The organism is Mariniflexile ostreae (genome assembly GCF_042427585.1).
GTDB lineage: Bacteria > Bacteroidota > Bacteroidia > Flavobacteriales > Flavobacteriaceae > Pseudalgibacter > Pseudalgibacter ostreae.
This window is the reverse complement of record NZ_JBHMFC010000017.1, coordinates 1-54,878: the sequence shown is the minus strand read 5'-3', so window position 1 is coordinate 54,878 and position 54,878 is coordinate 1. Positions and strand designations below refer to the sequence as shown.

Sequence of the window (54,878 nt, the reverse complement as noted above, 5' to 3'; positions counted from 1 at the left end):
ATTTCTAACTTCTGTTCTAATGTCCATTTCCTGTATTTCATATCTCAAATATATGGGTTTTCAAATTTAAAATATCACTCCGAACTATTAAGGGGCTAAACTAGAACCTTATCAAGTGAAAAATTATGAACCAAAATGGACTTGGAAAATTAAAGCAAATTTGAACAAGTTATTATTACCAATAATTCAACCTTGTAACTGCGATTGGAATTTAAGATGGACAAAAAACGGAAAAATAATAAAAGAAGATAAAATTAAATACTTTTCAGAAAATAATAGAATTGAATACAGCCCGTTTTTATTTATTACTGAACTGAAGAATGAATAGGAAAGCACTACACCTAGCACCGTATAAAATTAACTGCTAGTAAAAGCCTATTTACGAAAGCACTAACACACTTTCTATCTGTTATTTATTTGCTAAATTAGGCATATAAAACACGCAATTATTCTTACATATAAATACTACACCCCCCTTGACACACCTAATATCCAATTAATTTTATCAACTCTAAAGGCGGGATAGCTTCTCGTAATTCTCATTAAACACATAATACTGATTAACAAACCAATACGTGTTATCAAAAACCTCAATCCCCTTCTTGTTTTGAGAAGAAGCTCCTAGAATCCGTTTGGCTTTTTCAAATTGTAATTTAGAATTTTCCAGATTACCAGTTTTGTAATACGTTAATGCCAAACCGATTACAGCATCGTAATCTAAAGTATCAAAACCGAGAGCCGTATTAAAATCTAAAAAAGCTTGATCGTATTCCCCTAATAAAAAGTGTGAATTCCCTTTAAAAAAATACACCAAACTATTATCCTTATCGATTTTTAAGGCTGTAGAAAAATCATCATTTGCTTGTTGATAGTAATTAATATCCAAATAAGAAACGCCTCGATTAAAATAGGCATCAGAGGTTGGCTTAAGTAAAATAACCAGCGAAAAATCACGTAATGCTTCAAGCGACTTGTCTAATGCTGCATAAGCAAACCCTCTTAAACGGTATGCTCCCTCATACTCAGGAAGCAATTTTATTACGATATTTAAATCTTTAATAGCTTCTTCATAATCTTTCAGCTCATATTTTGCAGATGCCAAACTATACCGAGCCTCAATAAATTGTGGGTCTAATACGAGAGCTTGAGCATAATCCTCTTTCGCCCCCATAAAATCCATCAATTTATATTTTGAATTTCCACGGTTGTAATAAGAATCGGCACCAGGCTCAAAAAAGATGACCTTAGTGTAATCTAATATGGCAGCACTAAAATCTCCCATTTGATCTCTGGCTAGCGCTCGTTGAAAATAAGCATCCAAATGCTGCGAGTCTTCGACTATGGCTTGAGAGAGCAAATCAATTCTTTCAGTTAAATCTGTTGTCCTCATTGCCTTTCTAAAGAGCTTGTTAGCTTGTGCAAACGTAAAAAAAGGTATCAATAAAGCTATTAGGACTGTTTTTTTCATAAAAAATAATATGTATTAATGAGCGTCCCTAACCTCTTCATCACGGTATTTACAACAGTCGTGTATTTTATTATAAGCCTCGTCTGTAGCTTTTACGTCTTTAGTGTCGTGACCTACTTCTGCTATACTTTTTTGAATGGTTTCTATATTTGTTTTTCTAGCGTCATAGATCAGTTTCAACTCATGGGTCTTAACGTTCCATATCGCAGATTTCACGCCTTTGGTTCCTAAACTCGCTTTTTCAACACGGCTTTTGCACATAAGACAAACTCCATCTACCTCTACACTAGCGCGTTGATTCTTATTTTGAGCAAACGTTGCTGTTGTTATGAGTAATACTGTAATGATAATAAAATTTTTCATAAATCTCTTTTTTTATTTCTGTAAACCCCAATATCCATTCAGATTTACAGAAATCATTTATAACTTTCTTTTTATATGATGTTCAAAAATACACGAATCATTTATTTTAAAATAGGCGTGAGTTCATAAATTATGTTTCATAAGATAATATTTCCGCTTTCGCAATGCCCTATATTCTAAATCGTAAGCCAGCATAGTACATGCTTCCAAAAACCGGCCCGTACACAAATGTAGTATCAAAATTTGAGCCAAAAGGATCATCCGCACCAAGAATTGGATTACTTTGTCTTACATTAGTAATATTCTCACCACCTAAATATACTTCAAATTTTTCAGAAAACACTTTAGTAATCTGCGCATTTAAAGTCGCTACAGTTGGTGTATTATCCGATAGTTGATATGCTAACGGATTAGAAGCCGTTGATGAAAACCGCTGTTCACCTAGCCAATTAAAGGTGGTATCAAATTTCCAGTTGCCATTATTACGCAAATGGGTTTGGTAAGAAGCGTTAGCAAAAAAACGATGTGCCGGAATTAAAGGTTTTGAAAGTTTTCCTGAGCTATACGCGGTTTTAATATCATAATATTTATATGCCGTGCGCAAATTAAAATGTTTAAACACGTTATAATTCACTTCTACTTGAAAGCTATTGGCATAGCTCTCCCCTTCTAAATTATAAAAATTAATCTCTTGAGGATTTTCATAATCTACTACGACTTGATTTTTAAAATCGGTTTTATAATAGTCTAACGTAATGTCTGCTTTTCTATTAAATAGATTAAAACCTTGTAAAAAGGATACACCGTAGTTCCAGGCAATCTCTGGATCCAATCCATAAATTTTTCCTGCTGAATTTAGAATATTTACAGTTCTGGATGTCGAAAACACCTTTTGGTTTTCTGCAAAAATATTGGCACTTCGTTTACCACGACCAAAAGACATGCGTAAGGCAGATTTCTCCCAAGGCGTATAGCGCACGTGTAACCGTGGTGTTAAAAACGTTCCTAACACATTATGTTCGTCTACACGAATCCCTGCCGTTAAATTCAACTTATCTAAGCTATCATAATTATACTCGAAAAACGCGCCTACAGAGGTTTCTTTTCTTTCGTAATCGGTACCTAAATTTGGAACATTTAAAAATTCATCATAATGATCATACGTATAACCGATACCCGTTTTAATTTTATGTCGAGAATCACTAATAATAGAACTATAAATAGCATTGGTATACACGCTAGTATGCTCTATATCATATTCATTCAATCCAAAATAAGAGTCTTGTTTATGATTGCTAAAAGCTGCTTGAACCCCAATACTACGCCATGGGATTTGCGGATTCACATACCCCATCTTAGCAGACACCTCATAACGCCTAGTGTCGATTTCACTACCCCATGCGTTGGTTGTTAACTTATCTGTTTTCGGATTAAAATCAACTTGACCTGTTTGTTTTTCATCATTTAAAAACTTAAGATTAATAAAACTAACAAAACCTTTTTCGGGATTGGTATACTGCCAACGGTTCATCACATTAATTTGATTATATTTTGGCATATCCAGAAAGCCATCGTCATTAACATCATGGGCTTGCTCATGCATGTTTCCATGCACATATAAACCCGTATGCCATCTGTTACTCACTTGAGTGTTTATATGGGTATTCAATTCTAGGCGCTCACTACTTGCTCCGTAGAGATTAACAAACAGCTTATCGTCGGTAGAGGGTTTTACAAGCTCTGCATTTATCTGGCCCGCTATACTCTCATAACCGTTTACCACACTACCCGCACCTTTAGTTATTTGGATACTTTCCACCCAGGTACCAGGGATAAAACTAAGTCCGAATGCTTGCGACGCTCCACGGATTGAAGGAATATTTTCGGTTGCAATTAAAATATATGGACTATCTAAACCTAACATTTTTATTTGTCTTGTTCCGGTTAAAGCATCTGCAAAGTTCACATCAATAGAGGGATTGGTTTCAAAACTTTCTGATAGATTGCAACAAGCCGCCTTAAGCAACTCCTCACTACTTACCGTAAATGTATTTTGCGATTGTAAATACGATTTGGCTGTTGTCTGTCTTCTAGACGTAAGCATCACCTCATCAAGTGTGCTAGTAGGCTGCAACCAATGCTGTATATTTTTAGCTTTTTTTATTTTAATGGTATCTGTTTTAAATCCCACATAACTTATCACTAGATTTTCATAGCTTCCATCGTATGAAATGGTAAACTTCCCATCTATGTCGGTAACGGTGCCGATGGCAGACCCTAACCAATATACATTGGCACCAGGCAAACCGATATGTTCATTTTCATTATTTGCTTCCCATATAACGCCACTTAATTTCTCTTGCGAAATGAGCATAACAGGAAACAGCATTATGATATATAATATGTTTTTCATTCTTTAATCTATTTTGGCATTTTTTAAACGTAAGGCATTTGTAATTACAGAAACCGAACTAAAGCTCATCGCTAAAGCGGCAATCATGGGAGAAAGTAAGATTCCAAAAAGAGGAAACAACACTCCTGCCGCAATTGGCACACCAACACTATTATAAAATAAGGCAAAAAATAAATTCTGTTTAATATTTGTCATTACCTTTTCACTTAAGTTATGGGCTTTAACAATGCCCTGTAAGTCGCCTTTAACCAAGGTGATTACCGCACTCTCAATAGCAACGTCTGTACCTGTTCCCATTGCAATACCTACATCACTTTTTGCTAAAGCTGGTGCATCATTTATGCCATCGCCTGCCATAGCGACTATTTTTCCTTGTTTTTGAAGTGCTTCAACTTCCTTAAGTTTTTCCTCAGGAAGCACTTCTGCTTTAAAATCTTTTAAGCCCAAGGCGTCGGCAACCGCTTTAGCCGTATCCTTATTATCGCCCGTAAGCATTATAATTTCGATACCTTTGGCTTGCAGTGCTGCAATTGCTTTTTTACTACTATCTTTTATTTTATCTGAAATAACCACAAACCCTACCGCTTTCCCATTTACAGCCAATATGGGCACCGTTTTTCCGTGTTTTTGGTATTCACTTATGTGGTTTTGAAGTGTTTCAGGAACCGTTACGTTTTCCGACTCCATAAGATTATGATTTCCAAGAGCTACCTGATCCTCATTGATCGTTCCTGTAACCCCCTTCCCTGTAACCGACAAAAAGCCCTTTACCTCTAAGGCATTAATGCCTTTTGATTTCCCATAAGCTACTGTGGCATCTGCTAAAGGATGCTCGCTGCAACGGTTTATAGACGCTATGTATTGCAACACTTTGTTAGTGTCGAACTCATCATTTGCTGCCTCTACTTTTTCAACAGAGGGCTTACCTTCTGTAATCGTCCCTGTTTTATCAATAATTAGCGTATTGATTTTATTCAATTGCTCAAGAGCTTCGGCATTTTTAATCAATATACCCGATTTAGCACCTTTACCAACACCCACCATTACAGACATGGGCGTCGCTAAACCAAGGGCACATGGACAAGCAATAATCAACACTGCAATAGCGTTAACCAAGGCATATACATAAGACGGCTCTGGACCAAATATTTTCCAAATCACAAATGTGATAACGGAAATCAAAATCACAATAGGCACAAAATATCCTGAAATTTTATCAGCTAACTTTTGGATAGGGGCCTTGCTCCTACTGGCATTATTAACCATTTTAACGATTTGCGCCAATAAGGTATCGGATCCAATTCTCTCTGCTTCCATTAGAAAGGATTGTTTCCCATTAATAGTTCCAGAATGAACAGGGTCGTCCTTTATTTTAGTAACAGGTATAGGTTCTCCTGTAATCATGGCCTCGTCAATAGACGTTTCTCCATTAACAATCTTACCGTCTACAGGGATTTTCTCACCAGGTTTAACACGTAAAAAATCACCTATTTTAATAGCTTCTATAGCCACCTCTTCTTCCTTGCCGTCTATAACCCGAATCGCTTTATTGGGTGCCAACTTAAGGAGTTCCTTAACCGCCGTGTTGGTTTTATTGTGTGCACGAGACTCTAAAACCTGGCCCAACAGTACCAAGGTTAAAATAACCGTGGCAGCCTCAAAATACACATGCACGGTACCGGTTTCTGTTTTAAACTGTTCTGGAAAAACATCTGGAAAAAAGAGGCCGACAACACTAAAAATCCACGCTACACCAGCTCCTATACCGATAAGCGTAAACATATTTAAATGCCAAGTTTTTATAGATTTATAAGCACGCTCAAAAAACATCCAAGTTGCATAAAACACCACAGGAATAGAAAGCACAAACTGTATCCAGTTCCAATAGTTTATATCTAAGATTTTATAGAGAGGGTTATTGGGAATCATTTCAGACATCGCTATTATAAAAATAGGCAATGTAAAACCGACTGCCATCCAGAATTTATTTAAAAGTTTTTGATGGTTTTTGTCTGTTCCAGAGTCTTCGTCCCATGAAGACACCTCTTCCACAAGATCCATGCCGCATACAGGGCAATCCCCTGGTTTATTGTAGGTTTTATCACCTTCACAATGCATCGGACAATAATAAACGCCAGTCCCTACACCTTTTGGCTTTTCATTTTTTTCTGGTTTTTCTACTGGCTTATCCCCATGCTTATGGATTTGATAGCCGCCGCCATCTTCCTTTAAAACCTTCTGGAGGGCACTTAGCGGGATATGCCTATCCATTTCAATGGTGGCTTCTGCTTTTTCTAAATCAACAGTAGCATGAGTCACTTCTGGAATGCTATTAAGCATTTTCTCAACATGGGCTCTGCAACCATTACAGGACATGCCTGTAACCGTATATATATGTGTCATTTAATTTATATTTGAATGTTTATGATTCGTTACGCCTATGCGCAATGCTCTAATTCATGCTTAAATCCATATTAAAGGATAAAATGAATTTAAAAAAAATCAAATAATGAAAACCTGATCCAAAACTTGTATGTCTGAGATCAAAATGGGTGGAGAATAATTTTTATGAGGGACAACCTGCTGTGATAAGCTTTTAAACGTGTTTTTAAAAACAAATGCAAAAACCGTTATAAATTGCTGTTGCTTAAAATCTAAATCTTCAAAACTTGAAGATTTTAACTTGTCTTGGCCTTGAATAACATCAACCTCATCCTTACAACAAGATTTCTTATACTGAATTTCGGCAGATTCCATACCGCATCTTTCTACTTCAGCAAATACAGAAGCATCTATTAGTACATCACCACAAAAATGCTTTTCAATAGTAAAGGATACAGTTGAAATTAACACCAATAAGGCCAATGCCATCGAGAATACTTTATGCAATCCTTCTTTTATCACACTGCTAAAATACAAAAAAAGAGACGCATACGAACACTTTTAAAAAGGATTAACACTTTAGCTTTTTAACTTATGATAATAGAAAGCAGGCACTAGAAGAATTAAAAGAATAGGTTGTATTAAAAATCTACGGATATTAAAAAATAAATAATAATCTTCTTGCTTAGGATTTACAACAAAATATAAATAAATGAGTATTAACACAATATAAGCAAAAAAATAAATGTATGCAGAAAATTTAACCATACCTTTATCCTTAAAAAGAAGCAACAATATTACTAAAGACACAGCGGTATTCAATACATATCGCCACGTTGTAAAGGCCATCAATTTAAAAAGCTCCCGTCTTGGGCTATCCACATACAGATAGTCGTTTTGAAAAAAAGTTAAATACGGGTCATAAAACAATTCATTTTCAAAAAAACGAATAGCAACCAATACCCCAACAAGTAAAAACACAAGTATGTAAGTAACGGGTTTAATCATTTTCTTTTTTTAAATTAGAGAACCTATTAACCCAAAACACCCAAAGCAAAAACACCATTCCATAAATTATCCCTGGAAAAACAACTGTATGCAGAAACGTTTCTTGTTTAGGATAATGGTATATGCCCATGGTTAAAATAGCAATTCGAAGCACATTAACCACATATAACAAAACACTACCTGCAAACACATATAAAAAAGTTGTTTTAAGTTTTCCTGAAAACGCAATAATAAAAGACACAAATAAAATGATAACACTTATCCCATTACACCCCTCTATGATACGCGCCAAAAATTTACCATTAACAATAAGTTTCATGGAGGGCTCGTCTGGATGTGGAGAAACCTGAGCATTATATCCTAAATCGCCCAATAAAAGTTGGGTTTGTTGCGCAACTAGATTAGTAAAATAATCGGGATAAAACTTAGACACTTCAGAAAAATCTAAATAAAACTTATAAGCGACAGACAAACAGATATACACCAACAAAAACGTGACCATAAAACGTATAACAGATCTGTATTTATTAAAAAGAATTTTCAAATGAAATAAATTAAGGGCTTAAAACGAATCGATTTCTATTTTGTGAGAAATCGAATTTACAGCTTTTTAGATATATTTACCAAAAACTTTTGCACATATGACTTTTGATGCCTTAAAACCGAAAATAAAAACGATTGTTAAAAATACAGAATGCTCTGTAAATGAACGCCTGTTACAAATATGCCAATTACTAGAAACACATATAGATTATTACAATTGGGTTGGATTTTATTTTAGAAATGGCGACAAACAAGAACTCCTTTTAGGCCCCTATGTAGGTGCTCCAACAGACCATACGGTAATCCCTTTTGGAAAAGGTATCTGTGGACAAGTAGCCGTGAGCAATCAAAACTTTGTAGTGCCCGATGTGTCTACGCAACACAATTATATCGCCTGTAGCATTACTGTAAAGGCAGAAATTGTAATCCCTATTTTCGTAAACAGAAAAAACATTGGCCAAATTGATATCGACTCGAACACTATAGATCCTTTTACTGTAGATGACGAACGTTTTTTAGAATTTGTTTGTAGAAAAGTAGCAAAATTATTCGTGTAAACCAACCAACCCCACGTTCCATGTACCTTCAATAGCATTCCACACCCTTTTTTTTTTAATAGAACTTTAAGCTTTTTTTTTAAAAATATTATACGTGTTTTTTTTAGTTGAAATAACTACTTTTGCATGCGTTAACAATCTTTTAAACAAATCTTATAATGTCCTCTCGAATCCCAACAGTTATGGGCAGGCGATTTTTATAAGTAATTCAGCAAAATGAGCAACGAAAAAACTATTAAATCTGCATTAATCTCGGTATTTAGCAAAGAAGGCTTAGAACCAATCATTAAAAAATTACACGAACAAGATGTTACCATCTACTCTACAGGAGGAACTCAAAAATTCATTAATGATTTAGGGGTTGATGTTGTGCCTGTTGAAGACATCACGTCTTACCCGTCCATTTTGGGTGGCCGTGTAAAAACCTTGCACCCGAAAGTATTTGGAGGCATCTTAAACAGACAAAACCACAAAGGCGATGTTGCTGAATTAGCAGAGTATAACATCCCACAAATTGATGTGGTGATTGTAGATTTATATCCTTTTGAAAAAACAGTAGCTTCTGGCGCTAGTGAACAAGATATTATTGAAAAAATCGATATCGGAGGCATTTCATTGATTCGTGCAGCTGCTAAAAACTATGCCGATGTTATTTGTGTTGCTTCTGTAGACGACTATAATGAGTTTTTAGAATTGATTTCGGAAAACAATGGTGCCATTTCTGAAGAAAATAGAAAACGCTTCGCAGGAAAAGCTTTTAATGTTTCCTCTCATTACGATTCGGCTATTTTTAACTATTTCAATAAAAATAATGAAGAAACTGTTTTAAAAATAAGCGAAACGAAAGGCAAAGTATTGCGCTATGGAGAAAACCCACATCAAAAAGGGTTTTTCTTCGGAAATTTTGATGATATCTTCACAAAACTTCACGGCAAAGAACTTAGCTATAACAACTTATTAGATGTAGATGCAGCCGTCAATTTGATGTTGGAGTTTAAAAATGACGCCCCTACCTTTGCTATTTTAAAACACAATAATGCATGTGGCTTAGCACAACGCGATACGCTTCATCAAGCATATGTAGATGCTTTGGCGGGCGACCCTGTCTCGGCTTTTGGTGGTGTTTTAATTAGCAATACAGAAATAGACCTAGCTACGGCCCAAGAAATTCACGGTCTATTTTGTGAAGTAGTTATAGCCCCTTCTTACTCCAAAGCAGCCTTAGAACTCCTTCAAGGCAAAAAAAACCGTATTATTTTAGTGCTTCATGACATCGACATGCCACAAACCAACGTAAGAAGCTGCCTGAACGGTATTTTGGTACAAGAGAGAAACAACATAACCGACACAATTGAAGGTCTTACCAACGCTACTAATACAGCACCAACAGCAGAAGAAATAGAGGATTTAATATTCGCTTCTAAAATTTGCAAACACACCAAATCCAACACCATTGTATTGGCTAAAAACAAACAGCTTTTTGCCAGTGGCACAGGACAGACCAGTCGTGTAGACGCTTTAGAGCAAGCCATTCATAAAGCAAAATCGTTTCATTTTGATTTAAATGGTGCTGCTATGGCAAGTGATGCTTTTTTCCCCTTTCCAGATTGTGTGGAAATTGCAAAAAAAGCAGGTATTACCGCTGTAATACAGCCCGGTGGCTCTATTAAAGACCAATTGAGCATAGACTATTGTAATGAAAATGGTGTCGCTATGGTGTTTACAGGAACACGTCATTTCAAACACTAATACAATAACAGAATCCCTTCCCGATAGTTAGCTACATCTATCGGGAAGACTCTAATAATATAAAAAATGCTGCGTTATATTATAAAATGATTTAGTTTTATAATCTAAAAACAGAAACAAAACGTATAAAAACCAGACGCCTTAGTTTAATAAAATTTTGAACATTTATAAAAGACATATATTTATTAACTTTTACTACATTTACGGGATTTGTTTCTTAACCACAAAACACTACTAATAGCACATGGGCTTTTTTGACTTCCTAACTGAGGATATAGCGATAGATTTAGGTACTGCGAATACACTTATTATACATAACGATAAAGTTGTTGTAGATGCGCCATCCATTGTCGCACGCGATAGAATTTCTGGCAAAATCATAGCCGTAGGGCAAGAAGCCAGTTTAATGCAGGGCAAGACCCACGAAAACATTAAAACCATCCGGCCATTGAAAGATGGGGTTATTGCAGATTTTGATGCTTCCGAGCAGATGATCAGTATGTTTATAAAAAATATCCCTGCTTTAAAGAAAAGATTTTTCACTCCTGCACTGCGTATGGTTATTTGTATTCCATCCGGAATAACTGAAGTAGAAATGCGTGCTGTAAAAGAAAGTGCAGAACGTGTTAATGGCAAAGAAGTGTATTTAATACATGAACCTATGGCTGCAGCCGTGGGTATTGGTGTCGATATTATGCAACCTAAAGGAAACATGGTCGTGGATATAGGTGGTGGAACTACCGAAATTGCGGTAATTGCATTGGGTGGTATTGTATGTGACAAATCGGTTAAAATTGCAGGTGATGTTTTTACAAATGATATTGTATATTACATGCGTACCCAGCACAACTTATATGTGGGTGAACGTACTGCCGAAAAAATAAAAATACAGATTGGTGCTGCTACCGAAGATTTAGAGCTGCCTCCAGAGGATATGAGTGTACAAGGCCGTGATTTGCTAACAGGAAAACCAAAACAGGTTCAAATATCCTATCGCGAAATAGCCAAAGCATTAGACAAATCTATTTTACGTATAGAAGATGCCGTTATGGAAACCTTATCCCAAACGCCACCAGAATTAGCAGCCGACATTTATAATACAGGTATTTATTTAGCTGGTGGTGGTGGTTCTATGTTAAGAGGGTTGGACAAACGCTTATCCCAAAAAACAGATTTACCTGTTTATATTGCAGAAGACCCATTACGTGCCGTAGTTAGAGGTACAGGTATCACACTTAAAAATCTATCTAAATATAAAAGCATATTGATTAAATAAGCATAAAATAGGTTCATAAAACATGCAACAGATTATTAATTTTATAATAAGGAACAAAACCTTTTTGTTGTTCTTGTTGCTTTTTTCTTTATCACTTTTTTTCACCATTCAATCCCATTCTTACCATAAGAGTAAGTTTGTGAATTCGGCTAATTTTTTAACCGGTGGTGTTTATAATACGGTAAATAACATAAGTGATTATTTAAATTTAAAAGAGCAGAATGTTATTTTATCTGAAGAAAACAGCAGATTAAAAACATTAATAGCAAACTTAGAAATAAAAGTAGACTCAACATTTCAAAACGCATTCCCTTTAGATAGCACGTACGCTTTTAAAGCCGCTCATATTTTAAAAAATAGTTACGCTTTAACCAACAATGTTTTACTTATTGATAAAGGTATAAAAGATAGTATTAAGGAAGATTTTGGGGTTATATCCTCCAAAGGGATTGTTGGAATTGTTGATGAAAGCAGCAATCGTTTTTCTACAGTCATTTCAATTTTAAATACCACAAGTAAAATTAGTGCCCAACTAAAAAAAACAAATCATTTTGGCACCTTAGTTTGGAATGCCAAATCTCCAGAATTTATCCAGTTGATCGACATACCAAAAATCGCCCCTGTTAATAAAGGCGATACCATAGTAACCTCGGGCCGGTCGTCCATTTTCCCAAAGGGGATTCTTATTGGTACAATTCACGACTACCATTTGGATGTTGCAGAAAATTTTTATGAAATAAACATTAAACTCTTTAATGACATGACTAGCTTAGAGCATGTTTATATTATAGAGAATAAAGATATTAAAGAAATTACTAATTTACTAGATACTAATCATGAATAGGGTTATAACCGCCAATAGCGTTCGTTTTATTATGCTCATTTTGGTTCAGGTCTTAATCTGTAATCATATTAATTTTTTGGGCTATATCAATCCTTACATATATATCCTTTTTCTTATTCTATTTCCTGTAAAGAACAACCGGATGTTGTTTATCTTTTTAGCTTTTACTCTAGGGCTTTCTGTTGATATGTTTTTAGACTCTGGAGGTATACATGCAGCCGCATCTGTAGCCGTCGCTTATATACGCCCCGTAGTATTAAAGTTTAGTTTTGGAACTATTTATGAATATCAAAATTTAAAATTTGATGTGGTCGATTTTGGATCCAAACTAATTTACATCGTTTTCCTAACTATTATTCATCATTTCATACTTTTTTATTTAGAAATATTTAGCATTTCAAAAATAATTTTGATACTTGAAAAAACGTTATTCTCTAGTATTTTCACTATTTTATTGTGCATTCTGTTCACCATCATTTTTAGTCGGAAAACCAAATGAGACAATTTTTACTTCTTATCATTATAATCTCTGTAGGACTTACTTTTTTAGCTAGGCTCTTTTATTTGCAGATATATAAAGAAAATACGCAAAGCTTATATGAAGATAATGCTATAAGGAAAGTTTTTGATTATCCGAAAAGAGGTTTTGTTTACGACAGGACAGGAAAACTTTTAGTATCCAACCAACCATCATATGATGTGATGGTTATTCCTCGTGAAGTGAAACCATTTGACACCTTAGAGTTCTGTACATTATTAAAAATGGATAAAGAAAGGCTATTAAAAACTATTGAGAAAGCCAGACATTACTCTCCTAGGTTGCCATCTGTTTTAGTGCCGCACATGTCTAAAGAAGATTATGCGGTATTACAGGAAAAAATGCGAAAATTTGAAGGTTTCTATATTCAAAAACGTTCCTTAAGACATTATGAAACCAGTATTGGGGCTAATGTACTAGGAGACATTGGCGAGGTAAACCACGCCATTATAGAAAAAGAACCTTACTACAAACCTGGAGATCTTATAGGAAAACAAGGTGTGGAAGCCTCTTATGAAAAAACCCTAAGAGGCGTTAAAGGGATCAAGTTTATTCAAAAAGACCGTTTTAATAGAGATATTGCACCCTATAAAGAGGGATTGCTCGATACGATACCCGAACAAGGAAAAGACATTACCATTACTATAGACGCTAGATTACAAGAATACGGTGAATTGCTTATGCAAAACAAGCATGGTGGAATTATTGCTATTGAGCCTAGTAGTGGAGAAATATTGGCCATGATTTCTGCACCAACTTACAATCCAAATTTATTGGTAGGTAGAGAGCGATCTAAAAACTTTACAAAACTTTACAACGATACTATTGCTAAACCTTTATTTGATCGCAGTTTAAAAGCACAGTACCCCCCTGGATCTCCATTTAAAGTAATGAATGCGTTAATCGGTTTACAAGAAAATGTTATCACCGAAAATGAGCAAATTGGCTGTAGAATGGGCTATTACTTAGGAAGCAGACGCCTTACAGGGTGCCACAGCCACCCGACTCCCCTAAATATGGTTGGCGGCATTGCACAGTCTTGCAATGCTTATTTCGCAAATGTGTACCGTCGCATTATAGACAAGTATAAAGACCCCTCGGAAGGTATGGATGTTTGGAGCAATCATGTTAAAAGTTTTGGTTTAGGCGATTATTTAGGATACGACTTAAGAATAGGCAATAAAGGTCGGATTCCAGATGGTGCTTTTTATGATAAATGGTACGGGAAAAATCGCTGGGTATCCACTTACAATATCTCCAATGCAATTGGTCAAGGTGAAGTAGAGGCCACACCTATCCAATTGGCCAATATGGTTGCCGCAATAGCAAATAGAGGCTATTTTTACACCCCGCATATTATAAAATCTATTGAAGGCGAAACCATAGATGATAATTATACCACTGCCAAGCACACCACTATTGATAAACAAAATTTCGACCCTATTATACAAGGCATGTTTGATGTTTATACAAAAGGTACTGCTGCGTCGCTTCAAGTAAAAGACATAGAAATATGTGGAAAAACAGGTACAGCAGAAAATTTTATGAAAATCGACGGAGTTAAAACTCAATTGACAGACCATTCCATTTTTGTGGCATTTGCACCTAAGGACAATCCTAAAATTGCATTGGCCGTATTTGTAGAAAACGGGTACTGGGGAGGTCGTTTTGCAGGACGAATTGCTGGTTTAATGATTGAAAAATATTTAAAAGACAAGATTACCCGAACCGATATGGAGGAATGGATCTTAAGACACAGCCTTGAAGATGAATACGCAAAACCATACTCGGGAAAACCTTTTGGTATAAATCGAGCCACCATGCCTAAGCTGGTAGACGAAGCCGAATACAGGCGCCTTAAAACGCATTTGCAATCCATAACAAAGACTTCAGGGTAATGGTTAGAGATACGAATAGATATTTTAAATTTGACTGGATTACTATAATTCTTTTTTTACTATTGGTAGGCTTTGGTTGGGTAAATATAGTTTCGGCATCCCATACGGGAGACACTGTAGATTACTTTGATTTTTCTCAATCCTACGGAAAGCAATTGATGTTTATTTTTTTAACGTTTGGACTCATTGTTATCATATTATCCATTGATGCTAAATTTTATGAAAGATTTTCCAGTGTTATTTACATCATATCCATGCTATCTCTTGCCGGACTTTTCTTGTTCGGAAAAAGTGTAAATGGTGCCACCGCGTGGTATGGCATTGGCGGCATGACACTGCAGCCAAGCGAATTTGCAAAGGCAGCGACGGCACTTGCCGTAGCTAAATATATAAGTGATTTAAACACGAATATCCAAGATTTTAAAGATCAGATAGCGCTCTTTACAATTATCGGTATTCCTGCATTATTGGTCTTATTACAAAATGACACAGGAAGCATGCTAGTCTATGTTACATTCATATTTGTGCTGCACAGGGAAGGCTTGCCAAAAGCGTATTTAATTATTGGAGTATTGTTGGCGTTATTATCGGTATTATCTTTAAAGTTTGGGGCTATTATAACCTCAATCGCAGCAAGTATAATGGTGCTTATCTTTCATTTTTTACCCAGAAGAAAACCTCCATTTTTAAAAACTGTTTTCATATGGATGGTATCCGTAGCGTTATCATTCGGTGTGAAATTTTTTTATGAAAACCTATTGCAATCGCACCAAAAAGACCGTATAAATTTATGGCTTAGGCTTGAGAAAGACCCAGAAAAACTTGAAGAAATGAAGCGTACTTTTGCTTATAATTTAAATGAATCGGAAAAAGCTATTAGTTCTGGGCGCTTAACAGGTAAAGGTTTTATGGAAGGCACCAGAACAACTGGTAAATTTGTACCCGAACAACACACCGATTATATTTTTAGCACGGTTGGCGAAGAATGGGGCTTTTTGGGCAGTGCTTTTGTTGTTATTGTTTTCGTGCTACTTTTAATTCGAATCTTACATTTGGCCGAGTTACAGAAATCTCAATTTAGTCGTGTTTACGGCTACGGCGTTGCAGCTATTATATTCATGCACTTTATGATTAATATCGGCATGGTTATGGGCTTAATTCCAACCATTGGTATTCCACTTCCCATGTTTAGTTATGGGGGCTCTGGCCTTTGGGCTTTTACCATTTTACTTTTCATATTTGTAAAGCTAGATTCCAATAGAATCAATGAATGGTAAAATAAAACTATAACTTTTAATCTTAGCGCGATCTCCTAAACTCACTTAATAAAATAGCTGTAGCTGTAGCGACATTCAAACTCTCAGTAGCTTGTATATCGCCAAATCTAGGTATGGTTATTTTATCACTTATTAGCTTTTCAACAGCTTCTGAAATTCCGTTAGCCTCATTACCCATAACTAAAACGCCTTGGTTAGGAAAAGTCTTTTTATACACATTTTCACCTTCCATATAAGCTCCAAAAATAGCAGTGCTGTGGTTTTCTAAAAACGTTAATAAATCTACATAAACAATGTTGACTCTCGTGATTGATCCCATGCTCGCTTGCACGACTTTCGGATTAAAACAATCTACTGTTTCTTTACTACAAACCAAATCTTGAATTCCAAACCAATCGCACAATCTAATAATAGTCCCTAAGTTTCCAGGGTCCCTCACATCATCTAAAGCTACGATCAATTGGTTATGGTCTATCGCTTTTATTTTAGGTATTTCAAATATAGCGACTGCCGTATGGGGTGTTTTTAAAAAGCTGATCCGTTTTAAATCCTTTTCGGAAATTAAAACTTCTTTTTCATCAGCATTAAAAGCCTCTGTGGTATATAAAGTATGCAGTACATAATGAGAATTTAATAGTTCCTTTATAACTTTAAAACCTTCTACAACAAAAAGACCATGTTGCAGTCTATATTTTTTTTGATTTAAAGATCTTATTAATTTCACCTGATTTTTAGACAGCATTTTAGGGTGTTTTTATAATTATAATTTAAAATATAAAGAAAATGAAAAAAAAGTATTTAGCTTGCAATCAACAGGATTAATTAAATGTATTTTCAACTTAAAAAATGTATTTTTGATTTCCAATAGAGAAGTCTTAGCCTAGGTTCTAATTTTTCCCTATCAGTAATCGGTATTTTTAAAAAAATCGAGGGTTCGAGAGTACCAACCAACTTTTAATAGCATGTCGATTTTTAAATAAAAAAACCAAAAACCTGAATTAACTATCATTTCATTTGAAAACACAACTCTCAAAAATATCAATCTTCTTGGTTTGTCTTGGTTTATTCTCTTGTGATGCAGTAAAACGAGTACCCGATAACGACCACTTACTTATCAAAAATACAGTTAATATTAATGATAAGAAAAACAAAACAGAAACCCTAAGCAATCTTTTATTTCAAAAACCAAATAGATCGTTGTTAGGCATACCATTACGCCTTCATGTTTATAATTTGGCAAGACCTAATATAGACTCTATTGTAGATGCCGATATCAACAAAAACCCTAAAAAAAAACAGAGACTTGAAAAACTGCTTTCAAAAAAGCAATTGAATAAATATATAGAATCACGAAAAGGGTTTAACAACTGGCTAAAAAAAACTGGAGAACCACCTATTACCATTGATAGTGTTAAAACGGTTAAGTCTCTTAAAAACTTAAAAGATTATCATGTAAACAACGGCTGGTTTGATGTAGATGTGTCTTACCATATAGATCATACAGAAGAAAAACGGGCAGCCATAAGTTACGAGGTCCAGACGGGCAAGGCTTATATTATCGATTCTATATTTAAACAAATAAAGTCGCCAGTTATTGATTCTCTTTACCTTAAAAAAATTAAAGCCAACTCCTTGATCAAAAAAGGCGAACAGTATAGAACCGCAAGTTTTGAAGTTGAAAGGAACCGTATTTCTGAAATTTTAAGAAACTCTGGCGTATACCACTTCAATCAAGATTACATTACCGTAGAAATGGATACTATTGGCACAAATAAAAAAGTAAACGTAACCGTACAAATACAAGATAGAGCCATTAGAGGTATAGACTCCATAATACGAGAACCTTTTAAGGTTTATAAAGTAAAGGATGTAAATATTTATCCTAATACCAATTTTAGTAATTTAGACGAAACGGTTACAGACTCCGTATATTATAAAGGTTACAACATATATAGTATAGGTAAAATGCGCTTTAACCCAGAATCTTTAACAGATGCCGTTTTTATAAGTCCAAAGCGCATTTTTAAAGATATTGACAGAATACGAACCTACAGGTATATAAGTGAATTGCGGACCTTTAAATACCCAGACATCAAGTATATTGAAAACCCAGACGCTACACTTACCGCAAACGTATACCTAACCCCTTTAAAAAAATTTAATTTAGGCCTTAATACCGATGTATCTACTAGCGACATCCAAAGTATCGGTTTTTCATTAAACCCTAGCTTATTGATTAGAAATATCTTTAAGGGTGCCGAAACCCTTGAAATATCTGCGATTGGTGCCATAGGTGCTTCTGAAGATAGAAACAGAAAAGACTCCCCTTTTTTTGATATTAATGAAATTGGTTTAAATTTAAAACTGACTATCCCTAGAATTTTTTCACCGTTTAATACAGACCAGATCGTACCTAATTATATGTCGCCAAGCACCAGAATTAGCTTAGCAAGTACGAGTCAAACCAATATTGGATTAGACAAACAGACTTTTATAGGCGCTTTTAATTACAATTGGTTACCATCAAAACAGGTTAGCAATAAACTAGATTTATTTAACGTACAGTACATTAGAAACTTAAATGCAGGGAACTACTTTAGGGTGTATGGCAATTCATTTAACAGTTTAAATGCTATTTCCAAATCTTTAAATTACAACAATGGTGTGGACTTGCTTTATCCAGTACAGACAGATGCGTTTATTAAAGAAGTGCTGAATGGCAACACAGCGCTGACTCCTAACAGTGCAGATTTTAAGACGGTTTCCTCTATTAATGAACGAAAAGAGCGTTTAACAGAAAACAACCTAATCTTCTCCTCTAGTTTTAATTTTATCAAAAACACACAGCGTAATTTATTTGACGAAAATTTTTCAATATTTCGTTATAAAATAGAGTTAGCGGGAAACTTATTGGCCAATACGTCAACATTATTAGGCTTAAAAAAGGACGCCAGCGACAGATACACCATATTTGACGTTGCGTTTTCCCAATATGCTAAAACCGAAATCGATTATATAAAACGTTGGGATTTAGGCAATAAAAATGTGTTCGCCATACGTAGCTTTTTAGGTATTGCGATTCCCTATGGCAACTCTAACAATATTCCTTTTGCCAAAAGTTTTTTTGCCGGTGGCGCCAACGATAATCGCGCCTGGTCCGCCTATAGTTTAGGCCCTGGAAGTTCTGTTACTACAGATGAGTTTAATGAAGCCAACCTTAAGATCGCATTAAGTGCAGAACAGCGTTTTAATCTGTTTGGCAACTTAAACGGCGCTGTTTTTATTGATGCTGGTAATATTTGGAACGTGTTTGACAATACAGAAACAGGTCCTGCTACTTTTGATAACTTTAAATCTCTAAAAGACATTGCCGTAGGATCAGGTTTCGGCTTACGTTATGATTTTAGCTTTTTTGTTTTCCGTTTTGACATTGGATTTAAAACTTACGACCCCTCTTATCAAGACGAAAACCGATGGTTTAATGATTATAATTTCACTAATGCCGTATATAACATAGGCATCAATTACCCATTTTAACATGCATGGAGGCTTTCCGTATATAAAAAAACGCTGGTCCCACCTATAACCCATTCGCGAAAAATATTGATAAGCCACACGCCTTTGCTCTCACGCTTCACTCTTACTTTGCAAAGCAACATTTAAAAGAAAGAGGTATAAGCATTTCTTAAAAAAGGTTTTGAAATACTTTAATGGCACAGAAAAAACTTTATGCCCCAGTATTCGTGAAAAGGTAAGCGTTTTTCACAAAAAAGAGTTCAAGAGATGCTACAATCGAATTCTTCACAGAAAACTACATCGTTTTAGTAAGGTTTTAAGGGTTTCAATTTACAAAACCCCAATGTTTTATTCAAAAAATGATTACTTTTGATAATTACTAACATTTAATAAATATCAAAAAAATGGGACACAATATAAAGCCTGGCGTAGCTACAGGAAAAGAGGTTCAAGCAATTTTCAACCATGCAAAAGCCAATAATTATGCACTTCCCGCTGTTAACGTTATAGGTTCAGACACTATAAACGGTGTTTTAGAAACCGCTAAAGATCTTAACGCTCCAGTTATTATTCAATTCTCTAATGGTGGCGCACAATTTAACGCAGGAAAAGGATTAGATAATGAGGGCCAAAAAGCAGCTATTGCTGGTGCTGTAGCCGGTGCAAAACATGTACATACCTTAGCTGAGGCATATGGTGTTCCTGTTATCTTACATACAGACCATTGTGCTAAAAAACTTTTACCTTGGATAGATGGTTTATTGGATGCTAGCGAAATCCATTTTAAAGAGACTGGAAAATCACTTTTCAGTTCTCATATGATCGATCTTTCTGAAGAGCCTTTAGAAGAAAACATCGCTATTTGTAAAACATATTTAGAAAGAATGTCTAAAATGGGCATGACTTTAGAAATTGAGCTAGGAATTACTGGCGGAGAAGAAGATGGAGTAGACAATACAGATGTAGACGATTCTAAATTATACACACAACCAGAAGAAGTTGCTTACGCATACGAGGAACTAAGCAAGGTAAGTGATCAATTCACTATTGCAGCCGCTTTTGGAAACGTACATGGGGTTTACAAGCCTGGGAACGTAAAATTGACTCCAAAAATATTGAAAAACTCTCAAGATTTCATTTCAAAAAAATATGGCGTAGAGCATAATCATATTGATTTTGTATTCCACGGTGGATCTGGATCTTCGGTTGAAGAAATTAGAGAAGGCATAAGCTACGGTGTTATCAAAATGAATATCGATACCGATTTACAATATGCTTTTATGGCTGGTATCCGCGATTATATGGGTAGCAAATCAGAATATTTAAAAGGCCAGATTGGAAATCCCGAAGGTGGCGATGTACCAAATAAAAAATATTACGACCCTAGAGTTTGGTTGCGCGAAGGCGAAAAAACATTTATCGCTCGTTTGAAAAAGGCGTTTGAAGATTTAAACAATGTGAATACGCTATAATTTATATTTTAGAATTATAAAAATCCCATTTAAACCTCAGTATACTGCGTTTAAATGGGATTTTCATTTTCAATATACAAAATCGAAACCGATAGTATTGGCAAATTTTGAGTTTGAATAATAAAAATAGTAATTTTATATGTTTTACATTTGCAAAAATAGCAACGGTTTTAAAATTAAATTAAAATCTAAAATAACATATCACTATGTCTTGGTTTAAAAGAAAAACAAAAGGGATAACAACCACTACCGAAGAGAAAAAAGATACGCCCAAAGGGCTATGGTACAAATCTCCAACAGGAAAAATTGTTGATGCAGAAGAATTAGAGAAAAACTTCTATGTAAGCCCAGAAGACGGTTACCATGTTCGTATAGGTAGCAAAGAATACTTCGAAATTTTATTTGACGACAATAAATTTAAAGAAATGGATGCGAATTTAGAATCCAAAGACCCTTTAAAATTCATAGACACTAAAAAATATCCTGAACGCCTTAAGGCTGCACAAGAAAAAACAAAGCTAAAAGATGCCGTAAGAACAGCGGTTGGAAAATCTAAAGGCAAGAACCTTGTGGTCGCCTGTATGGATTTTGCTTTTATAGGCGGTTCAATGGGAAGCGTTGTAGGGGAGAAAATAGCAAGAGCAGCAGATTATGCTTTAGAGAAGAAAATACCTTTAATGATCATTTCAAAGTCTGGTGGCGCACGTATGATGGAAGCAGCATTGTCATTAATGCAATTAGCCAAAACCTCTGTTAAACTCGCTCAGTTAGCAGATGCAGGTATCCCATACATTTCTTTATGCACCGACCCTACTACTGGCGGAACCACAGCATCATTTGCCATGTTAGGCGATATCAATATTGCCGAACCAGGTGCTTTAATAGGATTTGCAGGGCCACGTATTGTGAGAGACACTACAGGAAAAGAACTTCCTGAAGGATTTCAAACTTCAGAGTTTTTATTAGAACATGGTTTTCTAGACTTTATCACACAGCGTAAAGAATTAAAAAACAAAGTAAACCAATACATCGATTTAATTCTAAACCAACCATTAAGAGCTTAGATTTTATTTAAATACACATCAGAAAGCCTATGTAATTAATCGTTTTATAGGCTTTCTGCATGAGGTATTATAGCAGACCTCAAGTAAATAATAAATTCTGTTCCTATACCTACTTCACTAATAACCTCAATTTTCCCATTAAGGGCTTCAACTTGATTTTTTGTTATAAACAGGCCCACTCCCTTAGAATCCTTATTTTTATGAAAAGTTTGATATAGCGAGAAAATTTTTTCCCCATATTTATCTAAATCTACGCCCAATCCATTGTCTTTAACACGCAATACAACAAAGCCATTTTCTGCTGTGGCACTTAATACAATATTTCCAATACGAGTTTCTGCTTTATATTTAATGGCATTAGTCAATAAATTTAAAAGAATACTTTCCAAATAAGCATCAACAGCCTTTACATACAAATCTGGCGGTATATTATTTTCAATAGTACAGCCACTTTTCATAGCCAAAGAACTTACACTACAAATAGCATTTACAGCATAATTCCGAAGCTTAAGAGCTTTAGACTCGTTTTCATTGTATCTTGAAAACTCTGCTATTTCTGTTAAATGTTTAACCGTATCCTGTAAATTACAAACCGCTTGTTGTAAAGTAAAAAAACTTTCGTTTGTTCTAACCTCTTCAATTTCTTCTTCCACAAAACTGGTCAAAGTCATTAAATTTCCCGCATGTGTTCTTAAATTATGCGTGATAATTCTAGAAAAATTTAAAAGTCGATCGTTTTGCTCTTTTATAATATTTGAAATAAGTTCTTTTTCTTGTTCTTCATTTTTTTCTTCTGTTATATCCTGTACTTGAGCAATAAAGTATTTCGGTTTATTTTGCTTATCCCTAACTAACGAAACAGACAATTGTGCCCAAACAATGACACCATTTCTTTTATAATAGCGTTTTTTTATTTTATAATTTTTTATCGTATTCTTTATAAGCTGTTTAACTTTTGCTACATCATTCGCTAAATCCTCTTCGTGGGTAATCTCATGAAACCCCTTCATTAAAAGCTCATTCTCATCATATTCCAATATCTCACACAAGCTTTTACTTACTAAATGCCACTTGCCATCTAGTCCTATTATTGCTATGCCATGATAGGCATGATTAAAAATTTCGGGAAGTAAATTTGAGTCGAGAGCATCTACCATTATTCTTTCCATAAAAAACAAAAAATTTGAATATGTTAATTTAGTGAAAACTTTACAAATAAAGGAGTGTTATAAATTCATAATAAATTACTACATTTGCAAATCGAAAGAAAGGCTTTCGTGTACATAAAAATCATTTACAATAATATTAGCATGTATTTAAACAAAGAAGAAATCTTCGCAAAACACGGTAAAGACAAGAACGATACTGGATCTGCAGAAGGACAAATTGCGTTATTCACACAAAGAATTAACCATTTAACAGGTCACTTAAAGAATAATCGTAAAGATTATAACACAGAACGTTCATTAGTGATGTTGGTAGGAAAGCGTCGTGCTTTACTAGATTACTTAACTAAGAAGGATGTTTTAAGATATCGTGCTATAGTAAAAGAATTAGGATTAAGAAAATAATAAAAAGAGGCTTTTCAGCCTCTTTTTTCATATCAAAACACCTCCTGTGCAGAGTATAAACGCACATTGAAGAAGCTCATTACGGTTTTTCATTGGTCATGGCATCTCTTTGCCACACAACAACAACTACACAACAACAACACAACGACCATTGTTTAATTAGAATTAAAAAAATTATGATTCCAAAAGTTTTTAAAGAGGTCATAGACCTTGGCGACGGTAGAGAAATTTCTATTGAAACCGGAAAATTGGCAAAACAGGCCCATGGATCTGTTGTTGTTCAGTCAGGGAAATGTATGTTATTATGTACAGTAGTTTCCAATTACAAACAAAGTGATGTCGATTTTTTACCCTTAACAGTAGATTATCGTGAAAAATTCGCAGCGGCAGGACGTTACCCAGGAGGTTTCTTTAAAAGAGAAGCTAGACCAAGTGATGGTGAAGTGCTAACTATGCGTTTGGTAGATCGCGTTTTACGTCCATTATTTCCAAAAGATTACCATGCTGAAACTCAGGTGATGATCCAATTAATGTCTCATGATGATGATGTTATGCCAGATGCTATGGCAGGATTGGCTGCTTCGGCTGCCATCCAATTATCCGATTTTCCATTTGAATGCCCAATTTCTGAAGCTAGAGTTGGTCGTATAAATGGCGAATTTATCATCAATCCAACTCGTACTCAGTTATTAGAATCGGACATCGATATGATGATTGGAGCTTCTGCCGACTCGGTAATGATGGTAGAAGGCGAAATGGATGAGATTTCTGAAGAAGAAATGGCTGACGCTATTAAATTTGCACACGAAGCCATTAAAATTCAATGTGCTGCTCAAGTAAAACTTGCAGAAGCCTTTGGAAAGAAAGCCGTTCGTGAATATGAGACAGAACGAAAAGATGATGATTTAGCAAAGAAAATTCATGATATGGCATACGACAAAGTGTATGCTGTAGCAAGAGCTGCTTCTGCTAAACATGAGAGAAGTGCCGCTTTTGATGCTATTAAAGAAACTATTAAAGCTTCTTTTTCTGAAGAAGAACAAGAGGACTTTGGTGGTTTAATATCAAAATACTATTATCAAGCTGAAAAAACAGCAATTAGAGACCTTACCTTAAATGAAGGCTTACGTTTAGATGGTCGTAAAACAGATGAAATTAGACCAATATGGTGTGAGATAGATTATTTGCCATCTACACACGGTTCTGCAATTTTCACACGTGGAGAAACGCAAGCATTGGCCACAGTAACATTAGGTACCTCTAGAGAAGCCAACCAAATTGACATGCCGTCTTTTGAAGGTGAAGAGCGCTTCTATTTACACTACAACTTCCCTCCTTTTTGTACAGGTGAAGCTCGACCAATTCGTGGAACATCTCGTCGTGAAGTTGGACATGGTAATCTTGCACAACGTGCTTTAAAAGGCATGGTTCCTGAAGATTGTCCTTATACTGTTCGTGTCGTTTCAGAAGTTTTAGAATCTAATGGGTCGTCTTCTATGGCAACGGTTTGTTCTGGAACTATGGCGCTAATGGATGCGGGTGTTCAATTGAAAAAGCCAGTTTCTGGTATCGCCATGGGATTAATTTCTGATGCTGAATCTGGAAAATACGCAGTGTTGTCTGACATCTTAGGAGATGAAGATCACTTAGGTGATATGGACTTTAAAGTAACAGGTACGGCAGATGGTATTACCGCTTGCCAAATGGACATTAAAGTAAAAGGATTATCTTATGAAATTCTTGTTAATGCTTTAAAACAAGCACGTAATGGTCGTTTACATATTCTTGATAAAATAGTAGAAACAATTGCTGTTCCAAATGCAGATGTAAAAGCACATGCTCCTAAAATGGTAACACGTGTGATTCCTAATGAGTTTATTGGTGCTTTAATTGGACCTGGTGGAAAAGTAATTCAAGAATTACAAAAAACAACCAAAACTACAATTGTAATCAATGAAGACCCAGTAACAGAAGAAGGTATTGTTGAAATTTTAGGTACAGGACAAGAGGGCATTAATGCTGTATTGGCAAAAATCGACTCGCTTATGTTCAAACCAGAAGTTGGTAGCGTTTATGAGGTTAAAGTGATTAAATTACTTGACTTTGGCGCTGTTGTAGAGTATGCAGACGCTCCAGGAAACGAAGTGTTACTGCACGTGAGTGAATTGGCTTGGGAACGTACTGAAAACGTTACCGATGTTGTGAACATGGGTGATGTTTTTGATGTGAAGTATTTTGGTTTAGACCCAAGAACACGAAAAGAAAAAGTATCTAGAAAAGCTATTTTACCAAAACCGGAAGGCTATGTTGCTAGACCACCAAGAGAAAATAACGATAGAGATCGTGGTGGACGGGATAACCGAGGTAGAGATAATCGAGGACGCGACAACCGTCGTGACGATAGAAAACCTAGAGAAGATAAAAAAGAAGATTAATTTCTTTTTTAAATCTATTTATAAAAAGCCCCAATATGAAAATATCGGGGCTTTTGCTTTATGGCATTATCTCATAAGCTCTGTAATTCAACACCCCAAAAAAACAAGCTTAAGGTGCGTATCGGCAACTGCCCCTTTTAAAAAAAACATAAAAAAACCGCCAATGGGCGGTTCTAATTTTTAATAAAAACAACACAAAATTATTGAGCCGTTTCTATTTCCTCCACTTTATCGTTTACAGCATCAGCTGAAGCATTTATTCCTTCTTCAGTAGCATCTAAAGTGTTATCCATAGCTTCACCCGTGTTTTCAAGTGCGTCTTCAGTAGCATCGGTAGCGTCATCATAGGCGTCTTGCATATCATCTCCAGCATCTTCTATAGCCTCTTCCACAGAATCTGTCTTTTTTGTTTCTCTACAAGACGAAAATGTTAAACTCATAACTAATAATAGTACAGATGTCAATAATACCTTTTTCATTGGTTTTGGTTTTAATGTTAATTAGATAGCGCAACTACATCCCTTCTTTTTATACAGATTCGTAATTGCAATATCTTATATACGTAAGTAATGTAGAATTTGGATTACAGCACCTTTGTTTTTTTCTATATATTTAAAATTTTTAATCCCAGATTCCAATCGCCTATCTTGATTTGCAATCAAGCCCTCTAAAACTGTATTAAAACTATTTTGGTTAGAGACAGAAAACATACCACCATTATCAATCATCGCTTGGGCTTCTGGAAATTTACTATGGTGATTGCCGATAATTATGGGCACCCCAAAAACAGCAGGCTCCAAAGTGTTGTGCAACCCCGTAGCTCCCATTGCACCACCAACATAGGCAATATCTGCATATTGATATACTTTTGTAAGCACTCCTATAGTATCCAAAATAAAAACCTGTGCACTTTCCAAGTCTTGATTATCTTTATTAGAAAAAAAAACGGTTTTTACTGAAAGTTTATTTTTGAACTGCTGAATGTGACTAGATTTGATATTATGCGGTGCTAAGATAAATTTAACATCTTTTACAGACTGACTATTGATGTATTCTATAAATAAAGCCTCATCTTCTGGCCAAGTACTCCCAGCAACAACACACGCTTTACCCCCCTTAAACTTACTAATAAAATCTAAATCATTATCCAATGCTAATTGACTGTACACCCGGTCAAAGCGCGTATCTCCACTTACGGTAACCTTATTATATCCAATAGATTTTAATAATTCTTTAGAACCTTCATTTTGCGTAAAAATATGTTCAAAGGCAAAAAGCGCGTCTCTTAATTGTTTTCCGTAATATTTAAAAAAAGCTTGATGGGGTCTAAAAGCAGCAGAAATCAAGATGGCACGTAAATTTCTGGATTTTAAAGTCTTTAAAAAATTCGGCCAAATATCATATTTAACAAAAATTGTAAGTTCGGGATTTACTAAATCTAAAAATAAAGTTGCATTTTTTTCAGTATCAAGAGGCAAATACACCACCACATCTGCTATAGGAGACTCTTTTCGAATGTCATAACCCGACGGTGAAAAAAAACTCAAAATAATTTTATGGTTTTTGTAATGGCTTCTCAGTTCCTTAAACACAGGAAGACCTTGTTCATATTCTCCTAAAGACGCACAATGGAACCATAACGTTTTATCGGTTTTAGAAAGCTGCGCCCTTAAAACCTCAAAGGTTTTATTACGACCTACTACACCTTTCTTAATTTTAAGATTAAAAGGCGCCATGCATTTTAAGGCGAATTTCACTGTCTGAATCCCTATATTATAAATACTTCCCAACATTATTTATTTGGCGCTAAAATACATTTCTTTAATATAATTTCATTGTTTAGCATCTGCTAATTTCGTAAATTTGTTCTTTAAACACCTGTCTCAAGATTCATTAAATAGACTGTTAAATCGGTTGATTTACATATAGTCTGCAAACTTTTTAGATGAAAAAAATCCAAATGGTTGACCTTAAAGGTCAATATAGCGACATTAAAGATGAAGTAAACAATTCCATTCAAGATGTTATTGAAACCACGACCTTCATCAATGGCCCCAAGGTTCATGAATTTCAAAAAAATCTAGAAACCTATCTCAATGTCAAACACGTTATCCCTTGTGCCAACGGTACCGATGCCCTACAAATTGCCATGATGGGTCTAGGCTTGAAGCCGGGCGATGAAGTTATCACCGCCGATTTTACGTTTGCTGCAACAGTAGAGGTTATTGCTTTATTGCAATTAACACCTGTTTTAGTGGATGTTAATCCCGACGATTTCAATATCAATATAGAAGCTCTTGAACGCGCTATTACTTCTAAAACAAAAGCTATTGTTCCGGTACACTTATTTGGTCAATGTGCCCATATGGAAGCCATCATGAAAATAGCAGAAAAACACAATTTATTTGTTATTGAAGATAATGCCCAGGCTATTGGTGCTCATTACACCTATAAAGACGGCTCTAAAGCAAAAGCAGGTACTATCGGGCATGTAGGGGCAACCTCTTTCTTTCCATCCAAAAATTTAGGATGCTATGGGGATGGTGGTGCCATCTTTACAAATGATGATGCTTTGGCGCATCGTATAAGGGGCATTGTGAACCACGGCATGTACGAACGTTACCATCATGATGTAGTTGGCGTAAATTCGCGTCTGGATAGTATTCAAGCCGCAGTTTTAGACATTAAACTTCAACGTTTAGACGCATATAATGCAGCCAGAAAAGCGGCAGCAGACAAATATGACCAAGCTTTTAAAGGCATTAAGAACATAGAAATCCCTTTTAGAAACGGCACTGAAGATAGTCACGTATTCCATCAATATACTTTGCAAGTAAAACATATGGATAGAGATGCCCTTGTTAAGCATTTAAATGAAAACGATATTCCTTGCGGTGTGTATTACCCTATTCCACTTCACAGGCAAAAAGCCTATTTAGACGAAAGGTATAAAGAAACCGATTTTAAAGTAACAAATCAATTGGTAAAAGAAGTGATTTCACTACCGATGCATACAGAGCTAGAAGACGATCAAATAGAATACATAACATCAACAATTATAAATTTTATAAATGGATAAAATATTAGTTACTGGCGGCTTAGGCTTTATAGGCTCGCATACGGTTGTAGAATTACAAAGCAAGGGTTATGAGGTGGTTATTATCGACGATTTATCAAACTCATCAGTAAGCGTATTGGATGGCATTACAGCCATTACGGGGAAAAAACCTGTTTTCGAAAAACTGGATTTAAAAGACAAAGCAGGAGTTGAGGCCTTTTTCGCAAAACATAGCGATGTAAAAGGCGTGATCCATTTTGCTGCAAGCAAAGCGGTTGGAGAAAGCGTGCAAGAACCTTTATTGTATTACGAAAACAATATTTCAACTTTAATTTATATCCTTAAAGAATTAAAAAAACTGCCATCTGCAGCATTTATCTTTAGTTCGTCCTGTACAGTATATGGACAAGCAGACGAGTTGCCTATAACCGAAAATGCACCAATAAAAGAAGCAGAATCACCTTATGGAAACACAAAGCAAATAGGAGAAGAAATTATTAGAGACACCTGTAAAGTTTCTTCAAATATAAAAGCAATTGCTTTACGTTACTTTAACCCTGTTGGAGCACACGAATCTGTAGAAATAGGAGAGCTCCCTATTGGAGTGCCTCAAAACTTAGTGCCTTTTATCACACAAACAGGTATCGGGCTACGTAAAGAGCTCTCTGTTTTTGGAGATGATTATCCTACTCCAGATGGTACTTGTATTCGTGACTACATTCATGTAGTCGATTTAGCCAAAGCCCATGTAGTGGCTTTAGGTCGTTTGCTTGAGAATACCAACAAAACCAATTACGAAACTTTTAATTTAGGTACAGGAACAGGTAGTTCGGTATTAGAGGTCGTAAAATCTTTTGAAAAAGTATCTGGAAAGAAATTAAATTATAAAATTGTAGGCAGACGTGAGGGCGATATCATCTCGGCCTATGCCGACACTAATAAAGCTAATAATGAATTAGGTTGGAAAACAAAACTTAGCCTAGATGATGCGATGCGTTCTGCATGGCAATGGGAACAAAAAGTAAGAGCCAATACAAAATAAGAGGCATTAAAGAGCATCTCTTTTAAAGCAAAAAAGGTTGCTAAAATAAAATTAGCAACCTTTTTAATTCCCTATACGTTCTTCTTCCTAAAACTAACAATTAGTAAAATAATCATACCTGTTGTTACCGATAGGTCGGCCATATTAAAAATACCCGTACGGAACATACCACCCAAATCGATATGCCAAAAATCTGTAACAGAGCCATACACGATGCGATCGTAAACATTGGCAACACCCCCGCCAATAATACTTGAAAATGCAAATAAAGAAGCATTATCTAGGGTTTTATCTTTAAATATATAACGCAGCACAAATGCCAAAACCACCATAGGCAAAATAAGCAACAAGATAAGCCTTAGCGTTGGGTTTAAGTCGCTTCCCATACCCAAAAAAGCACCTGCATTCTCTACATTATGGAGTGTAAAATAATCGCCTACAATCTCAGACTGACTGCCTGGAGCAACATTAAGACGTATCCAGATTTTCGAAATTTGGTCTATCGCAATAGTAATAACAATCACTAATAAAATATAAACCGTCCGTTTTGATACTTTCATTTACTTATCGGTTTCAAAAGTTGCGGAAGCAGTTTGAGCCTCTCTATTGATTTTCTTTACTAAGCCCTGTAAAACATTTCCTGGCCCCACTTCTGTAAACAATGTAGCACCATCTGTAATCATTTGCTGTACCGACTGTGTCCAGCGTACAGGAGCTGTGAGCTGCGAAATTAAATTAGACTTTATAACATCCTCATCACTAACAGCACTTGCACTTACATTTTGATAAATGGGGCAATTCGGTTTACTGAATTTCGTATTTTCAATGGCTGCAGCCAATTCTTCTCGAGCAGGCTCCATTAAAGGAGAATGGAACGCGCCACCCACAGGCAAAACCAATGCTCTACGAGCCCCCGCCTCCTTTAAGGCTTCACAGGCTTTGTTTATGGCTTCAACCTCCCCTGAAATTACCAACTGTCCTGGACAGTTATAATTAGCAGCCACAACAACCCCTTCAATTGTTGCACATATCTTTTCAACAATAGCATCTTCTAGACCTAAAACAGCAGCCATAGTACTAGGTTGTAGCTCACAAGCCTTTTGCATGGCCAAAGCACGTTGAGATACCAATTTCAAACCATCTTCAAAATTCAAGGCGCCATTAGCAACCAAAGCAGAAAACTCACCTAATGAATGTCCGGCAACCATATGAGGATTAAACTTATCTCCTAAAACATGAGCCAAAATAACCGAATGTAAAAAAACTGCAGGTTGCGTCACTTTAGTTTCCTTAAGGGCTTCGGCAGAACCTTCAAACATAATATCCGTGATATTGAAACCAAGTATTTTATTGGCTTTTTCAAATAATTCTTGCGCTAAAGGGGAATTCTCATAAAGGTCTAAACCCATTCCTGAAAATTGAGCGCCTTGCCCCGGAAAGATGTATGCATTCATATCAATAATTTTTTCGTGCTGCAAAAATAGGAATTATAAATTTAGCTGTTATCTATGGTTTTAATAATTTTAGCAGGGTTTCCTGCAATCAACACATCATCTGGAAAACTTTTGGTCACTACAGACCCTGCTCCTACCACAACATTGTTTCCTAGCGTTACACCTGGACAAATGGTACTATTCCCACCAATCCAAACATTATCACCAATTACAATAGGCTTTGCTAATTCAACACCACTATTGCGAACCTTATGTTCTAAGGGGTGCGTTGCTGTATAAATTTGCACATGGGGAGCCAACATAACATTATGACCTATAGTAACTGTAGAAACATCTAAAATGCAACAATTAAAATTGGCGTAAAAGTTGTTTCCTACCTTTATATTATAACCATAATCGCAAAAAAAAGGCGGCTCAATATATAGGTTATCACCAGCATTACATACAAGTTGGCGCATAGCATTATCGCGCGTCTCTAAGTCTTCTACACTTGTTGTGTTAATTTTATGCAATAACAATCTCGCTTTAGTGCGGTCTTTAACTAGTGTTTTATCTGCTGGACGATACAGTTGACCTGCAATCATTTTTTCTTTCTCAGTCATTTACGTACTATGAATTAATTTTTAAAATCATTTATTAAAATTAAAAACACCAATTAACATGCGCTATTTAAAATGGCAATTTAAATTTGAAACACATAACTTTTATAAATATCTTGTTATTGTTTTTTATTTATCACTCATTTTCAGTACCTTACAAAACATGAGCGATGAAAATAAAAATAAATACGCAACCATTTTAACCCAATCCATTTCTTATTTAGAGAATCGTGGTTATAAAAACATCAAAGCAAACCTTAAAGGTTATACAACTCCAAAATCGTATGCAAAAGTAGGTAGCGACATTACTATTACACCAGATATTGTTGCAGAAAAGGAAGGAAGAAAACATTATTTCGAATTAAGCCTTAAGTCTAAAAAGACAAACCTACTCAAATCCAAATGGTTATTTTTAAATACCTTAACGGCTTTAAAATCGCATCGATTTCGAATTATAACTACGCGTGGCCATTTTCAATTTACCCATAATATCCTTGAAGATATTCATCTCAATAATAAAAAATTAATAATTGTATAATTTTTTTGTAACATTTCTGTAACATCTTACGTATAACTACTGAACAACAATATTCACTATCAAATTCACAGAAGAACTTTAGATGAGACAGCTTAAAATTACGAAGCAGGTTACCAATAGAGAAACCGCTTCGTTAGACAAATATCTGCAAGAAATTGGAAAAGTTGACTTAATTACCGCAGACGAAGAAGTAGAATTAGCACAACGTATTAAAGCTGGCGATCAATTAGCTTTGGAGAAGTTGACTAAAGCAAATTTACGTTTCGTTGTATCTGTAGCTAAGCAATACCAAAACCAAGGCTTAACACTGCCAGATTTAATTAACGAAGGTAATTTAGGATTGATTAAGGCTGCACAACGTTTTGATGAAACACGTGGTTTTAAATTCATTTCTTATGCCGTTTGGTGGATTCGCCAATCGATATTACAGGCTTTGGCAGAACAATCCCGTATTGTACGTTTGCCATTGAACAAAATTGGATCCATAAACAAAATCAACAAAACGTTTGCTTTTCTTGAGCAAAGTCATGAGCGCCCACCTTCTGCAGAAGAAATTGCAAAAGAATTGGACATGACGATTAACGATGTGAAAGAATCCATGAAAAATTCTGGACGCCACGTAAGCATGGATGCGCCTTTAGTTGAGGGTGAAGATTCAAACTTATATGATGTACTGAACAGTGGCGAGTCTCCAAACCCTGATAGAGAATTATTGCATGAATCTTTACGTACCGAAATAGAACGCGCTTTAGAAACATTAACACCTCGTGAAGCTGATGTTATCCGCCTTTATTTTGGATTAGGAAACCAACACCCTATGACATTAGAAGAAATTGGAGAAACTTTTGATTTAACTCGCGAACGTGTTCGTCAAATTAAGGAAAAAGCTATCAGAAGATTAAAACATACTTCTAGAAGTAAAATTTTAAAAACATATTTAGGTTAATTTATAACACAATTAACCTCGAGCAGCGCTATACCATTCCTTATCTGTTCGAGTTTTAGTAAATAAGAGTCTCTAGTATAAACACATTAGAGACTCTTTTAAAATAATGGCACTCCTGTCTATAACTTTCATCAGCATACAAAAACAGAACAATTATCTTTACCATATGGCCCACATGTTTTCCGTGAACAATACAGGGTAGCCAAAACTATAGCTATTGGGACCGAAGACTTATAATACTTTGGTCATAAATATTAAAGGTTATTATTAAATTTAATAAAAAGCAGCCTATTCAAAAAAAAATTGCCTTTATTTCATTGAAAGGCCTAATAAATCAAGGCCTATTCGTATTATTAAAGATTTAATACTCCGTTTTCAGTTCCTGCATATTCATTCCAGGCATAAGCATCTGCAGCTTCATCATTTACATAATTCCCATCAATAACATACTTAAACTCATAAGAGTTTCCTATTTCTAAATCGATAGCACCTTTAAAGCTCCCGTTTTTTAATTTTTTAAGAGGTGCTTTACTGGTATTCCAATCATTAAAACAACCAACAACGGATACTGCTTTTGCGTCTTTGGCAGGCACAGAAAAGGTTACTTTACAAATGGGCTTGCTTTTCAAATATTGCTTTGTAATTGCCATAATTTTATTTTTTGTTGTTATTTTATGCAAAAATATGAAACAACCCTCTATTTACCAGTACCTCAACCTCCTTTAAAACAAATAATTATGAATTTAATAAAATAAAAACACTTTAGCTCTTAAGTATACAAATTAGAACAATAATAGTTGCTGTATTAGCAGTAAAAAACAGCTTCCTTATTGATTATGAGAGGTTTTAAATTCAACAGATATTGTTTTCAAAAAGATTATATATCATTTAAAATATTTAACTTTACAATCCTTTATTACAATAAATATGTTCAAAAAAAAGAAACCAGTCCCTAAAATAGATAAAGATCAGTTAGAATTATTCCAAAATGCCCAAAAGCGCATTGCACAGAAAAAACGACTATACATACATTTTGTTTTATTTCTAATTGGATCATTGTTTTTCATAATGCTCAATTTAGGTCTTGATTTTGGAAAAAACATCAGACCTTTTGAAGTAGATTGGTTTGTTTATGCCATACTCATTTGGCTCTTTTTTCTATTGTACCACATCTTCAATGTATTTATTACCCACAATTTTATGGGGAAGGCTTGGGAACAAAAGCAGCTGGATAAATTAATGGCCAAGCAACAAGAGCGGATTGACAAACTTGAGCAGGAGCTTATTACAAATGAAAAAAAAACTCCAGAAACAAAACCTCTTAACGTCTCTCAAAAACAAAAAAAACAAAGACTCACCATTATTGTAGCTGCCGCAGAAAACAATGCTATTGGCAAAGACAATATGTTAATTTGGCATTTAAGCGACGACTTAAAGCGCTTTAAAAATCTTACGAACGGCCATCATATTATAATGGGAAGAAAAACTTTTGAAAGCTTCCCAAAACCCCTACCTAACCGAACCCATGTGGTCGTTACAAGACAACCAAATTACAAAGTACCTGAAGGTGTAATTGTAGTAAATAGCTTAGAAGATGCTATGGATGCTTCAAAGAAAGACCCACAGCCCTTTATAATTGGTGGAGGCGAAATATACAAGCAAACCATGCCCTTAACAGATATTATAGAACTAACCCGGGTGCATGAAGTTTTTGAAGCGGATGCTTTTTTTCCAGAAATTGATGATTCCCTATGGAAAGAAGAAAAAAATACGCGGCATACTAAGGATGAAAACCACGCCTACGACTTTTCGTTTATTACGTATATTAGACGATAATTTACAAGGCGTTTTTTATAAAAGACTCTAAAATATTAGAACGAGAAATTAATAAGATATTATGCTTATATCATTCACACAGAAGGTGTAAAAAAACTTTTAAAGCAACTCCTTACTAAAAAACAAACATAATTGATGCCCTACATGCCAAATCGTGCTAATTCAACCTCATGGTAAAAGATATTCAACTTCGTATTTCTATTGAAGAAGAAACCATTGCTGATATTTTACTTATTAAAGCTGCGCAAGCTTTAAGTATTAATAGAAAAAATATCACAGGCATAAAAGTACTTAGAAAGTCTATTGATGCTAGAAAGCCAACAATCATTTTCAATTACAAAATAGCCGTTTATATTAAAGAACCATTGCCTAAGGTATCCGAATATCAATTTGATTATAAGGACGTTTCTAACAGCAAGTCTATTCATATTATTGGTTTTGGACCAGCAGGCATGTATGCTGCTTTACGTTGTATAGAACTCGGTTTCAAGCCTATTGTATTAGAACGTGGTAAAAATGTTAAGGACAGACGGCGCGATTTAAAAGCAATCAATCGGGATCATTTTGTAAATGAAGACTCCAACTATTGCTTTGGTGAAGGAGGAGCTGGCACCTATAGTGATGGTAAGTTATATACGCGAAGCTTAAAACGAGGAGATGTTCGCAGAATATTTGAAAACCTTGTGTTTCATGGAGCTACCGACCAAATTTTAGTAGATGCACACCCCCATATTGGCACAAACAAGCTTCCAAAGGTGGTTCAAAATGTTCGAGAAACAATTTTAAATTTTGGAGGTGAAATCCATTTTGAAACTCGGGTTGTCGATTTTGTTATCAGAAATAAAAAAATCCAATCCATTCAATTTCAAAACGGAAAGGAAATGACTGTAAAAAACGTCATTTTAGCCACAGGTCATTCTGCTCGAGATATTTTTTATTTGCTTCACAAAAAGCAAATTGCTTTAGAGGCTAAATCGTTTGCTATGGGTGTTCGTGTAGAACATCCCCAGCAAATTATTGATAGTATTCAATACCATTGCCCAGGCGAGCGCCATGAACTACTGCCTCCTGCATCCTACAGTCTGGTTCAACAGGTAAACAACCGTGGCGTATACTCATTTTGTATGTGCCCAGGTGGGTTTATTGTACCAGCAGCCACTGATAATGGTGAAGTAGTAGTAAACGGTATGTCGCCCTCTAAACGAAACAATTTATTCGCCAATTCTGGTATTGTAGTAGAAATCAATGTAGATGTAGATTTGCAAAAATATGATCACTTTGGAGTTTTAAAAGGTCTTGAATACCAAAAAGACTTAGAGAAGCTAGCTTTTACAGCAGGAGGAAGAAGCCAAGCTGCTCCAGCACAACGCTTAACCGATTTTGTAGAAGGAAAACTATCTGGTGATTTAAACCCAAGCTCCTATCAACCGGGATTAAATTCTGCACCATTACACTCCTTATTGCCAAAGTTAATAGGCAGCAGATTGAGAAAGGGCTTTGAAGTCTTTGGTCAAAAAATGAAAGGATATTACACATCTGAAGCTAATATTATTGGTGTAGAATCCAGAACCTCATCTCCCGTCTGTATCCCTAGAAACGAGCAATTGGCACACCCTCAAGTCTCTAATTTGTTTCCTTGTGGTGAAGGTGGTGGCTATGCTGGCGGCATTGTTTCTGCAGCTATGGATGGGGAACGTTGTGCAGAAGCAGCCTCTCAAAATTCATGATTTTAATTTAAAATAAAAAGTACTTGGCTAAAAAATAATTTCTGTTACAAGCTTTATTAAATCTCATTTTTAATAAGCAACATATTAGCTTTTTAAAGCTTGTAATTTTGTAAATTGCATGAGCATTTAACAGATGGTTTATTAATATGGTCACATTAAAGCAATTAGCAAAAGAACTTAACGTTTCAATCTCAACCGTTTCCAAAGCTTTAAATAATAGTGAAGAAATTGGCAAAGATACCGCCAAGCGCGTAAAAGAACTTGCACATCTTTACAACTACAAGCCCAACAAAGTGGCTCTAAGTTTAAAACAGAATAAAACTAAAACCATTGGTGTTATTATACCTAATATTCTTAATTACTTTTTGGCAAAGGTCTTGTTCGGCATTGAAAGAGAAGCAACCTTGCAGGGTTATAATATTATAACCTGTGTTTCCAACGAATCATTAGAAAAAGAAAAAGAGAGCTTACAGCTTCTTGCCAATGGAAGCGTAGATGGCTTTATATTATCTGTGGCCAAAGAAACGCAGATGAAACGAGAAACAGAACACTTCAATAAAACGATACGCAATGGTCTGCCCATTGTTATGTTTGACAGGGTTGCACATGATGTGATGTGCGACAAAGTTATTGTAGATGATTTCGAATCGACCTATAATGCTACCAAACGATTGTTAGCAGAAAAAAGAAAACATATCGTTTTTATAACTACAGTAGATAATGTAAGTGTTGGCAAGCTTCGTGAAAGAGGCTACAACAAAGCCATTTCGGAAACCACCACACACACGCCACTGGTATTGAAAATAAATACTAGAAACAATACTTCCAAAAAAGTAAAGTCGTTTTTAATGAAACACAAAACCATCGATGGTGTAGTTGCCGCAGATAGTGCTTCTGGAATTATAAGTATTAATACCGCTGTAAACATTGGTCTAAAAGTACCAGAAGACATATCGGTTATTGGTTTTGGCAGCAAGTCGGTCTCCTACCACTCTATCCCGCAACTTACCACCATACGCCAACATGCAAAAAAAATAGGATCTGCAGCCGCCCAACAACTCATAAAGCGATTGGAATTAAAAAAAGGAGCCTCCCTGGAAACCTCTACTAAAATTATCAAAACGAGCTTAATAAAAAGCAAGTCTACCTTATAAATTCAAAACGTTAATTATTAACTTTACAAACAATAAAATGCCTGAATTCAGGCATTTATCATTTTAAAACCTCACTTAATCGCAAGTTTCAAGCAATTAATCGAAGATATTTTGTCTAAAACCTCATTGTCATAAATTTGATGTTCTTAAGGAATTATTTAAAAACTTCCCTCTTTTTTCTTAAGTAAATTAATCCATTTTTGACACTTTAGTCAATATTCCCTCAACCATATATAATTTAATAAAGAATTAGTACGTGTGTTTTCGCGTATTCCATTTTAAGATTAATAATCCATTTTCCCTCTACTAAAACCCTGTAAAGCAGGATTTTATACCGTTTCCGTTATTCGCATTAACAGAGAATAAAATGATATAACCTTAAAATTGAATTCCTATGAAATTTTTAAAAATAGCAGTCATTGTAACTACAATACTAAGCACTTTAACATCTTGCACAAAAGAGGAGCTAAAAGAAGATGATGTACTAACAACATATACCACGAGTGGCGGAAAGGATGTGAGATAGTAATAAAAAACTTATAATTTGCTTAGCCAATATGTGGCGATAATGGCTTTTTTATTTCTAAATTTGGAAAGCTATTTTTTCATAAAAAATGAATTTTAAAATTAAAATTTTATTGATATTACTAATGCTTTCAAGTTTATCCTGGGCACAATTATCATTAAAGGAACAAAAAGACAGCATTTCATTTTATATTTCGCAAACACAAAAAAAAAACATACAAACTGCTTTAAAAATAAAATATGCACGAAAAGCACAAGACCTATCCTTAAAAACGGGAGTTAAGGCTTTAATAGTAAAAAGTAATATCAATTTAGCGGAAATTTATTTAGACGCAGGACTTAACACCGATTTTTTAAAAGTAAGCAAACGCAACTTACAACTTACAGAAAAAATAAAAGACACAGTCTCAACCGCTTTTATAAGCAGGGAGTTGGGTTTTTATTACTATCAAAAGGTAACGGATAGTGCCTTTTACTATTTTAATAAATCTAAAAAATTATATTGGGCATTAAAAGACGAGTTCAACACAGCCGTTTTACTACTAGACATTGCCATTACACAAAAAAATGAAAAAGATTTTACAGGTAGTGAAATCAGTTCGGTGGAAGGAATTTCTTTATTAGAATCCCTAAAGAGCAATGATGAAGTAAGAAAAAAAAAAGCATTTCATTATAATAATCTAGGTTTAGTTTTTGACCAATTAGAACAGTATGACGACGCTATATTGTACCATAAAAAAATGTATGACATTATTAGCGGACTAAAAGGCGACAACCAATGGCTATTAGATGTTTCAAGCAACAATTTAGGGCTTGTATACATCCACTCAGGACAATACGATTTAGCATTAAAAAAATTTAAAGATATTTTGTCTCGAAAAGGTTTAGCTGAAAACGACCCAGAATTCTACATTCTGGTACTCGATAATTACGCCCATACCCTGCATCTTTCTAAACAACATGCACAACTGCCCTCCCTTTATCTAGAAGCATTGTCTATAGCAAACCAATTCGACTCTATAGCCTACCCCACTATAGCCATACATCATCATCTTGCAGAGTACTATCATGAATACAAACAACAAGACTCTGCAAAATATTATGCTTATAAAGCAAAAGAAATTTCAAAAAAATATCATAATGACGATTTATTAAGGTCTTTGTTATTACTTTCTCAAATTGAAGTGGACAGTATTGCTGTAAAACACTATAAAGCCTACATAAAGCTAAATGATAGTCTTCAAATGAACGAACGCAAAATTCGCAATAAGTTTACACGAATTCAGTTTGAAACCAACCAAATAGAAGAAAGAAACGCACAAATTGAAAGGGAAAAGCTATGGCTCACCATACTTTCTGGCATTCTGTTGATTACCGTTGTGCTTATATATGTTATAGTTACACAACGCACAAAAAACAAAGAACTAAAGCTTATCCAGCACCAACAAGTCGCTAATGAAGAAATCTACAACTTAATGCTATCACAACAAGGTAGAATTGAGGAAGCACGTACCATTGAGAAAAAACGCATTTCTCAAGAGCTGCATGATGGCGTTTTAGGACGCCTGTTTGGAACACGCTTAAGTTTAGACAGTCTCAACATGGCATCATCTGTTGAAGCGATCAAAACAAGAGGGCATTATATAGACGAACTCCAGACCATAGAACAAGATATACGAAAAGTTTCCCATGAACTGAACACCGACTTCATATCTGGTTCAGGTTTTATAGACATTATAAAAACCCTTGTAAACACTCAAACAAAAGTTTTTAATATTAATTACAGCCTTACTTATGATGAAACTATAAGTTGGGACTCTATTTCCAACAAAACCAAAATACACATTTACAGGCTTATACAAGAAGCATTACATAATATTTATAAGCATGCAAAAGCAAGCTTGATTCAAATTAGCTTTAAATTAAATAATGATGTAATTTGCTTAATTATTTCAGATAACGGCGTGGGGTTTTCCTCGGAAAAACAAAAAAAAGGAATTGGAATTAAAAATATGTATTCCAGAATTGATGAAATAGAAGGCAAATTGGATATCAAATCAGAAAAAAACAAAGGCACTACAATAAGAATTAATATCCCTACTTAAAAACATATTATGTCAATACATATTAAAATATTGATGATTGATGATCACCCTATGATCATTGAAGGCTACCAAAATACATTGCTTTTTTCTAAAAAAGAGAATCAAAAACTAAAAATAGACATTGCCAACAATTGTGATGAAGCCATGTTTCATATGGAAAAGTCCGTTCAAGACCAACATCCTTATGACATTTTATTCATGGACATTAGTTTGCCCCCATCAAAAAATGGAGCCATGACATCGGGAGAAGACCTAGCAGAGCACGCCCGAAAAATTTTACCGCAAGCTAAAATCATTATCCTTACCATGTTTAATGAACCCTTTAGAGTTCATAATATTATTAAAACAATAAATCCGGAAGGATTTCTAATTAAAAGCGACCTCACGTCAAACGAATTAGCTAGCGCTTTTCAAGCTGTTCTTAACAATCCACCATTTTATAGTGGCACCGTAAACAGTTTTATTAGAAAAATCGTTACTAACGACATCATTATTGATGACAAAAACAGAAAAATACTCCACTTATTATCTCAAGGTATTAAAACCAAAAACCTTGGAGAGCACTTGGACATATCGCTAAGTGCGATAGAGAAAAGAAAAAAGTATCTTAGAGAAGTTTTTGAGGTGTATGACGGGCAAGATGAAACACTCTTAAAAAAAGCAAAAAAAGAAGGTTTTGTTTAACCTTATTGTTATATCTATCATCAAAAGTTTACAAAAAAATTAAAAAACACACTCCTTAAAACATAGGAATATCCGCTATAGCTACAAAGTTCTATTTTTCACAATATTGATGTGGGTTTCCCACAGCTAAAAGACATTTCTTATCATTATATTTGTAATATCAACAGTTTAAAAATTAATTAATCCCTCAATTTTTTGTTGATACTAGCAATTTACTTAGCCCCATGGACCTGAGAGACCCACGGGGCTTCTTCTTTCTTAAAAGATGCGTTAGATCTATTAAAAAAAACAAGTTTATGGTAAGTTTTAACCGTTGTGGCAATAATATCAAAAAACTAGAAGCCAACATCCTTATAGTATTCAAATAAAATCGTATTTTTCGGTTTCAGTTTTAAACCATGAAACAAATTTGTATTTTCATCTTAATAACCATGCTTAGTTCTTGTGAGTACTTTAAGGTAAAAAAAACATCTTCCGAGACTATTTTAAATGAGGAGCTCCAAACCTTTAAGTGGAATGAAGTAGACACGTATCCTACTTTTTCAACTTGCGATTCTGTCTCTTCAAAACTTGAAAAAGACCATTGTTTTGAAACAATTTTAACCCATCATATTCACAGTTATTTATTAAATGAGACCATTATTGTAAGCCAAGATATTGATGACACTATTATATTAGACTTTCAAGTTTCCAAAGATGGTACCTTAACATTATTAAACTCGAAGATAGACTCTGTAACGCTACAAGAAATTCCCAATATTAAATCATTATTAAGGTCAAGTTTAGACTCACTACCCGAAGTGTTTCCTGCCATTAAACGCGGGCAACACGTAAACACGCAATTTAAACTCCCCATAATTATTAAAGTTAACTAAGCGTTATTTTTTAAAAGTCCGTGCTTTCCAATTGTAGTTTGAAGTCGTCGATTTTAAAACCACGTATAGACTAAAAAAAGGGTAAAATAAAAAAGCAACGATAAAGCTTTTCAACACATCTCTTTGATTAAAAAATGATGCTGCATTAAAAATCAAAAGACAATCAGCAATACATTTTATTATTAAAACATACAATAAAACCTCTACCTGTTTCGCATTAAAAATGCTGAACACTATTAAAACAGCCACAAGTGTATTAGCCAATAACACCAAGCCACCTGTTAGCTTTCCAAATCCGTTTTGAAACGCTGTGGCTTTAGCTGCCCAACGTATGCGCTGCGATAATAAAAGCGCCCAAGTTCCCTGTGGTTTTGTTTTTACGATAGCATCTTTACACTTTAAATAATGTACGCGGTTTGGGTATTTATTATAGACCTTTTCCAAGAAAAAAACATCATCTCCACTCGCTATAGCATTATTGCCTTCAAAACCATCCAATTCATAAAACAAATCCCGTTCATAAGCAAAATTAGCACCATTGCACAAGAAAGGCTTGCCCAAACCAAAGCCACCAATAGTTGCTGCCTGTAAACTCAATATATCCAATAATTGGAATCGATTTAAAAAATTATTGGCACTAGTATATTTAATAGGTGCAGCAACACATTTCGCTTTTGTTTTTTGAACAAATTGATTAAAACTATCCAACCAACAAGCTGCCAAAACACAATCGGCATCTGTAGTAATAACCCATTCATTTTTAGCACGTTTGATGGCTGTGGAAATAGCATCTTTTTTGGGAGAACTAGAATGCCGTTCATTCAAAATTACAGTTATATTAATATCCTCTTTCAGTATAAATTCCTGTATTATTCTTGTAGATTTATCATCTGAATCATCATCTACAAAAATAATTTCAAAAAAAGCTTTTGGATATTTTAAGGCTTTCACAGACTTTAGCAGCTCTGGTAAATTTTCCGCTTCATTTCTAAAAGGGATTATAATAGAGAATTTTATTTTAGCAGAACGGTCTGCTATTTCAAAAATAGGCACTTTTTTAATCCCATAAATTAAACCACCTATTAAGATGAGATATGCCAGTATGATAAACAAAGCAATTAAAATCATATCGAAGGGGTGTTTTTAGAAAAGCTAAAACGCATTACATAATAACTTCCAAAAAAACTCGGCAATACAAAATTGAGTAACCACATTATAGTAACACTAGCTAAAACAGCAAATGCGCTTATGTTTAAAAAACTAAATAAATAAACGGCCACACTACCTTTTATAAGAACATCAAAAAGGAAGATAGAGGGCCATACAGATGCTAAGAAATACATAAACGTAATAACCACCATAGCATTTAAATATGTTATCTCTATTCCGAAAACGGATAAAACATAATAGAACTGAAAAGAAAAAATAACATAACGACATAACGACAATAAAAAACCAAACCCAATTATTTGTAAAGAGACCTGTTTGATAAGCCTTTGAATTTTTAAAATCTGGATTTTAAAAACACCACATAGATATCTTTTAACAAAGTAGCTTAACCCCATAAAAACAAGCCCCCCTAAAAAAAGAACTTTAATAACGCCATGAAAATCAGCCTCTAAAGGATAGCGCTGTAAAAAAAAGATGCCCCCAGAAACCCCCAGAATAGTGGTTACCAACATTTGCAAGATATTAGAGACCAAGGTAATCAACACGACCAATTTTCTATCAGACTTTACAAAGTAAAGGGCTTTTGCCCCATATTCCCCTATTCTATTTGGTGTAAATAATGAAACAGTTAAGGATCCTAGTGTTTGTTCAAGAGCTTGTTTAAAAGTAATTTCTTTAATTAAACCTACAAGCGTTTGCCATTTTAAAACTTCAAAGAACCAATTGAGAAGGCTTAAAAAGACCAAAAAAACTATATTTTTTAAGTAGAAAACATCACTTTTCAATAAAAAACTCGTAAAATCTTTAAAATCTAATTCTGGGTTATGTGTTAACTTATAATATATAAAATAAAAGGCAGCAACAACACTACTTAATTTAAGGAGTACAAAAAAGAATTGTTTAGTTTTGTGTGTTGTTTGGCGTGTCATATTTTCCACTTACAAATTAAACCAATATTACGGTATCTACCAGCAACTTAATTATTAATCTTGTTTTGGACAGTTTAGAACGACTTTAGTTAATGAAAAAAGAAAGAATAATTTTAGGAATTGATCCAGGCACGACTATTATGGGGTTCGGTCTTATAAAAACAGTAGGTAAAACCATGCATTTTTTACAACTTAATGAGCTAGACTTAAAAAAGTATGATGACCACTACCTAAAATTAAAACTCATTTTTGAGCGCACTATAGAACTTATTGACACCCATCACCCCGATGAGATTGCCATTGAAGCCCCATTTTATGGGAAAAACGTACAGAGTATGCTTAAACTAGGCCGTGCACAAGGTGTTGCAATGGCTGCAGGCTTAAGTAGGGAAATTCCGATTACAGAATATTTACCAAAAAAAATAAAAATGGCTATAACAGGAAGTGGAAATGCCAGTAAAGAACAAGTGGCCAAAATGCTTCAAAGCTTGTTAGGCTTAAAAACTTTACCCAAAAACTTAGACGCTACCGATGGATTAGCCGCAGCTGTTTGTCATTTCTATAACTCTGGTAAAATAACGGTTGGGAAAAACTATTCGGGCTGGGATGCCTTTGTAAAGCAAAACAGCTCTCCGACTCCCAAAGGCACAAGGAAAAATAATCCTATTGTGGACCTTCGAAAAAAATAATACAACTCTAAAAACAATCCTTTGAAAAATACAGATATAAAAAGCCATTACACACACACACATGCTGGAAAGCTTGGCGCTGCTATTTATATCCACATCCCGTTTTGTAAGCAAGCCTGTCATTATTGTGATTTTCATTTTTCAACTTCATTAAAGAAAAAGGATGCCCTTATTGACGCTCTAGTTCTTGAACTAGAACTCCGAAAGGAAGAACTAAAAAACCAGATTGTTAAAACCATTTATTTTGGCGGCGGTACGCCTTCCTTATTAACGATTCCTGAATTACGCTTAATAACAGATACCATTTACAGCCATTATAACGTTACAGAAACCCCTGAAGTAACCTTAGAGGCCAATCCAGACGACTTATCTAAAAGCTTAATAATCGAGCTTTCTAAAAGTCCGATAAACCGGTTATCTATTGGTATTCAATCTTTTTTCGAAGCCGATTTAAAACTCATGAACCGGGCCCACAATGCTGAAGAAGCAAAAGCAAGTTTAGCATTGGCCACCCAATACTTTAATAATATTTCTATAGATCTAATTTATGGCATACCAGGTTTAAGTCATGCCAATTGGATGAAAAACATAGAAACGGCTTTAAGTTTTAATATTCCTCATATTTCAAGTTATGCTTTAACGGTAGAAGCAAAAACAGCTCTAGATATTCTAATAAAAAAGGGACGCATAAAAAATGTAGATGATGATGTCGCGCAAGAGCAATTCCACATCCTAATTGAAAAACTTGAAGCTTCAGGTTTTATTCATTACGAATTATCCAACTTTGGAAAACCTGGATATTTTAGCAAAAACAATTCGGCATACTGGCAAGGAAAACCCTATTTAGGCATAGGCCCTTCGGCACACTCTTTTAATGGAAATGAACGCGCTTGGAATGTGCGTAACAACTCAAGATACATCAACTCCTTACAAAAAAATGAGTTGCCATTAGATATTGAAATCCTTTCTAAAACCGACAAATACAATGAATATATTATGACGGGGCTACGCACTATATGGGGCGTTTCCATAGAAAAAATAGAACATGATTTTGGAGCAGACTATAAAAAGTATCTTTTAGATCAGGCCCAGAAGCATATAGACAGGGCGCTACTATGTAGAGAAGCAGACACCTTATTTGTTACTAAAAAAGGTAAGTTTTTAAGCGATGGCATCGCATCTGACTTGTTTAAAATAAATCCGTAATATTTATAATTACCCAAATTCTATTTAATACCAGCATATCGCATCTTATTACTGTTACAAATGGATTAAAATGTTTTTAAAACCATAAAAAATTCAGTAATTTTAAAAACGTTTAAGCGCTAATATCGAACGTGCTGTTATGAATTTAGAACAAATCCGAAAATATTGTTTAAATAAAAAAGGAATTACAGAAAACTTCCCTTTTGACGAAGACCTTTTAGTCTTTAAGGTTTTGGGTAAAGTATTCGCTTTAACGTCTTTAAAAGGATGGGAAACTGGAATGCCCTCCATAAACTTGAAGTGCGACCCTAATTATGCGGAAGAACTTCGTGCCACATACTCCAGCATCCAACCTGGTTATCAAATGAATAAAAAACATTGGAACACCATCTCTATTCATGAAGGCGAAGTACAACCCAAACTCTTATTTCGGCTCATAGACCACTCCTATGACATGGTTATTAAAGCCATGCCTAAAAAACTAAGAGACCGCTTAATATAAATTACCTAATTTCCTATGCACAGCTACGTGAGCACGGTTGTGTTTTGTCTTTTCAAATGGCATCTGAGACATGCTGCTTCTTTAGTTAGCATAAGCTACAAAATAAAGCGCTATGTAAGGAATACCTATTACCAAAAATACCCATTATTATGTAATTGAGTTAACCTTTCACGGTTTTGAGCTGTACTATTTATTCAAAGTCATCTAATTTGCTTAAATATTATAGGCTATAATTACGGCATGTATCCTACAGTTTAAAAAAACACCAATGGTTAAACGTATAATTCATTCTTGAATCCTAACACCTTTTTATAAAATGAAAGTGCAAAGACAACCTTTAAAATTTACACCAGACAATAAGCGAGTTGTTACTCGATTTTTCAATAACGGGAACAAAAGAACCACACAATTAGTATATCGTATTCTTGAGTTTTCGGAAGAAAAAGTAGCGTTAGAACTCCAAAGTGTATTTAAAGAGTTTAAGGGTAGACATCGTAATTTAAAAAAAATATTTAAAAGACACTGCGGCCATTTTGAAGGCTTGATTAAAGATATGGGCATCGATTACGATGCTTTGAGCGAAAACCAGAAAATGCTTATTGGATCTTATAGCACTATGGAGTACTCTCTTGAAGCTGCAGCATTATTCAACCCTTCCATGATTGAAGATTTAGATCAATCGTTTTTAAAAGAAGGTGAAAAACGAGTTATTATTTCTTTTAGGGCGACTGGAGAAGGCCATTTATCTTCTATTGTTTTTAGAAAGGGGATTTTAGATAAGGACAACAACTTGCAGGTTTTAAAAGTCAAAAACCATATCGATTTACCTGAAATTGGTAACAAAGTGTCTTATGATAAAAGCCGTTTTGTTAAAAAAATGGAAGAAATTAAAATTTCTAAAAAGTATATTGATGAAATCATGAATCCTCTCCCAGAGAAATTCGATTATTTTGTTTTAAAAGATTCGGTGAACAAGTTGTTGAAAGATACTGAAATTGGAGAACGAAAAAAAATGGCTTTACAGGAAATGACTTGGTTGGTCGACTCTTATTACGATTTGAAGTTTAGTGACCAAAGTGATATTACAGAACGGGTTATATTCCCTAATTCACCTGCAGAAAGCAGAGGTATAGAAGATGCAAGATTTGTTCGGTTCCAAGACGAAGACGGTGCAGAAACGATTTATGCTACTTATACGGCATATAACGGCCACACTATAATCCCTAAACTGTTAAGCACGCATGATTTTATAAATTTCAGAATTATGCCCATTCACGGTAAAGCGGCCCAAAATAAAAATTTCGCTTTATTCCCAAGAAAAATTAAAGGAAAATACGCTATGCTTGCAAGAGTCGATGGGCTTAATAATTATATCATGTATTCAGACAGGATAACGCTCTGGAATAACCCCATAAAGATTCAAGAACCTAAATTTGCCTGGGATTTAACGCAGCTAGGAAATTGCGGCTCTCCTATTTATACTGACGAAGGGTGGCTTGTTATAACGCATGGCGTTGGCCCAATGCGCCGTTATAGCATTGGCGCCTCATTATTAGACCTAGAAGACCCTACAATTGTTCTTGGCCGCTTAAAATCTCCCTTACTATCTCCAAGCAAAGAAGAGCGGGAAGGCTATGTGCCCAACGTGGTATATTCCTGTGGAGGCATGATCCATAATAACCATCTCATTTTACCATACGCTGTTTCAGATTACTCGTCTTCTTACGCTACGGTTAATCTATCAGAACTATTAAAAGAGTTAAAATCATCAAACGACCAATTTTAATTCGGGTGTTTCAAATGAAAGCCTTGCGAGCAGATAACTAATAGTAGACTCTGCTCCTTGGTTTAGATTAATGTTTTTTGCTTCTAAGCCATCAAAGCAACCCGTTGTACAAGGATTATAGATAATTTGTTTTAAATGGTTATTACCCATAAACCAACTAAAAGCCAATTCCATTTTTTTATCATAATTCTCTAAAGGGAACAATTCATGAAAATTCTTAAGAGCTAAAATGGTATAAGCCACATCTATAGGTTGCTGCCCGCCAAGGGGTAAATCTTTTATTAAGTCGCCTTTTACAAACCAGTTTTCATTAGAAATAACTTGAAACGTATTATTCACAAACATATGGCTAAGCAAAAAGTTAAAAGATGTAAAAGCAATCGTTTTAAACTCGTTTATTTTTGTCATTCGGTACATATCCAACATAGCTTCCGACAAAACGCTGTTACCATAGGTTAAATATGGCTCAAACCATTTCCAATTCGTTTCAGATTCATGTAAATACATGTTTTTCAATTTAGCCCCTAATTGCAAGACCACATTATAATACGCAGATTTTGGCGTTACCAATTTAGACGCTTTTAAACCTTTAATAATAAAAGCAATAGCACGCGGAGAATTTATATTTTCGATATTAGGTAAAAAATTATCTATGCATACTTTTGCATTTTCAAATATATAATGATGTTTTTTAGGAGCAATATTCTGTATGCTCAACATGTTTCCAAACGACCAAATGGCACGACCATTAGAGTCTTCCAGATTAACCTCAGAATTTTGATCTGTAAAATTAATATGCTTATCCACATAATTTAGAAAAGTACCATCAGAACGTTGACAATTAACCAAAAAGTTCTGATACCGTTTTAAAAGCTTAAAAAGGGCTTTATCTCTAGTCAATTTATAAGTTTCACACACTGCAATCGATGCTCTAGCATTATCGTCAAGCGTGTAACCTGAAGAAATATCAGGCTGGTTCAATTTTGAAAATTGAATAATCCCTACAGACGTTGTCATTTTACGTATATGATCTAATTTTATTTCAGGTTTATCATAACTTAATTCTAGTTTCGAATCCAATTGCTTAAAAAGATCAGCATGAGCCAAAGCAGAGTTTTCCCAGCAGGTAGACGAAGATGCATGTAGCCCATTTAACCCCAAATTTTTTCTATAGAGTTTATCATTAAGCATGATTTTTAGTTTTTCCGATAACATTTTACTGTCTCCAAAATCAAAAAATAAACCTTTGTTTTCAGACAAAAACTCTTTGGCATGCGGTATAGGTGTAGAAATAACAGGGCATCCGCAACTCATAGCATACGAAAAGGTTCCACTTACAGCTTGTTTCGGATCATTGGAGGTGAAAAGATAAATATCTGTAAGTTGCAGATACTCCAACAATGTTCCAAGAGGCAAAAACTCATTCACAAATCTTACGTGAGATTCTATATTTAAATCTTTAACCAATTTTAATAATGAATCTCTATAAGATTCCCCTTCATGCTTCACAATATTTGGATGGGTTTTACCTAAAACCAAAAATATAACATCGGGAAATTCTTTTATTATTTCAGGTAGCGCGTTAAGGGTCGTCTCGATACTTTTTCCACGTCCCAAAAGCCCAAAAGTGGAGAGAACAGTTTTGTTTTGAAGTTGGTATTTTGTCTTTAATTTAGCTTTACTGATATGCTTTATTAAATGTGTTCCATGATGGATGATGTGTATTTTAGAGTTATCTACACCATAATCTCTAATTAATATTTCTTTTGATGATGCCGTCATTACCACAATAGACTCTACTCCATTTGAAATCCTCTCAACATGTTCCAGGAACATATTATCTGGCTGGGGTATAACGGTATGAAAACCTAGAATTAGTGGTTTTCTTAACGCTTTAACAAAATCCTCAAAGGCGTTCTTACTCGTGTTAAACAATCCAAATTCATGCTGAATCATAACCACTTTAATCCTATGATCTTCATTTATTTTGGAGGCAAGGGCAATATAGTCTGATGGCATATCCGTATTCAAGCTCCACGCTTGACTTTCGGGGTCCGACAAGGGATTCTTCGTATCGTGAAGCACACATACCTCTATAGTTAACGAATCTCCAAAAGATGCATTTAAACTTTTAATTAAATCTTGAGAATACGTAGCAATCCCACATTCGCGAGGTGGAAATGACGTTATCATTAAAATAGAGGGCATATTTACAGGAGTTAACGTACTCGTGTTGCTTAAAAAAGGTCTGGATGCTAACATAATTCCACAATGTTTTAGTTTAAATAAAGTAATAACCTTAGAAGAATAAAATTAGCTATAACATCGAGTTGTTAAGCGCTTTATTGAATTTAATAAGAACGTTATAAATTTAAAAGTATGTGAAGATGTTTAAATAATATTTGATCCATTTATCCAATTTTTTTTTCCAGAGAGATTCATTTACTTCTCTGGTAAAAGCTGGAAATTTGATTAAAATAGAATAAAGGTATGGCACAGTTTATAAGGGACACTTATTAAAAAGTTTCTGTTTTTTAAGAATAGGAACACGCCATATCCAAATAGAAATTAGCAAAAAAAAACAACAGTTTCACAACTGCTGCTTTTATTAAAAACGCTATAATCTAAATCCTGCACCATAGAAGCGAACGCCCCCCATGGCATCGTTTCTTTCAATATTATTAAAGCGGTATTTTACGCAGCAAAATTAGACTTAAAATGATCGTACAAATCTTTACAGCCTAAACCTATTATAGATAGTTTTCTTTTTTTTGAAACAGACTGTTGGTGTAAATTTGCAAGTGCAGCTACTCCATAACCATCCATGCTTTCAATATCTTCGATATTAATGGTTAACGTGCTGAAGTAATCAAATATGTTTTCAAATTCAGATGAAAACACCCCTAGACTTTCTTTATTAAAAACGCCTTTTAACTTAAAATAATTGTTACAACTTGTAATTCTAAGACTCATAATAAATTAGATTTTAATCGTTAAACAATAAATTCGAGCTATTAACCTTAGTGATTATGAAGTAAATATAGAACACATTTAAAAAAACAGTCTTTTTTTTCGACCAATAGATTTTAACTTCAGACAAACAAATATTAGATGCTAAATTCTTCGGTGAATGACCTATTAAGTCTGCCGTTTTATTCTTCCAGAGCAGCTCCGAAAATTAAAAAGCACCTAATTGATAAAAATCTCTGATATTCTGAGGAGGCTTCCAAAGGACACTAAATCCTTTCCGTTGTCCTTTTATTGTTTACGACTCTAGAAAGACCTAGAGGGTTTTCATTTTTAAGTTCTTCTGGCAATAACTGGTTTGGCCATTCTTGATAACTAAATGGACGTACCCAGCGTTTAATGGAGTTAATCCCTACTGCCGTAAAACGACTGTCTGACGATGCAGGATATGGGCCACCATGCACCATAGAGGGACACACTTCAACACCTGTAGGAACACCATTAAAAATAAGTCTTCCCACTCTGTTCTGCAAAGCAGCGACAATAGATGGGTACTCAGATAATTCATCATCGGTATCAGAAATGATAGTTCCCGTGAGCTGGCCTTCTAAATTCAGAATAATGGCTTCCAACTCTTTAATGTTTTCACATTGCACTATAATAGAATAGGGACCGAAAACTTCTTGATGTAAGGTGGGGTTTCTTAAAAACGTTTTACCGCAAACAGTAGTTAAGGTCTGTCGTGCAAAATTAGTTGGAACCACCCCTTCATACTTGGCCGCCACCTGTAGCTCTGCTTGTGCCATAGCTTTGGTTTTCTTTTTTTCGTAAGCTTCAAAAATATGGGGATGTAGCATACATGATGGCTCAATTTCTAGGATAACATCTGATAGTTTTTGAATGAAATCGGACAGATGCTTACCTTTAACACCTAATAATAGCCCAGGATTAGTACAAAACTGTCCAGAAGCTGTAGTAATAGATGTTGCATACATTTTCGCAATAGCTTCAGTTTTATTTTTTAATGCTGAAGGAAGTAATACAACAGGATTAACACTACCCATTTCTGCAAAAACAGGAATAGGCTCTTCTCGTTTTGCCGCCATATCATATAAAGCACGACCGCCTTTAATACTCCCTGTAAAACCAACTGCTTTTACGGCCGCATGCTTTACCAATTGTTCTCCAACACTTATACCACTGCTATTTAAATTTGAAAACACACCGTTTGGCATTCCTGTTTTTTTAACAGCTGCAACAATTGCAGAAGCCACTAACTCCCCTGTGCCACTGTGCATGGGGTGTGATTTAACAATAACAGGACAACCCGCAGCAAAGGCTGCTGCAGAATCGCCACCAGCTGTAGAATATGCTAAGGGGAAATTACTCGCTCCAAATACGACAACAGGGCCCAAAGGGATTAACATTTTACGCAAATCTGGTTTGGGTATTGGCTTTCGCTCGGGCATTGCGGTATCAATAGACGCTTCTATCCAGGAGCCTTCTTTCACTAAACCTGCAAAGCTTCGCAATAGCCCAATGGTTCGAGTGCGTTCACTTATGCAACGATGCTCATCCAAACCGGATTCTGCGCAATATGTTTGAATGAGCTTATCTCCTAATGCTAAAATTTCATCGGCAATCGTATTTAAAAAATCAGCTTTTTTTAACCCCGAAACAGTTCTAAAGGTTTTAAATGCCTCAGCGGCCAACAAAACGGCTTCATCAATTTCTTCTGAAGTCGCCTCTGTAAAAACCACTTGGTTTTCAATATTCAAAAGCGGATTAAAAGTTTTGTACGTTGTATATCCTTTTGCCGATAATCGATTGCCAATATAATTTTTTCCTGTTACCATATCGTGTTGTTTTTTTTAAAAGGATACGCTTTCCACTCTTGCTTGAATCGTTTTTTAAGTCTACTTAAATTTTCTTAACGTAATCTGTAATAATCACAATTTGCTGAGAATCTACCCTGCCTTCAATAAACTTATCGTTTTCATGGTCCAATCGAATATTCCGCACGGCTGTACCCTGTTTCGCAACCATGCTAGACCCTTTCACTTTAAGATCCTTAATAAGCACCACAGCATCTCCGGGCTGTAATATAACGCCATTAACATCTCTGTGGATAATCTTATTAGCTTCCTCTTCATGTTCTCCTGTAGCCCGTGCTAAAGCGAGTGCTTCGTCGTCTAAATACATCATGTCTAATAAATCTTTAGGCCACCCTTCGTTACGAAGCCTTTGCAACATGCGCCAAGCCATGATCTGCACCGCTACATTTTCATTCCACATGCTGTCATTTAAACATCTCCAGTGGTTGGTATCTAATTCTGCATCACCGTTTATTTGGTCCAAACAGGTTTTACAAACCAACACATCGTTTCCAACATTTTCATTTAAGGACGGTGGAATGGTATATTGTGTTAAACCGTTGGTAGAAGCACATAATTCACATGTATTATTGCTTCTGTCTTGAAGAGTTTGTAGTACGCTCATATTCTGTTTTTTGTTTTAACAAAATTACAGTTAAATAAAAGTCTGTACAAGTTTTAGAAAAGATGTGTGAAATTAAGTTCGAAAAACGTTAAGCGTGATGTCTATTTTTTGGGTCAACACAAAAAGTTGTGGAGTAACTAAAAAAGAAAGAACTTTGAATCAAAAATATTTATGCTCCCAGATTCATTACTATCCATAGCCAATTTATTGCTT

General features: G+C 34.9%; 47 protein-coding genes. 26 read left to right on the top strand and 21 right to left on the bottom strand.

The features are described 5' to 3' along the window. Positions 1–511: 511 nt before the first annotated feature. The 7 genes from ACFFU9_RS06120 to xrtF form a co-directional block, all read right to left on the bottom strand. Entirely contained in the window at positions 512–1,468 is a 957-nt protein-coding gene (locus tag ACFFU9_RS06120; RefSeq protein ID WP_379860513.1) for a tetratricopeptide repeat protein, read from the bottom strand. 15 nt (positions 1,469–1,483) lie between these two features. Continuing rightward, positions 1,484–1,831: a heavy-metal-associated domain-containing protein gene (locus ACFFU9_RS06115; protein WP_379860512.1), complete on the bottom strand. Its 348-nt coding sequence runs from the start codon at positions 1,829–1,831 to the stop codon at positions 1,484–1,486. A 169-nt stretch (positions 1,832–2,000) separates the two neighbouring features. After that, entirely contained in the window at positions 2,001–4,244 is a 2,244-nt protein-coding gene (locus ACFFU9_RS06110; RefSeq protein WP_379860511.1) for a TonB-dependent receptor, read from the bottom strand. A gap of 3 nt (positions 4,245–4,247) precedes the next feature. Continuing rightward, complete coding sequence (locus ACFFU9_RS06105; RefSeq protein ID WP_379860510.1) at positions 4,248–6,647, bottom strand: heavy metal translocating P-type ATPase; 2,400 nt, start codon at positions 6,645–6,647, stop codon at positions 4,248–4,250. A 99-nt stretch (positions 6,648–6,746) separates the two neighbouring features. Continuing rightward, entirely contained in the window at positions 6,747–7,148 is a 402-nt protein-coding gene (locus tag ACFFU9_RS06100; protein WP_379860509.1) for an HYC_CC_PP family protein, read from the bottom strand. Positions 7,149–7,205: 57 nt separating this feature from the next. Next, positions 7,206–7,634 carry an exosortase F system-associated membrane protein gene (locus tag ACFFU9_RS06095; RefSeq protein WP_379860508.1) on the bottom strand — a complete coding sequence of 143 codons (429 nt, stop codon included), beginning with the start codon at positions 7,632–7,634 and terminating at the stop codon, positions 7,206–7,208. Beyond that, positions 7,627–8,178 (bottom strand): exosortase family protein XrtF, encoded by a 552-nt coding sequence (xrtF, locus tag ACFFU9_RS06090; protein WP_379860507.1) that lies wholly within the window; start codon positions 8,176–8,178, stop codon positions 7,627–7,629. The genes ACFFU9_RS06095 and xrtF overlap by 8 nt, the downstream gene beginning before the upstream one ends. A 97-nt stretch (positions 8,179–8,275) precedes the next feature. Here xrtF and ACFFU9_RS06085 point away from each other — a divergent pair, with 97 nt between their 5' ends. The 7 genes from ACFFU9_RS06085 to rodA all read left to right on the top strand — a co-directional run bounded on the left by ACFFU9_RS06085 (position 8,276) and on the right by rodA (position 16,316). Continuing rightward, positions 8,276–8,734, top strand: a complete 459-nt coding sequence (locus ACFFU9_RS06085) for an XrtF-associated fRMsr-like GAF protein (protein WP_379860506.1) — start codon at positions 8,276–8,278, stop codon at positions 8,732–8,734. Between the two features lie 216 nt (positions 8,735–8,950). Then, positions 8,951–10,483, top strand: a complete 1,533-nt coding sequence (gene purH, locus ACFFU9_RS06080) for a bifunctional phosphoribosylaminoimidazolecarboxamide formyltransferase/IMP cyclohydrolase (protein ID WP_379860505.1) — start codon at positions 8,951–8,953, stop codon at positions 10,481–10,483. A 244-nt stretch (positions 10,484–10,727) separates the two neighbouring features. Then, a complete protein-coding gene (locus ACFFU9_RS06075) occupies positions 10,728–11,759 on the top strand; it encodes a rod shape-determining protein (RefSeq protein WP_379860504.1) in 1,032 nt (343 codons plus the stop codon). 22 nt (positions 11,760–11,781) lie between these two features. Then, positions 11,782–12,603 (top strand): rod shape-determining protein MreC, encoded by an 822-nt coding sequence (gene mreC / locus ACFFU9_RS06070; protein WP_379860503.1) that lies wholly within the window; start codon positions 11,782–11,784, stop codon positions 12,601–12,603. Then, on the top strand, positions 12,596–13,102 hold the full coding sequence (locus ACFFU9_RS06065) for a rod shape-determining protein MreD (protein WP_379860502.1): 507 nt from the start codon (positions 12,596–12,598) through the stop codon (positions 13,100–13,102). The genes mreC and ACFFU9_RS06065 overlap by 8 nt, the downstream gene beginning before the upstream one ends. Next, a complete protein-coding gene (mrdA, locus tag ACFFU9_RS06060) occupies positions 13,099–15,039 on the top strand; it encodes a penicillin-binding protein 2 (RefSeq protein ID WP_379860501.1) in 1,941 nt (646 codons plus the stop codon). The genes ACFFU9_RS06065 and mrdA overlap by 4 nt, the downstream gene beginning before the upstream one ends. After that, entirely contained in the window at positions 15,039–16,316 is a 1,278-nt protein-coding gene (gene rodA / locus ACFFU9_RS06055; RefSeq protein WP_379860500.1) for a rod shape-determining protein RodA, read from the top strand. Before mrdA ends, rodA begins: the two co-directional genes overlap by 1 nt. Before the next feature lie 22 nt (positions 16,317–16,338). Here rodA and ACFFU9_RS06050 read toward each other — a convergent pair whose 3' ends face one another. Next, positions 16,339–17,058, bottom strand: a complete 720-nt coding sequence (locus ACFFU9_RS06050; RefSeq protein WP_379860499.1) for a TrmH family RNA methyltransferase — start codon at positions 17,056–17,058, stop codon at positions 16,339–16,341. A gap of 272 nt (positions 17,059–17,330) precedes the next feature. Between ACFFU9_RS06050 and tamL the strand changes: the two genes are divergently transcribed. From tamL to accD, 3 genes are all read left to right on the top strand, one after another. Continuing rightward, the gene (tamL, locus tag ACFFU9_RS06045) at positions 17,331–19,853 is read left to right on the top strand and encodes a translocation and assembly module lipoprotein TamL (RefSeq protein WP_379860498.1); all 2,523 of its coding nucleotides are present in this window, start codon (positions 17,331–17,333) and stop codon (positions 19,851–19,853) included. A 383-nt stretch (positions 19,854–20,236) separates the two neighbouring features. Beyond that, positions 20,237–21,304, top strand: a complete 1,068-nt coding sequence (gene fbaA, locus ACFFU9_RS06040) for a class II fructose-bisphosphate aldolase (RefSeq protein WP_379860497.1) — start codon at positions 20,237–20,239, stop codon at positions 21,302–21,304. Between the two features lie 206 nt (positions 21,305–21,510). Next, a complete protein-coding gene (gene accD / locus ACFFU9_RS06035; protein ID WP_379860496.1) occupies positions 21,511–22,368 on the top strand; it encodes an acetyl-CoA carboxylase, carboxyltransferase subunit beta in 858 nt (285 codons plus the stop codon). 44 nt (positions 22,369–22,412) lie between these two features. Here the strand turns inward: accD and ACFFU9_RS06030 are convergent, their stop codons facing one another. Continuing rightward, positions 22,413–23,537, bottom strand: a complete 1,125-nt coding sequence (locus ACFFU9_RS06030; protein WP_379860495.1) for a sensor histidine kinase — start codon at positions 23,535–23,537, stop codon at positions 22,413–22,415. 141 nt (positions 23,538–23,678) lie between these two features. On the opposite strand from ACFFU9_RS06030, the gene rpsO reads away from it, so the two are divergent. Then, positions 23,679–23,939, top strand: a complete 261-nt coding sequence (gene rpsO, locus ACFFU9_RS06025; RefSeq protein WP_379860514.1) for a 30S ribosomal protein S15 — start codon at positions 23,679–23,681, stop codon at positions 23,937–23,939. A gap of 176 nt (positions 23,940–24,115) precedes the next feature. Beyond that, on the top strand, positions 24,116–26,374 hold the full coding sequence (locus tag ACFFU9_RS06020) for a polyribonucleotide nucleotidyltransferase (protein ID WP_379860494.1): 2,259 nt from the start codon (positions 24,116–24,118) through the stop codon (positions 26,372–26,374). 200 nt (positions 26,375–26,574) lie between these two features. Here the strand turns inward: ACFFU9_RS06020 and ACFFU9_RS06015 are convergent, their stop codons facing one another. Then, the gene (locus tag ACFFU9_RS06015; RefSeq protein ID WP_379860493.1) at positions 26,575–26,853 is read right to left on the bottom strand and encodes a hypothetical protein; all 279 of its coding nucleotides are present in this window, start codon (positions 26,851–26,853) and stop codon (positions 26,575–26,577) included. A gap of 75 nt (positions 26,854–26,928) precedes the next feature. Further along, positions 26,929–28,110, bottom strand: coding sequence for a 3-deoxy-D-manno-octulosonic acid transferase (locus ACFFU9_RS06010; RefSeq protein WP_379860492.1), 1,182 nt, complete (start codon positions 28,108–28,110; stop codon positions 26,929–26,931). Positions 28,111–28,319: 209 nt separating this feature from the next. On the opposite strand from ACFFU9_RS06010, the gene ACFFU9_RS06005 reads away from it, so the two are divergent. Beyond that, on the top strand, positions 28,320–29,453 hold the full coding sequence (locus ACFFU9_RS06005) for a DegT/DnrJ/EryC1/StrS family aminotransferase (RefSeq protein WP_379860491.1): 1,134 nt from the start codon (positions 28,320–28,322) through the stop codon (positions 29,451–29,453). Beyond that, a complete protein-coding gene (galE, locus tag ACFFU9_RS06000) occupies positions 29,446–30,474 on the top strand; it encodes a UDP-glucose 4-epimerase GalE (protein ID WP_379860490.1) in 1,029 nt (342 codons plus the stop codon). The genes ACFFU9_RS06005 and galE overlap by 8 nt, the downstream gene beginning before the upstream one ends. A 71-nt stretch (positions 30,475–30,545) precedes the next feature. Here the strand turns inward: galE and lspA are convergent, their stop codons facing one another. The 3 genes from lspA to ACFFU9_RS05985 are packed head-to-tail and all read right to left on the bottom strand — an operon-like array spanning position 30,546 to position 32,530. After that, the gene (gene lspA, locus ACFFU9_RS05995) at positions 30,546–31,034 is read right to left on the bottom strand and encodes a signal peptidase II (RefSeq protein ID WP_379860489.1); all 489 of its coding nucleotides are present in this window, start codon (positions 31,032–31,034) and stop codon (positions 30,546–30,548) included. Continuing rightward, positions 31,035–31,928: an ACP S-malonyltransferase gene (gene fabD, locus ACFFU9_RS05990; RefSeq protein ID WP_379860488.1), complete on the bottom strand. Its 894-nt coding sequence runs from the start codon at positions 31,926–31,928 to the stop codon at positions 31,035–31,037. 41 nt (positions 31,929–31,969) lie between these two features. Continuing rightward, positions 31,970–32,530 (bottom strand): sugar O-acetyltransferase, encoded by a 561-nt coding sequence (locus ACFFU9_RS05985; protein ID WP_379860487.1) that lies wholly within the window; start codon positions 32,528–32,530, stop codon positions 31,970–31,972. 58 nt (positions 32,531–32,588) lie between these two features. Between ACFFU9_RS05985 and ACFFU9_RS05980 the strand changes: the two genes are divergently transcribed. Both ACFFU9_RS05980 and ACFFU9_RS05975 read left to right on the top strand, forming a co-directional pair. Beyond that, positions 32,589–33,065, top strand: coding sequence for a hypothetical protein (locus ACFFU9_RS05980; RefSeq protein WP_379860486.1), 477 nt, complete (start codon positions 32,589–32,591; stop codon positions 33,063–33,065). A gap of 82 nt (positions 33,066–33,147) precedes the next feature. Further along, the gene (locus tag ACFFU9_RS05975; RefSeq protein ID WP_072402889.1) at positions 33,148–34,011 is read left to right on the top strand and encodes a sigma-70 family RNA polymerase sigma factor; all 864 of its coding nucleotides are present in this window, start codon (positions 33,148–33,150) and stop codon (positions 34,009–34,011) included. Between the two features lie 353 nt (positions 34,012–34,364). Here ACFFU9_RS05975 and ACFFU9_RS05970 read toward each other — a convergent pair whose 3' ends face one another. Next, complete coding sequence (locus ACFFU9_RS05970; RefSeq protein WP_379860485.1) at positions 34,365–34,661, bottom strand: isoamylase early set domain-containing protein; 297 nt, start codon at positions 34,659–34,661, stop codon at positions 34,365–34,367. A gap of 277 nt (positions 34,662–34,938) precedes the next feature. Here ACFFU9_RS05970 and ACFFU9_RS05965 point away from each other — a divergent pair, with 277 nt between their 5' ends. The 6 genes from ACFFU9_RS05965 (at position 34,939) to ACFFU9_RS05940 (ending at position 42,917) form a co-directional block, all read left to right on the top strand. Beyond that, entirely contained in the window at positions 34,939–35,847 is a 909-nt protein-coding gene (locus ACFFU9_RS05965; protein WP_379860484.1) for a dihydrofolate reductase, read from the top strand. A gap of 170 nt (positions 35,848–36,017) precedes the next feature. Then, complete coding sequence (locus ACFFU9_RS05960; RefSeq protein WP_379860483.1) at positions 36,018–37,574, top strand: NAD(P)/FAD-dependent oxidoreductase; 1,557 nt, start codon at positions 36,018–36,020, stop codon at positions 37,572–37,574. Between the two features lie 146 nt (positions 37,575–37,720). Beyond that, a complete protein-coding gene (locus tag ACFFU9_RS05955; protein WP_379860482.1) occupies positions 37,721–38,728 on the top strand; it encodes a LacI family DNA-binding transcriptional regulator in 1,008 nt (335 codons plus the stop codon). A 614-nt stretch (positions 38,729–39,342) separates the two neighbouring features. Then, entirely contained in the window at positions 39,343–41,358 is a 2,016-nt protein-coding gene (locus ACFFU9_RS05950; protein WP_379860481.1) for a tetratricopeptide repeat-containing sensor histidine kinase, read from the top strand. A gap of 9 nt (positions 41,359–41,367) precedes the next feature. Next, positions 41,368–42,042 carry a response regulator gene (locus tag ACFFU9_RS05945; RefSeq protein ID WP_379860480.1) on the top strand — a complete coding sequence of 225 codons (675 nt, stop codon included), beginning with the start codon at positions 41,368–41,370 and terminating at the stop codon, positions 42,040–42,042. Between the two features lie 398 nt (positions 42,043–42,440). Then, complete coding sequence (locus ACFFU9_RS05940; RefSeq protein WP_379860479.1) at positions 42,441–42,917, top strand: hypothetical protein; 477 nt, start codon at positions 42,441–42,443, stop codon at positions 42,915–42,917. A 3-nt stretch (positions 42,918–42,920) separates the two neighbouring features. Here ACFFU9_RS05940 and ACFFU9_RS05935 read toward each other — a convergent pair whose 3' ends face one another. Beyond that, a complete protein-coding gene (locus ACFFU9_RS05935; RefSeq protein ID WP_379860478.1) occupies positions 42,921–44,045 on the bottom strand; it encodes a glycosyltransferase family 2 protein in 1,125 nt (374 codons plus the stop codon). Then, entirely contained in the window at positions 44,042–45,016 is a 975-nt protein-coding gene (locus ACFFU9_RS05930) for a lysylphosphatidylglycerol synthase domain-containing protein (RefSeq protein WP_379860477.1), read from the bottom strand. The genes ACFFU9_RS05935 and ACFFU9_RS05930 overlap by 4 nt, the downstream gene beginning before the upstream one ends. Before the next feature lie 92 nt (positions 45,017–45,108). Here ACFFU9_RS05930 and ruvC point away from each other — a divergent pair, with 92 nt between their 5' ends. The 4 genes from ruvC (at position 45,109) to ACFFU9_RS05910 (ending at position 49,199) form a co-directional block, all read left to right on the top strand. Beyond that, positions 45,109–45,705 carry a crossover junction endodeoxyribonuclease RuvC gene (gene ruvC / locus ACFFU9_RS05925; RefSeq protein ID WP_379860476.1) on the top strand — a complete coding sequence of 199 codons (597 nt, stop codon included), beginning with the start codon at positions 45,109–45,111 and terminating at the stop codon, positions 45,703–45,705. 21 nt (positions 45,706–45,726) lie between these two features. Next, positions 45,727–46,911 (top strand): radical SAM family heme chaperone HemW, encoded by a 1,185-nt coding sequence (hemW, locus tag ACFFU9_RS05920; protein WP_379860475.1) that lies wholly within the window; start codon positions 45,727–45,729, stop codon positions 46,909–46,911. A gap of 139 nt (positions 46,912–47,050) precedes the next feature. Then, complete coding sequence (locus tag ACFFU9_RS05915) at positions 47,051–47,413, top strand: MmcQ/YjbR family DNA-binding protein (protein ID WP_379860474.1); 363 nt, start codon at positions 47,051–47,053, stop codon at positions 47,411–47,413. Between the two features lie 316 nt (positions 47,414–47,729). Next, positions 47,730–49,199, top strand: coding sequence for a glycoside hydrolase family 130 protein (locus tag ACFFU9_RS05910; RefSeq protein ID WP_379860473.1), 1,470 nt, complete (start codon positions 47,730–47,732; stop codon positions 49,197–49,199). Here the strand turns inward: ACFFU9_RS05910 and ACFFU9_RS05905 are convergent. The 4 genes from ACFFU9_RS05905 to ACFFU9_RS05890 form a co-directional block, all read right to left on the bottom strand. Then, on the bottom strand, positions 49,182–51,461 hold the full coding sequence (locus ACFFU9_RS05905) for a glycosyltransferase (RefSeq protein ID WP_379860472.1): 2,280 nt from the start codon (positions 51,459–51,461) through the stop codon (positions 49,182–49,184). The genes ACFFU9_RS05910 and ACFFU9_RS05905 overlap by 18 nt on opposite strands. Positions 51,462–51,893: 432 nt before the next feature. After that, entirely contained in the window at positions 51,894–52,172 is a 279-nt protein-coding gene (locus ACFFU9_RS05900) for a hypothetical protein (RefSeq protein ID WP_379860471.1), read from the bottom strand. A 263-nt stretch (positions 52,173–52,435) separates the two neighbouring features. Beyond that, on the bottom strand, positions 52,436–54,022 hold the full coding sequence (locus ACFFU9_RS05895) for an aldehyde dehydrogenase (NADP(+)) (protein ID WP_379860470.1): 1,587 nt from the start codon (positions 54,020–54,022) through the stop codon (positions 52,436–52,438). Between the two features lie 64 nt (positions 54,023–54,086). Further along, positions 54,087–54,665, bottom strand: coding sequence for a PhnA domain-containing protein (locus tag ACFFU9_RS05890; protein WP_379860469.1), 579 nt, complete (start codon positions 54,663–54,665; stop codon positions 54,087–54,089). Positions 54,666–54,878 lie beyond the last annotated feature (213 nt).

Excerpts from the sequence above, each read along its gene's own strand:
- ACFFU9_RS06030 (WP_379860495.1), bottom strand. The coding sequence starts at position 23,537 with ATGGAAAGAATAATGGTAGATGCTCTCGACTCAAATTTACTTCCCGAA.
- ACFFU9_RS05970 (WP_379860485.1), bottom strand. The coding sequence starts at position 34,661 with ATGGCAATTACAAAGCAATATTTGAAAAGCAAGCCCATTTGTAAAGTA.
- ACFFU9_RS06115 (WP_379860512.1), bottom strand. The coding sequence starts at position 1,831 with ATGAAAAATTTTATTATCATTACAGTATTACTCATAACAACAGCAACG.
- ACFFU9_RS06120 (WP_379860513.1), bottom strand. The coding sequence starts at position 1,468 with ATGAAAAAAACAGTCCTAATAGCTTTATTGATACCTTTTTTTACGTTT.
- ACFFU9_RS06085 (WP_379860506.1), top strand. The coding sequence starts at position 8,276 with ATGACTTTTGATGCCTTAAAACCGAAAATAAAAACGATTGTTAAAAAT.
- ACFFU9_RS05965 (WP_379860484.1), top strand. The coding sequence starts at position 34,939 with ATGTTCAAAAAAAAGAAACCAGTCCCTAAAATAGATAAAGATCAGTTA.
- rpsO (WP_379860514.1), top strand. The coding sequence starts at position 23,679 with ATGTATTTAAACAAAGAAGAAATCTTCGCAAAACACGGTAAAGACAAG.
- ACFFU9_RS05900 (WP_379860471.1), bottom strand. The coding sequence starts at position 52,172 with ATGAGTCTTAGAATTACAAGTTGTAACAATTATTTTAAGTTAAAAGGC.
- ACFFU9_RS05890 (WP_379860469.1), bottom strand. The coding sequence starts at position 54,665 with ATGAGCGTACTACAAACTCTTCAAGACAGAAGCAATAATACATGTGAA.
- ACFFU9_RS05975 (WP_072402889.1), top strand. The coding sequence starts at position 33,148 with ATGAGACAGCTTAAAATTACGAAGCAGGTTACCAATAGAGAAACCGCT.
- ACFFU9_RS05905 (WP_379860472.1), bottom strand. The coding sequence starts at position 51,461 with ATGTTAGCATCCAGACCTTTTTTAAGCAACACGAGTACGTTAACTCCT.
- ACFFU9_RS05910 (WP_379860473.1), top strand. The coding sequence starts at position 47,730 with ATGAAAGTGCAAAGACAACCTTTAAAATTTACACCAGACAATAAGCGA.
- ACFFU9_RS06005 (WP_379860491.1), top strand. The coding sequence starts at position 28,320 with ATGAAAAAAATCCAAATGGTTGACCTTAAAGGTCAATATAGCGACATT.
- ACFFU9_RS05955 (WP_379860482.1), top strand. The coding sequence starts at position 37,721 with ATGGTCACATTAAAGCAATTAGCAAAAGAACTTAACGTTTCAATCTCA.
- galE (WP_379860490.1), top strand. The coding sequence starts at position 29,446 with ATGGATAAAATATTAGTTACTGGCGGCTTAGGCTTTATAGGCTCGCAT.
- ACFFU9_RS05980 (WP_379860486.1), top strand. The coding sequence starts at position 32,589 with ATGCGCTATTTAAAATGGCAATTTAAATTTGAAACACATAACTTTTAT.
- ACFFU9_RS05950 (WP_379860481.1), top strand. The coding sequence starts at position 39,343 with ATGAATTTTAAAATTAAAATTTTATTGATATTACTAATGCTTTCAAGT.
- ACFFU9_RS06110 (WP_379860511.1), bottom strand. The coding sequence starts at position 4,244 with ATGAAAAACATATTATATATCATAATGCTGTTTCCTGTTATGCTCATT.
- mrdA (WP_379860501.1), top strand. The coding sequence starts at position 13,099 with ATGAGACAATTTTTACTTCTTATCATTATAATCTCTGTAGGACTTACT.
- ACFFU9_RS06050 (WP_379860499.1), bottom strand. The coding sequence starts at position 17,058 with ATGCTGTCTAAAAATCAGGTGAAATTAATAAGATCTTTAAATCAAAAA.
- purH (WP_379860505.1), top strand. The coding sequence starts at position 8,951 with ATGAGCAACGAAAAAACTATTAAATCTGCATTAATCTCGGTATTTAGC.
- mreC (WP_379860503.1), top strand. The coding sequence starts at position 11,782 with ATGCAACAGATTATTAATTTTATAATAAGGAACAAAACCTTTTTGTTG.
- rodA (WP_379860500.1), top strand. The coding sequence starts at position 15,039 with ATGGTTAGAGATACGAATAGATATTTTAAATTTGACTGGATTACTATA.
- ACFFU9_RS06095 (WP_379860508.1), bottom strand. The coding sequence starts at position 7,634 with ATGATTAAACCCGTTACTTACATACTTGTGTTTTTACTTGTTGGGGTA.
- ACFFU9_RS06075 (WP_379860504.1), top strand. The coding sequence starts at position 10,728 with ATGGGCTTTTTTGACTTCCTAACTGAGGATATAGCGATAGATTTAGGT.
- fbaA (WP_379860497.1), top strand. The coding sequence starts at position 20,237 with ATGGGACACAATATAAAGCCTGGCGTAGCTACAGGAAAAGAGGTTCAA.
- ACFFU9_RS05935 (WP_379860478.1), bottom strand. The coding sequence starts at position 44,045 with ATGATTTTAATTGCTTTGTTTATCATACTGGCATATCTCATCTTAATA.
- ACFFU9_RS05940 (WP_379860479.1), top strand. The coding sequence starts at position 42,441 with ATGAAACAAATTTGTATTTTCATCTTAATAACCATGCTTAGTTCTTGT.
- ACFFU9_RS05985 (WP_379860487.1), bottom strand. The coding sequence starts at position 32,530 with ATGACTGAGAAAGAAAAAATGATTGCAGGTCAACTGTATCGTCCAGCA.
- fabD (WP_379860488.1), bottom strand. The coding sequence starts at position 31,928 with ATGAATGCATACATCTTTCCGGGGCAAGGCGCTCAATTTTCAGGAATG.
- ACFFU9_RS06065 (WP_379860502.1), top strand. The coding sequence starts at position 12,596 with ATGAATAGGGTTATAACCGCCAATAGCGTTCGTTTTATTATGCTCATT.
- ACFFU9_RS06105 (WP_379860510.1), bottom strand. The coding sequence starts at position 6,647 with ATGACACATATATATACGGTTACAGGCATGTCCTGTAATGGTTGCAGA.
- accD (WP_379860496.1), top strand. The coding sequence starts at position 21,511 with ATGTCTTGGTTTAAAAGAAAAACAAAAGGGATAACAACCACTACCGAA.
- ACFFU9_RS05945 (WP_379860480.1), top strand. The coding sequence starts at position 41,368 with ATGTCAATACATATTAAAATATTGATGATTGATGATCACCCTATGATC.
- ACFFU9_RS05915 (WP_379860474.1), top strand. The coding sequence starts at position 47,051 with ATGAATTTAGAACAAATCCGAAAATATTGTTTAAATAAAAAAGGAATT.
- ACFFU9_RS05895 (WP_379860470.1), bottom strand. The coding sequence starts at position 54,022 with ATGGTAACAGGAAAAAATTATATTGGCAATCGATTATCGGCAAAAGGA.
- ACFFU9_RS05930 (WP_379860477.1), bottom strand. The coding sequence starts at position 45,016 with ATGACACGCCAAACAACACACAAAACTAAACAATTCTTTTTTGTACTC.
- ruvC (WP_379860476.1), top strand. The coding sequence starts at position 45,109 with ATGAAAAAAGAAAGAATAATTTTAGGAATTGATCCAGGCACGACTATT.
- ACFFU9_RS06015 (WP_379860493.1), bottom strand. The coding sequence starts at position 26,853 with ATGAAAAAGGTATTATTGACATCTGTACTATTATTAGTTATGAGTTTA.
- lspA (WP_379860489.1), bottom strand. The coding sequence starts at position 31,034 with ATGAAAGTATCAAAACGGACGGTTTATATTTTATTAGTGATTGTTATT.
- ACFFU9_RS06020 (WP_379860494.1), top strand. The coding sequence starts at position 24,116 with ATGATTCCAAAAGTTTTTAAAGAGGTCATAGACCTTGGCGACGGTAGA.
- ACFFU9_RS05960 (WP_379860483.1), top strand. The coding sequence starts at position 36,018 with ATGGTAAAAGATATTCAACTTCGTATTTCTATTGAAGAAGAAACCATT.
- ACFFU9_RS06010 (WP_379860492.1), bottom strand. The coding sequence starts at position 28,110 with ATGGCGCCTTTTAATCTTAAAATTAAGAAAGGTGTAGTAGGTCGTAAT.